This window comes from Promicromonospora sp. NFX87, assembly GCF_048564965.1.
GTDB lineage: Bacteria > Actinomycetota > Actinomycetes > Actinomycetales > Cellulomonadaceae > Promicromonospora.
This window is the reverse complement of sequence record NZ_CP183413.1, coordinates 6,140,270-6,195,229: the sequence shown is the minus strand read 5'-3', so window position 1 is coordinate 6,195,229 and position 54,960 is coordinate 6,140,270. Positions and strand designations below refer to the sequence as shown.

59 protein-coding genes and 1 riboswitch (2 of these 60 only partly in view) are annotated in these 54,960 nt (G+C 70.9%); of the genes, 34 read left to right on the top strand and 25 right to left on the bottom strand.

What is annotated here, in order from left to right; all coding sequences use genetic code 11:
- The 4 genes from gcvT to ACNYC2_RS27700 form a co-directional block, all read left to right on the top strand.
- Positions 1-625 carry the 3' portion of a glycine cleavage system aminomethyltransferase GcvT gene (gcvT, locus tag ACNYC2_RS27715; RefSeq protein WP_419704824.1) on the top strand. 545 nt of this gene lie to the left of the window's left edge, so the window shows 625 of its 1,170 coding nt (coding positions 546-1,170); the start codon falls outside the window, past its left edge; it ends in the stop codon at positions 623-625.
- A gap of 25 nt (positions 626-650) precedes the next feature.
- Positions 651-1,022, top strand: coding sequence for a glycine cleavage system protein GcvH (gene gcvH / locus ACNYC2_RS27710; RefSeq protein ID WP_357448238.1), 372 nt, complete (start codon positions 651-653; stop codon positions 1,020-1,022).
- A 203-nt stretch (positions 1,023-1,225) separates the two neighbouring features.
- Positions 1,226-1,450 (top strand): helix-turn-helix transcriptional regulator, encoded by a 225-nt coding sequence (locus ACNYC2_RS27705; protein ID WP_357448240.1) that lies wholly within the window; start codon positions 1,226-1,228, stop codon positions 1,448-1,450.
- An 84-nt stretch (positions 1,451-1,534) separates the two neighbouring features.
- Entirely contained in the window at positions 1,535-1,978 is a 444-nt protein-coding gene (locus ACNYC2_RS27700) for a (deoxy)nucleoside triphosphate pyrophosphohydrolase (protein ID WP_419704823.1), read from the top strand.
- On the opposite strand, the gene ACNYC2_RS27695 is transcribed toward ACNYC2_RS27700, so the two are convergent.
- Positions 1,961-2,782 (bottom strand): 2-phosphosulfolactate phosphatase, encoded by an 822-nt coding sequence (locus ACNYC2_RS27695; protein ID WP_419704822.1) that lies wholly within the window; start codon positions 2,780-2,782, stop codon positions 1,961-1,963. The genes ACNYC2_RS27700 and ACNYC2_RS27695 overlap by 18 nt on opposite strands.
- 509 nt (positions 2,783-3,291) lie before the next feature.
- Between ACNYC2_RS27695 and ACNYC2_RS27690 the strand changes: the two genes are divergently transcribed.
- The 8 genes from ACNYC2_RS27690 to ACNYC2_RS27655 all read left to right on the top strand — a co-directional run bounded on the left by ACNYC2_RS27690 (position 3,292) and on the right by ACNYC2_RS27655 (position 11,076).
- The gene (locus ACNYC2_RS27690) at positions 3,292-3,510 is read left to right on the top strand and encodes a hypothetical protein (protein WP_377141829.1); all 219 of its coding nucleotides are present in this window, start codon (positions 3,292-3,294) and stop codon (positions 3,508-3,510) included.
- 229 nt (positions 3,511-3,739) lie between these two features.
- On the top strand, positions 3,740-4,543 hold the full coding sequence (locus ACNYC2_RS27685) for a hypothetical protein (RefSeq protein WP_419704821.1): 804 nt from the start codon (positions 3,740-3,742) through the stop codon (positions 4,541-4,543).
- Positions 4,544-4,771: 228 nt separating this feature from the next.
- The gene (locus ACNYC2_RS27680; RefSeq protein WP_419704820.1) at positions 4,772-6,022 is read left to right on the top strand and encodes an extracellular solute-binding protein; all 1,251 of its coding nucleotides are present in this window, start codon (positions 4,772-4,774) and stop codon (positions 6,020-6,022) included.
- 74 nt (positions 6,023-6,096) lie between these two features.
- Positions 6,097-6,972, top strand: a complete 876-nt coding sequence (locus ACNYC2_RS27675) for a carbohydrate ABC transporter permease (RefSeq protein ID WP_419704819.1) — start codon at positions 6,097-6,099, stop codon at positions 6,970-6,972.
- Positions 6,972-7,895, top strand: a complete 924-nt coding sequence (locus tag ACNYC2_RS27670; protein ID WP_419704818.1) for a carbohydrate ABC transporter permease — start codon at positions 6,972-6,974, stop codon at positions 7,893-7,895. The genes ACNYC2_RS27675 and ACNYC2_RS27670 overlap by 1 nt, the downstream gene beginning before the upstream one ends.
- 217 nt (positions 7,896-8,112) lie before the next feature.
- Entirely contained in the window at positions 8,113-9,057 is a 945-nt protein-coding gene (locus ACNYC2_RS27665) for a methylenetetrahydrofolate reductase (RefSeq protein ID WP_419704817.1), read from the top strand.
- A 172-nt stretch (positions 9,058-9,229) separates the two neighbouring features.
- Complete coding sequence (locus ACNYC2_RS27660) at positions 9,230-9,676, top strand: Hsp20/alpha crystallin family protein (RefSeq protein ID WP_419704816.1); 447 nt, start codon at positions 9,230-9,232, stop codon at positions 9,674-9,676.
- Between the two features lie 185 nt (positions 9,677-9,861).
- A complete protein-coding gene (locus ACNYC2_RS27655) occupies positions 9,862-11,076 on the top strand; it encodes an N-acetylmuramoyl-L-alanine amidase (protein ID WP_419704815.1) in 1,215 nt (404 codons plus the stop codon).
- Positions 11,077-11,134: 58 nt separating this feature from the next.
- On the opposite strand, the gene ACNYC2_RS27650 is transcribed toward ACNYC2_RS27655, so the two are convergent.
- The 3 genes from ACNYC2_RS27650 to ACNYC2_RS27640 all read right to left on the bottom strand — a co-directional run bounded on the left by ACNYC2_RS27650 (position 11,135) and on the right by ACNYC2_RS27640 (position 14,928).
- The gene (locus ACNYC2_RS27650; protein ID WP_357448262.1) at positions 11,135-11,779 is read right to left on the bottom strand and encodes a lysophospholipid acyltransferase family protein; all 645 of its coding nucleotides are present in this window, start codon (positions 11,777-11,779) and stop codon (positions 11,135-11,137) included.
- 99 nt (positions 11,780-11,878) lie between these two features.
- The gene (locus tag ACNYC2_RS27645; protein ID WP_419704814.1) at positions 11,879-13,762 is read right to left on the bottom strand and encodes a glycoside hydrolase family 2 protein; all 1,884 of its coding nucleotides are present in this window, start codon (positions 13,760-13,762) and stop codon (positions 11,879-11,881) included.
- Positions 13,763-13,902: 140 nt separating this feature from the next.
- A complete protein-coding gene (locus ACNYC2_RS27640; RefSeq protein ID WP_419707916.1) occupies positions 13,903-14,928 on the bottom strand; it encodes a LacI family DNA-binding transcriptional regulator in 1,026 nt (341 codons plus the stop codon).
- Between the two features lie 187 nt (positions 14,929-15,115).
- Here ACNYC2_RS27640 and ACNYC2_RS27635 point away from each other — a divergent pair, with 187 nt between their 5' ends.
- Genes ACNYC2_RS27635 through ACNYC2_RS27620 form a run of 4 tightly spaced genes read left to right on the top strand, consistent with a single transcriptional unit; the run spans position 15,116 to position 19,463 of the window.
- Positions 15,116-16,474 carry an extracellular solute-binding protein gene (locus tag ACNYC2_RS27635; protein WP_419704813.1) on the top strand — a complete coding sequence of 453 codons (1,359 nt, stop codon included), beginning with the start codon at positions 15,116-15,118 and terminating at the stop codon, positions 16,472-16,474.
- 14 nt (positions 16,475-16,488) lie between these two features.
- Positions 16,489-17,457, top strand: a complete 969-nt coding sequence (locus ACNYC2_RS27630) for a carbohydrate ABC transporter permease (protein WP_419704812.1) — start codon at positions 16,489-16,491, stop codon at positions 17,455-17,457.
- Position 17,458: 1 nt separating this feature from the next.
- Complete coding sequence (locus tag ACNYC2_RS27625; protein ID WP_419704811.1) at positions 17,459-18,370, top strand: carbohydrate ABC transporter permease; 912 nt, start codon at positions 17,459-17,461, stop codon at positions 18,368-18,370.
- A 16-nt stretch (positions 18,371-18,386) separates the two neighbouring features.
- Positions 18,387-19,463, top strand: coding sequence for an App1 family protein (locus ACNYC2_RS27620; RefSeq protein ID WP_419704810.1), 1,077 nt, complete (start codon positions 18,387-18,389; stop codon positions 19,461-19,463).
- On the opposite strand, the gene ACNYC2_RS27615 is transcribed toward ACNYC2_RS27620, so the two are convergent.
- Entirely contained in the window at positions 19,453-20,733 is a 1,281-nt protein-coding gene (locus tag ACNYC2_RS27615) for an NYN domain-containing protein (RefSeq protein WP_419704809.1), read from the bottom strand. The genes ACNYC2_RS27620 and ACNYC2_RS27615 overlap by 11 nt on opposite strands.
- A 108-nt stretch (positions 20,734-20,841) precedes the next feature.
- Here ACNYC2_RS27615 and ACNYC2_RS27610 point away from each other — a divergent pair, with 108 nt between their 5' ends.
- Positions 20,842-21,459 carry a TetR family transcriptional regulator gene (locus ACNYC2_RS27610; protein WP_419704808.1) on the top strand — a complete coding sequence of 206 codons (618 nt, stop codon included), beginning with the start codon at positions 20,842-20,844 and terminating at the stop codon, positions 21,457-21,459.
- Between the two features lie 30 nt (positions 21,460-21,489).
- On the top strand, positions 21,490-22,362 hold the full coding sequence (locus ACNYC2_RS27605) for an LLM class F420-dependent oxidoreductase (RefSeq protein WP_419704807.1): 873 nt from the start codon (positions 21,490-21,492) through the stop codon (positions 22,360-22,362).
- 3 nt (positions 22,363-22,365) lie between these two features.
- Here ACNYC2_RS27605 and ACNYC2_RS27600 read toward each other — a convergent pair whose 3' ends face one another.
- Complete coding sequence (locus tag ACNYC2_RS27600; protein ID WP_419704806.1) at positions 22,366-22,989, bottom strand: DNA-3-methyladenine glycosylase I; 624 nt, start codon at positions 22,987-22,989, stop codon at positions 22,366-22,368.
- 135 nt (positions 22,990-23,124) lie between these two features.
- A complete protein-coding gene (locus tag ACNYC2_RS27595; RefSeq protein ID WP_419704805.1) occupies positions 23,125-24,009 on the bottom strand; it encodes a TetR/AcrR family transcriptional regulator in 885 nt (294 codons plus the stop codon).
- 130 nt (positions 24,010-24,139) lie between these two features.
- Here ACNYC2_RS27595 and ACNYC2_RS27590 point away from each other — a divergent pair, with 130 nt between their 5' ends.
- Genes ACNYC2_RS27590 through rlmC form a run of 6 tightly spaced genes read left to right on the top strand, consistent with a single transcriptional unit; the run spans position 24,140 to position 29,999 of the window.
- Complete coding sequence (locus ACNYC2_RS27590) at positions 24,140-25,108, top strand: ATP-binding cassette domain-containing protein (protein ID WP_419704804.1); 969 nt, start codon at positions 24,140-24,142, stop codon at positions 25,106-25,108.
- Positions 25,105-25,872, top strand: a complete 768-nt coding sequence (locus ACNYC2_RS27585; protein ID WP_419704803.1) for an ABC transporter permease — start codon at positions 25,105-25,107, stop codon at positions 25,870-25,872. Before ACNYC2_RS27590 ends, ACNYC2_RS27585 begins: the two co-directional genes overlap by 4 nt.
- Positions 25,873-25,925: 53 nt before the next feature.
- The gene (locus ACNYC2_RS27580; protein WP_419704802.1) at positions 25,926-26,645 is read left to right on the top strand and encodes a DUF2306 domain-containing protein; all 720 of its coding nucleotides are present in this window, start codon (positions 25,926-25,928) and stop codon (positions 26,643-26,645) included.
- A gap of 29 nt (positions 26,646-26,674) precedes the next feature.
- Complete coding sequence (locus tag ACNYC2_RS27575; RefSeq protein WP_419704801.1) at positions 26,675-27,295, top strand: DinB family protein; 621 nt, start codon at positions 26,675-26,677, stop codon at positions 27,293-27,295.
- A 33-nt stretch (positions 27,296-27,328) separates the two neighbouring features.
- Positions 27,329-28,696: a M15 family metallopeptidase gene (locus ACNYC2_RS27570; protein WP_419704800.1), complete on the top strand. Its 1,368-nt coding sequence runs from the start codon at positions 27,329-27,331 to the stop codon at positions 28,694-28,696.
- Between the two features lie 55 nt (positions 28,697-28,751).
- Positions 28,752-29,999 carry a 23S rRNA (uracil(747)-C(5))-methyltransferase RlmC gene (gene rlmC, locus ACNYC2_RS27565; RefSeq protein WP_419704799.1) on the top strand — a complete coding sequence of 416 codons (1,248 nt, stop codon included), beginning with the start codon at positions 28,752-28,754 and terminating at the stop codon, positions 29,997-29,999.
- Positions 30,000-30,016: 17 nt separating this feature from the next.
- On the opposite strand, the gene ACNYC2_RS27560 is transcribed toward rlmC, so the two are convergent.
- The 3 genes from ACNYC2_RS27560 to ACNYC2_RS27550 form a co-directional block, all read right to left on the bottom strand.
- The gene (locus ACNYC2_RS27560; RefSeq protein WP_419704798.1) at positions 30,017-31,402 is read right to left on the bottom strand and encodes a hypothetical protein; all 1,386 of its coding nucleotides are present in this window, start codon (positions 31,400-31,402) and stop codon (positions 30,017-30,019) included.
- Positions 31,403-31,601: 199 nt separating this feature from the next.
- Positions 31,602-33,065, bottom strand: coding sequence for a zf-HC2 domain-containing protein (locus ACNYC2_RS27555; protein WP_419704797.1), 1,464 nt, complete (start codon positions 33,063-33,065; stop codon positions 31,602-31,604).
- Positions 33,066-33,191: 126 nt separating this feature from the next.
- Positions 33,192-33,413 (bottom strand): hypothetical protein, encoded by a 222-nt coding sequence (locus tag ACNYC2_RS27550; RefSeq protein WP_116673088.1) that lies wholly within the window; start codon positions 33,411-33,413, stop codon positions 33,192-33,194.
- Between the two features lie 614 nt (positions 33,414-34,027).
- Here ACNYC2_RS27550 and ACNYC2_RS27545 point away from each other — a divergent pair.
- Positions 34,028-35,944 carry a class I tRNA ligase family protein gene (locus ACNYC2_RS27545; protein WP_419704796.1) on the top strand — a complete coding sequence of 639 codons (1,917 nt, stop codon included), beginning with the start codon at positions 34,028-34,030 and terminating at the stop codon, positions 35,942-35,944.
- On the opposite strand, the gene ACNYC2_RS27540 is transcribed toward ACNYC2_RS27545, so the two are convergent.
- A complete protein-coding gene (locus ACNYC2_RS27540) occupies positions 35,941-36,783 on the bottom strand; it encodes an ion transporter (protein ID WP_419704795.1) in 843 nt (280 codons plus the stop codon). The genes ACNYC2_RS27545 and ACNYC2_RS27540 overlap by 4 nt on opposite strands.
- A gap of 210 nt (positions 36,784-36,993) precedes the next feature.
- On the opposite strand from ACNYC2_RS27540, the gene ACNYC2_RS27535 reads away from it, so the two are divergent.
- Positions 36,994-37,260: a GlsB/YeaQ/YmgE family stress response membrane protein gene (locus ACNYC2_RS27535; protein ID WP_116673091.1), complete on the top strand. Its 267-nt coding sequence runs from the start codon at positions 36,994-36,996 to the stop codon at positions 37,258-37,260.
- 47 nt (positions 37,261-37,307) lie between these two features.
- Positions 37,308-38,189: a hypothetical protein gene (locus ACNYC2_RS27530; protein WP_419704794.1), complete on the top strand. Its 882-nt coding sequence runs from the start codon at positions 37,308-37,310 to the stop codon at positions 38,187-38,189.
- Between the two features lie 111 nt (positions 38,190-38,300).
- Here the strand turns inward: ACNYC2_RS27530 and ACNYC2_RS27525 are convergent, their stop codons facing one another.
- A complete protein-coding gene (locus tag ACNYC2_RS27525) occupies positions 38,301-39,035 on the bottom strand; it encodes a C40 family peptidase (RefSeq protein ID WP_419704793.1) in 735 nt (244 codons plus the stop codon).
- A gap of 2 nt (positions 39,036-39,037) precedes the next feature.
- Positions 39,038-39,235: riboswitch (cyclic di-AMP (ydaO/yuaA leader) on the bottom strand.
- A 300-nt stretch (positions 39,236-39,535) separates the two neighbouring features.
- On the opposite strand from ACNYC2_RS27525, the gene ACNYC2_RS27520 reads away from it, so the two are divergent.
- Together ACNYC2_RS27520 and ACNYC2_RS27515 are read left to right on the top strand one after the other, a co-directional pair.
- Complete coding sequence (locus ACNYC2_RS27520; RefSeq protein ID WP_419704792.1) at positions 39,536-40,294, top strand: hypothetical protein; 759 nt, start codon at positions 39,536-39,538, stop codon at positions 40,292-40,294.
- Positions 40,295-40,439: 145 nt separating this feature from the next.
- On the top strand, positions 40,440-41,501 hold the full coding sequence (locus tag ACNYC2_RS27515) for a S8 family serine peptidase (protein WP_419704791.1): 1,062 nt from the start codon (positions 40,440-40,442) through the stop codon (positions 41,499-41,501).
- An 88-nt stretch (positions 41,502-41,589) separates the two neighbouring features.
- Here the strand turns inward: ACNYC2_RS27515 and ACNYC2_RS27510 are convergent, their stop codons facing one another.
- The 4 genes from ACNYC2_RS27510 to ACNYC2_RS27495 form a co-directional block, all read right to left on the bottom strand.
- Positions 41,590-42,234 (bottom strand): C40 family peptidase, encoded by a 645-nt coding sequence (locus ACNYC2_RS27510; RefSeq protein ID WP_419704790.1) that lies wholly within the window; start codon positions 42,232-42,234, stop codon positions 41,590-41,592.
- Between the two features lie 345 nt (positions 42,235-42,579).
- The gene (locus ACNYC2_RS27505) at positions 42,580-43,026 is read right to left on the bottom strand and encodes an SRPBCC family protein (RefSeq protein ID WP_419704789.1); all 447 of its coding nucleotides are present in this window, start codon (positions 43,024-43,026) and stop codon (positions 42,580-42,582) included.
- 86 nt (positions 43,027-43,112) lie between these two features.
- Positions 43,113-44,246, bottom strand: coding sequence for a PASTA domain-containing protein (locus tag ACNYC2_RS27500; protein ID WP_419704788.1), 1,134 nt, complete (start codon positions 44,244-44,246; stop codon positions 43,113-43,115).
- Positions 44,243-44,866 carry a SigE family RNA polymerase sigma factor gene (locus ACNYC2_RS27495; protein WP_419704787.1) on the bottom strand — a complete coding sequence of 208 codons (624 nt, stop codon included), beginning with the start codon at positions 44,864-44,866 and terminating at the stop codon, positions 44,243-44,245. The genes ACNYC2_RS27500 and ACNYC2_RS27495 overlap by 4 nt, the downstream gene beginning before the upstream one ends.
- A gap of 80 nt (positions 44,867-44,946) precedes the next feature.
- Here ACNYC2_RS27495 and ACNYC2_RS27490 point away from each other — a divergent pair, with 80 nt between their 5' ends.
- Both ACNYC2_RS27490 and ACNYC2_RS27485 read left to right on the top strand, forming a co-directional pair.
- A complete protein-coding gene (locus ACNYC2_RS27490) occupies positions 44,947-46,056 on the top strand; it encodes a DNA glycosylase AlkZ-like family protein (protein WP_419704786.1) in 1,110 nt (369 codons plus the stop codon).
- Between the two features lie 79 nt (positions 46,057-46,135).
- Positions 46,136-46,654 (top strand): GNAT family N-acetyltransferase, encoded by a 519-nt coding sequence (locus ACNYC2_RS27485; protein WP_419704785.1) that lies wholly within the window; start codon positions 46,136-46,138, stop codon positions 46,652-46,654.
- A 50-nt stretch (positions 46,655-46,704) separates the two neighbouring features.
- Here ACNYC2_RS27485 and ACNYC2_RS27480 read toward each other — a convergent pair whose 3' ends face one another.
- Both ACNYC2_RS27480 and ACNYC2_RS27475 read right to left on the bottom strand, forming a co-directional pair.
- Entirely contained in the window at positions 46,705-47,442 is a 738-nt protein-coding gene (locus ACNYC2_RS27480; RefSeq protein ID WP_419704784.1) for a GH25 family lysozyme, read from the bottom strand.
- Complete coding sequence (locus tag ACNYC2_RS27475) at positions 47,439-47,957, bottom strand: DUF664 domain-containing protein (protein WP_419704783.1); 519 nt, start codon at positions 47,955-47,957, stop codon at positions 47,439-47,441. Before ACNYC2_RS27475 ends, ACNYC2_RS27480 begins: the two co-directional genes overlap by 4 nt.
- Before the next feature lie 80 nt (positions 47,958-48,037).
- Between ACNYC2_RS27475 and ACNYC2_RS27470 the strand changes: the two genes are divergently transcribed.
- Positions 48,038-48,295 carry a hypothetical protein gene (locus ACNYC2_RS27470; protein ID WP_377136583.1) on the top strand — a complete coding sequence of 86 codons (258 nt, stop codon included), beginning with the start codon at positions 48,038-48,040 and terminating at the stop codon, positions 48,293-48,295.
- Between the two features lie 93 nt (positions 48,296-48,388).
- On the opposite strand, the gene ACNYC2_RS27465 is transcribed toward ACNYC2_RS27470, so the two are convergent.
- The 5 genes from ACNYC2_RS27465 to ACNYC2_RS27445 all read right to left on the bottom strand — a co-directional run bounded on the left by ACNYC2_RS27465 (position 48,389) and on the right by ACNYC2_RS27445 (position 52,107).
- Entirely contained in the window at positions 48,389-48,892 is a 504-nt protein-coding gene (locus ACNYC2_RS27465) for an FBP domain-containing protein (protein ID WP_419704782.1), read from the bottom strand.
- 394 nt (positions 48,893-49,286) lie between these two features.
- Entirely contained in the window at positions 49,287-50,105 is an 819-nt protein-coding gene (locus tag ACNYC2_RS27460; protein WP_419704781.1) for a MerR family transcriptional regulator, read from the bottom strand.
- A gap of 40 nt (positions 50,106-50,145) precedes the next feature.
- Positions 50,146-50,667, bottom strand: coding sequence for a VOC family protein (locus ACNYC2_RS27455; RefSeq protein ID WP_419704780.1), 522 nt, complete (start codon positions 50,665-50,667; stop codon positions 50,146-50,148).
- A gap of 82 nt (positions 50,668-50,749) precedes the next feature.
- Positions 50,750-51,112: a DUF3817 domain-containing protein gene (locus ACNYC2_RS27450; protein ID WP_419704779.1), complete on the bottom strand. Its 363-nt coding sequence runs from the start codon at positions 51,110-51,112 to the stop codon at positions 50,750-50,752.
- Positions 51,113-51,186: 74 nt separating this feature from the next.
- The gene (locus tag ACNYC2_RS27445) at positions 51,187-52,107 is read right to left on the bottom strand and encodes a DMT family transporter (protein ID WP_419704778.1); all 921 of its coding nucleotides are present in this window, start codon (positions 52,105-52,107) and stop codon (positions 51,187-51,189) included.
- Between ACNYC2_RS27445 and ACNYC2_RS27440 the strand changes: the two genes are divergently transcribed.
- On the top strand, positions 52,106-53,515 hold the full coding sequence (locus ACNYC2_RS27440) for a PLP-dependent aminotransferase family protein (RefSeq protein ID WP_419704777.1): 1,410 nt from the start codon (positions 52,106-52,108) through the stop codon (positions 53,513-53,515). The genes ACNYC2_RS27445 and ACNYC2_RS27440 overlap by 2 nt on opposite strands.
- A gap of 5 nt (positions 53,516-53,520) precedes the next feature.
- On the opposite strand, the gene ACNYC2_RS27435 is transcribed toward ACNYC2_RS27440, so the two are convergent.
- Positions 53,521-53,853 carry a TfoX/Sxy family protein gene (locus ACNYC2_RS27435; protein ID WP_419704776.1) on the bottom strand — a complete coding sequence of 111 codons (333 nt, stop codon included), beginning with the start codon at positions 53,851-53,853 and terminating at the stop codon, positions 53,521-53,523.
- A 24-nt stretch (positions 53,854-53,877) separates the two neighbouring features.
- Entirely contained in the window at positions 53,878-54,354 is a 477-nt protein-coding gene (locus ACNYC2_RS27430) for a nitroreductase family deazaflavin-dependent oxidoreductase (protein ID WP_419704775.1), read from the bottom strand.
- 149 nt (positions 54,355-54,503) lie between these two features.
- Between ACNYC2_RS27430 and ACNYC2_RS27425 the strand changes: the two genes are divergently transcribed.
- Positions 54,504-54,960: the start of a glycoside hydrolase family 2 TIM barrel-domain containing protein gene (locus ACNYC2_RS27425; protein ID WP_419704774.1), read on the top strand. The gene runs 2,525 nt beyond the window's last position; only the first 457 of its 2,982 coding nucleotides appear in the window; it begins with the start codon at positions 54,504-54,506; its stop codon lies beyond the right edge, outside the window.

Below are 54,960 nucleotides of genomic sequence, written 5' to 3'. Positions count from 1 at the left end.
CGCCTGCATGCGGATGCGGTTCGAGGGCGTGCCCGTGCTCGTGGGCCGCACCGGGTACACGGGTGAGGACGGGTTCGAGATCTGGGTCCCGGCGGACCAGGCCGTCGCGCTCTGGCGCGCGCTGCTCGCGGCAGGCGAGCCGCTGGGCCTCGTCCCGGCGGGCCTGTCGGCGCGCGACTCGCTGCGTCTCGAGGCCGGCATGCCGCTCTACGGCCACGAGCTCGACACCACCACCACGCCCTTCGAGGCAGGGATGGGTCGCGTGGTGCGCCTCGACAAGGTGTCCGACGACGGCTCGCCGCTCCCCTTCGTTGGCCGCGACGCCCTGGCCGCGCGCAAGGAATCGGCGCCGGCCCGCGTGCTCGTCGGGCTGCGCGGTGAGGGCAAGCGCCCGGCACGCGCCGACTACGACGTCGTGCTGAGGGCCGAGGGCACCACGCCCGGAACGGTGGTCGGCAAGGTCACCTCCGGGGCGCCGTCACCCACGCTCGGCTACCCGGTCGCGATGGCGTACGTGACGCCGGAGGTCTCCGCGGAGGGCACGGAGCTCGCCGTCGACGTCCGCGGGCGGGCCGAACCGTTCGTGGTCGTGCCCATGCCGTTCTACCGTCGTCCTCAGAACTGAAACCCCCATCCCGCAAGGAGCTGTCATGGCCGACTTCCCCGAGAACCTGAAGTACACCACCGAGCACGAGTGGCTCGACGGTTCCACCCCCGCCGTCATCGGCGTGACCGACGTCGCGGCCGACGCGCTCGGTGACGTCGTCTACCTGGAGCTGCCCGAGGTGGGAGCCACCGTCGAGGCCGGCGCGGTGGTGGGCGAGATCGAGTCCACGAAGTCCGTGTCCGAGCTGTACTCGCCGGTCAGCGGAACCATCACCGAGGTCAACACCGAGGCCGTGGAGAACCCCGAGATCGTGAACAAGGACCCGTACGGCAAGGGCTGGCTCTTCAAGGTCGAGGTGACCGGAGCGGGCGAGCTGCTCACCGCCGCGGAGTACGCCGCGCACACCGGAAGCTGAGTTCCGCGGCCCGAGAGGCCGCCGTCGAACCGCCCCTCAGGTCACCCTTGTGTGCATCTGGGGGGCGGCTTGGGTATCGGAACGGTAACAGTCGAAAACTCGCGTCAGAACTGCGTCATGAACTCCATGCGGGGCACTTAACCCCATAGCAGCAACCGTAGGCCGGAACCCCAGAACCGGCCGCTGTGTGGAGGAAACCGATCATGAGCGTAATGACCCTTGACCACCGTGTGCCCAGCCTCACCCGTCGTGAGCGGGTAATCCTGGCGAACCTCACCGAGGACGCCACCCTCGAGCAGATCGCTCGACGCCTGTACGTCACCCGTAACACGGTGAAGACGCAGGTGCGTAGCGTCTACCGCAAGCTCGGCGTGTCCTCGCGTGCGGAGGCGATTGCCAAGGCGAACGAGTTCCAGCTCGCTGACTGACACACAGCACACCCGACGACGGCGCCACTCCCCAGAGGCGCCGTCGTCGTTCTTTGTCCGCCCCCGGGTGGGAGACTGCTCCGCATGCAGGAGCCCCTCATCAACGTTGTCGCCGCCGCGATCGTGGACGACCTGAACCGACCCACCCGGCTGCTCGCCGCCCGCCGCTCTGCTCCGGCGGCGCTCGCCGGCCGCTGGGAGTTCCCGGGCGGCAAGCTGGAGCCGGGCGAGGACCATCTCGCCGCGCTGCACCGTGAGCTCGACGAGGAGCTCGGCGTGACGGTGGCCGTCGGCGCCGAGCTTCCGGGGCCGGACGGCGGTGTGTGGCCGATCACCAGCAAGCACCGCATGCGGGTCTGGTTCGCGCAGCTGCAGGACGGCGCGCCCGAACCGCTCGAGGACCACGACGAGCTGCGCTGGCTGACGGCGGCCGAGCTGGACGACGTCCCGTGGCTGGACGGGGACGTCCAGATCGTCACGGCCCTGCACGAGCACCTCGGGCCGGACGGGTCAGTGCGCGCCGGCTGAGACGTTCCTGCGGTTACGAGCCGCCGCCACCCGGTGCCCGAGGGGTACGAACGCGCCGTCCATCAGCACCGGCACCACATCGGTGGCGTCGACCTCCGTGGCGATCGTGACGTCGTCGGCGAACCCGGAGTCGAGCAGCTCGCGACCGCTCGCGGTCCCGCCCACCGTGTCCATGGTGTCCTTGGTGCCCTTCCAGAGGGTGATGGTCGCCGCGGTCTCGGGCGAGATGCTGACCTTGGGCAGCATCGTCGTGAGCCGCGTCGCGACGGCGCCGACGGCCAGGTAGTCCTCGAGCGCGGGGCGCAGCGTGTCGTCGGGCCACCGTTCGCCCACGGGGACCAGCACGACGTCGTGCTTCTCCGACGCGTCGAGGTGCGCGGCCGCGAGGCCGGCCACCGCCTTCGCGTTGCGCAGGCTGCCGGCGACGATGAGGGCACCCCGGTTGGCGATGGTGTGGCAGATCTGCGCCGCGCTGGGCGAAGGGAGCACCAGGCGTTCGGCGTCGAGGTCCTGCAGCGACGCGGGGGAGATGCTGATGCCGTCCTCCCACCGCGGTCCGGCGAGGGCGGCGCGCATGGTGCGTGCGAGCCGGGCCGCGCCCGCGGGATCGTGGTACGGGAAGGGGTACACCCCGGCGCCCTGTTCGCAGGCGACGGTGACGGTGGTGGAGAAGGAGAGCACGTCCACGACGACCACGAGCGACGCGCGCGCGTCCGTGGCGGTGAGGGCGAGTGCACCAGAGATGCCCCAGTCCGTGCGCACACGGGCAGGACGCTGGTCGAAGGCGGGGGACGTGTTTGCCACGAACGCATCGTAGTGTCACCTGAACTCGCCCATGTTTCGCGCTGAGCGAACACCATTGCGATCCGGGCATTTTTCACACTCCGGCCGTCCGGTCAGCACCTCGCCGCGCAACTCTGCCGTTGGTCGCTCCCCCCGAGCCCTCCAGAAGCGCCGAGCATGCGACGAGTCCCTCCGCAGCGTTCCCGATGATGTTGCACGGAACCTTGACCAACGCACTGACCTGCGCAATCACGGCAGGCTTGGTGTCGCCTCCAGCAGCCGGCGCCGTTGCCGCGCCGTCGCCAGGACCTGAGGGCGTACCGCGCAGCGGTGCCGTGCTGACGGCTCCGGCGCCCTTCGTGAGCGGTCCGTCCTCCTCCAGGAAGCCCGTCGAGATCCCGGCAGATGTCACCCGTCCGGCTCTCGACGACACCGGCGACACGCGTCGTCGCGCGTCGCCACGAGCAGCGCATCACGCCCGGCCTGGCGCCGACCGTCGGCACGAGCCGACAGGGCGGTAGATTTGGCTCATGAGTGATTTCGAAGTGGCCCGTAGGCAGAAGCAGGAGCCCACGGCGACCCTGCTGGTACGCGCGATCCTGTGCTTCGCGCTCTTCCTCGGCGGGTTCGCGCTGATCGCCATCGGCGGGGCCGACCAGGGCGCGTCGGCGCCGTACCTGTTCGTCGCCGGCATCCTCGCCGTCGGGCTGTCGTTCGGCCTGCCGATGATCGGCGCCACCGAGCGGTAGCGCACGCCGCGAGCGACGGAACCGAAGAGCGCCTGCCCGTGGCCCGGGCAGGCGCTCTCGTGCGTCTGCGTGCCTCGCCGTCATCGTTTCGGTGCTGCCGCCCGTCCTCAGTGGTGAGCCCTGACGGCGAGCGACGTGCTCGCCGGGACAGGGCGCCATCGATCGGACAGGAACCGTGATGACGACTCCGCACAGCACGTCCCGTACTTCCATCCTTCGCCGGGGCCTGGTGGCCTTGGCTACCGCTGCCGGGCTGCTCGCCACCGGCCTCGTCGCCGCTCCGGCGGCGCAGGCGGCGCTCCCGCTCGTGGACGCCAGCGAGCGTGACGACACAGTGATCACGACCCGCATGGACGCGAACGGCCAGACGATCATGGCGACCAGCACCCGGATCGAGCCCGTGGAATTCAGGTACAGGCTCGACCTGCGCTGGACCGGTGGCCAGCTCCGTGCGTTCGACGGTGTGGTCACGCTCCAGGGCGTCGGCGAGACCCAGGTGCGCCGGTTCCCGGTCACCCTGGACGCCGACGGCGACGCGTCCGTGGAGGTCCCGCTCCCCGAGCGCATCAGGCCCGGGTTCCATCACGTGGGCATCGAGTACACGGCGGCGGTCAAGCGGCCCGACGGACGGCTGGTCCTGCACCACGTCGACGTCGACCAGGCCAAGAAGATCTCGCTCCGGCGTGACGTGCGCTTCCAGGGCGAGATCACGCATCCCACGGCGACCGACGGACGGCCGTCCCGGATCACTGCCCAGTTCACGTGGCTGCGCATCAGCAGCGACGGCGCCCCCTCGTGGAGTCCGGTGCGGAACACGACGGTGCGGCTCTACCACGACCCGGACGGCTCCCTCGAATGGGAGGAGAAGCCCGTGTTCGTGCGCACGCTCACCGTGGGCCCCGACGGCACCATCTCCACTGACGTGTCGGCCCGCGAGGGGGCGTGGGAGCTCCGGTACGCGGGGAGCGACCAGACCGTCAGGCGGTACGGCGCGATCGAGCAGGGCAGCAACGGCGGAGGGTGCGGCTGCTGACCGCACGAGGCCTCCGGCCGACTCCACCGTCGGGCCCCGGACGTGCCGAAAGAGGGTCGCAGCCATGTGCTGCGGCCCTCTTTTTGGCGTCTCCACTGGCCTCGCGGGCCGCCTCGGGACACGCTGTTACCCCTATGTCACAGGTTTGTTAGAACCCTTGACAGATTACGGGGCAAGTGAAAACGTGACCTGCACCACGAACGAGCAGGACAAGCCCAAGGAGTAGCAATGGCGCAGTACAGGAGGCTCGGCGGGATCCTCGTGATCACGCTCGCCACGACGACCGGCCTGACGGCCTGCGGGTTCGGCGGGTCCGGGTCGGACGACAGCGCGGACGGCGGTGCGACCACCCTCGACCTGCTGGTCCCCAGCTACTCCGACGCGTCCCAGGGCCTGTGGGAGGACGTGATCGCCGGGTTCGAGGAGACCAACCCGGACATCGACGTGAACCTGCAGGTCGAGTCGTGGGACAACCTCGAGTCCGTGATCGCCACCAAGATCCAGGGTGGCGAGGCGCCGGACATCTACAACGGCGGTCCCTTCGCCGGCTTCGCCGCGGACGAGCTGCTCTACCCGGTCGAGGACGTCACCTCTGACGAGACCTACGCCGACTTCCAGCCCACGTTCCTGGAGAACGCCGCGGTGGGCGACACCACGTACGGCCTGCCCTGGATCGCCTCGGCCCGTGCGCTGTTCGTCAACGACGCGCTCCTCGAGGAGGCGGGCGCCGAGGTCCCCGCCACGTGGGACGAGCTGCTCGACTCCGCCACGAAGGTCTCCGAGCTCGGCGGCGGCGTGGCCGGCTACGGCATGCCGCTCGGTTCCGAGGAGGCGCAGGCCGAGGCGGCCGTGTGGCTCTGGGGCGGCGGCGGCACCTTCGGTGACTCCGAGGCCATCACGATCGACACCCCGGAGAACGTGGCGGGCGCCGAGTTCATCAAGAAGATGATCGACGAGGGCGCCACCCAGGCCGACGCCGGTGCGACCGACCGCAGCCCGCTGTTCGACATCTTCGTCCAGGGCAAGATCGGCATGCAGATCGGTCTGCCGCCGAGCGTGGGCCAGATCGAGTCGGACAACCCGGACCTCGAGTACTCGATCCACCCCATCCCCACCGAGGACGGCAGCCCGTTCACGCTCGGTGTGGCCGACCACCTCATGGCGTTCCAGAACGACGGTGACAAGCAGGAGGCCATCACGGCCTTCTTCGACTACCTCTACACCGCCGACGTGTACGTCCCGTGGGTCCAGGGCGAGGGCTTCCTGCCCACCACCCTCTCGGGCTCCGAGCAGCTGGCCGACGACGAGGCGCTCGCCCCGTTCCTCGAGGTGCTGCCGGACGCGCAGTTCTACCCCAGCACCAACCCGGACTGGTCGGCGGCGGACTCCGCGTTCAAGGCCCTCTTCGGTCAGCTCGACAGCGACAAGTCCGCCGAGGACGTGCTCGCCGAGATCCAGGAACAGGTCGACGCCGGCTGACGCCTGGCGCTGACCGCTCCGAGCAAGCACGCGTCGACGACACTCGACGCTGAACGAAAGCACGAGGAACCCTGGTGAAGGACCTTTTGAAGGCCCTGCCATGGATCGGGCCCGCGGTCGCACTCATTGCGGCCGTGGTCCTGTTCCCGGTAGGCCTGATGTTCTGGAACTCGACCCGCGACATCAGTCAGAGCGGCGTGGACGACGGGGGCGTAGGCCTCGCGAACTTCGCGACGGTGGTCGGCTTCCAGTACTTCTGGCCGATCCTCGGGCGGACGGTGATCTGGGTGGTCGTCGTCGTGGGCCTCACCCTGCTCGGGTCGCTCGCCCTCGCGGCGCTGCTGAACAAGGCCTTCCCCGGGCGTCGCCTGGTGCGCATGGCCGTGATCGTGCCGTGGGCCGCCAGCGTGGTCATGACCACGCTGGTGGTGCACTACGGCCTGGAGCCGTACTTCGGCATCATCAACTCGTTCCTCGTGGACATCGGCCTGATCGACACCCCCGAGGGCTACGGCTGGACCCGGCACCCCGAGACCGCGTTCGCGTGGGCCATCGTGGTCGCCGTGTTCGTGTCGCTGCCGTTCACCACCTACACGATCCTGGCCGGCCTGCAGACGGTGCCCGGCGAGACCGTCGAGGCCGCGCGCCTCGACGGTGCCAGCGGCCTGCGGACCTACTTCAGCGTGGTGCTCCCGCAGCTGCGGGGTGCGGTGTCGGTGGCGGTGCTGATCAACATCATCAACGTGTTCAACTCGCTGCCGATCCTGCGCGTCATGACGGGGTCCATCCCCGGCTACGACGCCGACACCGTGATGACCATGATCTTCAAGTACATGCAGAACCAGCGGCAGATCGACCTGGCCAGCGCGCTGTCCGTCATCGCGTTCCTGGTCGTCATCGGGATCGTCGCCATCTACGTGCGGGTCGTCCGCCCCCTCGAGGAGGTCTGATGACCGTGACCACCGCCTCGGCGACCGCGCCGCGCAAGGCGACCCCGCCGCCGTCGGACAACCGGAAGCGCGTACGGAAGTACACAGCGGACCAGGTACCGATCGGGTCCCTGCTGCTGCGCATGTTCGCAGGCCTCGTGGTGCTGGTGGTGTTCATGCTGCCGTACCTGATCATGTTCTTCGGCTCGGTGAAGACCAAGGCCGAGATCAGGTCGGTCGATCCCACCTACTTCCCCACGGAGTGGCACTGGGAGAACTACGTCACGATGTGGGCGACGCCCGAGACGCCGCTGCTGCAGAACCTGATCTCCACCCTGGTGATCTCGCTGTGCGCGACGCTGCTCGTGCTCGCCGTGGCGCTGCCCGCCGCCTACTACACGGCGCGGTTCCGGTTCCCCGGCCGGCTCGTGTTCCTGTTCCTCGTGATCGTGACCCAGATGGTGCAGCCCGCTGTGCTGACGTCGGGCCTGTTCCGCCAGTTCATCGCCCTCGGGATCCTGGACACGTGGGCCGCGATGATCCTGGTCAACGCGGCGTTCAACCTGTCGTTCGCGGTCTGGATCATGCACAGCTTCTTCGCGAGCATCCCGAAGGAGGTCGACGAGGCCGCGCAGATCGACGGCGCCGGCACGTTCACCGTCCTGACGAAGATCAACCTGCCTCTGGTGTGGCCCGGGATCGTGACGGCCGTGGTGTTCACGTTCGTCGCGTCCTGGAACGAGTTCGCGGCGTCGCTCGTGCTGCTGTCGACGGCCGGCAACCAGCCGCTGTCCGTGGCGCTGACGAAGTTCGTGGGCCAGTACGAGACGTCGTGGCACTACGTGTTCGGGGTGTCCATCGTGGCGATCGTGCCCGTGGTCATCCTGTTCATGGCCATCGAGAAGCGGCTCGTGGGCGGCCTGGTGGCCGGCTCGGTGAAGTAGGCGAGCGTCTTCGGCGCCGCACGGTCGGTGAGCCAGGTCGTCTCGACCGTCGGACGAATTCTGTCCCAGTGGTGGACATTCGCTTAGCATGGTGGCGAACCCATCCAGAGCGGTCGAGAGTCCTGGCTCCCTGACACCGCAGCAACCTGCCGACTTCCTGCCTCGAGGCCGTGGCGTGAGGACGTAAGGTGCTCACGCCAGGTTCGATGGAGCAGCCATGGTCGCCGAGGTACACCCGCACCGCCCCACGGTGTCGTTCGAGCTCATGCCACCACGTCGGCCCGACGCCGCACCGAACTTCTGGGAGACGGCGCAGCGCCTCGTGGCGGCCCGCCCGGACTTCGTGTCCGTCACGTACGGCGCCGCGGGCGGCGACCGGGCGACGTCGCGCGAGGTGCTCGCCACGCTGCTCAGGGGCACGCCCGTGCTGCCGGTGGCCCACCTGACCTGCGTCGGCGCGTCCCGGGAGGACGTGTCCGAGGTGATCGACGAGTTCCTCGACGCCGGGGTGCGGTCGTTCCTCGCCCTGCGGGGGGACCCGCCGCGTGACGAGCCGGACTGGCGCCCCGCGGACGACGACGTGCGTTCCAGCATCGACCTGGTCCGGCTGCTGCGGCAGGTGGACGAACGTCGTTGTGCGGCGGACGCCAGCACCGCCCTGCGGTCCGCCGCCCGCCCGCTCACCATCGCCGTCGCGACGTTCCCGGACGGAAATCCCGGGGCCGGCACCACCCGCGAGCAGGAGGTGCGGCGGCTCCTGGAGAAGCAGGAGGCCGGCGCGAGCTTCGCGATCACCCAGTTCTTCTACCAGGTCGAGTCCTATACCGGGTTCGTCGAGTCGGCTCGCTCGGCGGGGGTGACCATCCCGATCCTCGCCGGGATCCTGCCCGCCACGGAGGCCCGTCGTCTGCGCCGCGTCGAGGAGCTCACGGGTGTGGCCGCGCCGGCCGGCCTCCTGCGGGAGCTGGACCGGCTCACGGGACCCGACGGCGCCGTCGACCCCGAGGCCCAGCACGAGCGCGGCCTCCAGTACTCCACGACGCTCGCGCGCGACGTGCTCGACGCCGGTGCCCCCGGCGTGCACGTCTACACGTTCAACAAGCACCGGCCGGCTCTGGACCTGCTCGAACGCGTGGGGCTGATCGGCCGCGCGGCGGCCTGACGGAGGCCGCTCCGGGCATGTTCGCCGGGAGCGATCGGGGGCGTTCCGGGGCTTGGCACTCTCAGAGTGAGAGTGCCAGAATTGACGTGTAGCCGGACGGCGGCCAGCCCCGTCGTCGATCGCTGCGGCCCTGGAGGGGCCAGGGCCGCACCGTTGTAGGAGGTGATGCGCGATGGCTACCTACTGGGACCCGTTCCAGGAGATGGACCGGTTGTTCAGCACGTTCGCCGGCAACGCGCGGCAGTCCGGTGGCATGCCGATGGACCTGTTCCGCACGGGTGACCACTACGTCCTGTCGATGGACCTGCCCGGCGTCGACCCCGGCACCATCGACGTGTCGGTGGAGGACCGGACGCTCACGATCCGCGCCGAGCGCACGCAGCGGTCCGACGGCGAAGCCCAGTGGCTGGTCCGCGAGCGGCCCGCGGGGACGTTCGCACGGCAGCTGACGGTGGGCCGCGGGCTCGCCCTCGACAGCATCTCGGCCTCGTACGCCGACGGCGTGCTGTCGCTGACGATCCCGGTCAGCGAGGACGCGAAGCCGCGCAAGGTCGAGGTGTCGCACACCGGCAGCGCGACGTCGATCGGCCAGGGCGCGTCGCAGACGATCGAGTCCTAAACCTCACCTGTCAGACGCCCAGGTCACTCCGGTGGCCTGGGCGTCTGACACGTCTGGGAGGCCGGGGACCGGGAGGCATCGCGTGCGGGGTATGGCCCTGATGTGATGTGTCGGGGGGATGTGCGGTGGCCGATACTACGGAGGAATTCGGCCCGTACCAGTGCGACCGACCCGTGGAGGCACCCGTGCACGAACACGTCCCCAGCTCCACCGACCACAGCCACGACAACCACGACAGCCGTGGCTCGCTCGACCGGCGCGATCTGCTGCGCGGCGCCGTCGTCCTCGGCATCGGTGCCGCGGGCGCGACCATGGCGGCACCCGCGAGTGCTGCTCCTGCTGGGGTCCCGGCGCCGCGGGCGTCCGACGCCTGGCAGTCCCTGGCGCCCGACCCGGAGGCGCCGGCCGACGCTCCCCGCGGGGCTCTAGCGGGCGTGGAGGTCGCCGCGCCGGTCATCGCGGGCTGTAGCACCTGGGGCGCGGCTGCCGCCCGGGGCACCATCGAGACGGTCTCGACCAACCCGAATAAGATCCTGATCCACCACACGGCATCGGCGAACGTCACCGACTACTCGCAGGCCGCCGGCTACCAGATCGCCCGCGACATCCAGCAGTGGCACTTCGACAACGGCTGGGTCGACACCGGCCAGCACCTCACGGTGAGCCGCGGCGGGTACGTGATGGAGGGCCGGCACGGTTCGCTCGCCCGGCTCCAGAGCGGCAGCGGAACGGTGGTGGGCGCGCACGCCCCCGGGCAGAACAGCCAGGCCATCGGCATCGAGAACCAGGGCACGTACACGAGCGCCACGCCGCCGGCGCAGCTGTGGAGCCGCCTGGTCGAGCTGTGCGCCTACATCTGCGACCAGTACGGGATCGCGCCGACGCAGATCTACGGGCACCGGGACTACACCGCGACGGCCTGCCCGGGCGACGTCCTGTACTCGATGCTGCCGCAGCTCCGGTCGGAGGTGGCGGCTGCCCTGGCGGGCTCCAGCTGGTCGGTCGTCGTCGACAACACGTCGGCGGGGTTCGCGGCGGGCGGGTCGTGGCTGACGTCGTCCTTCTCGGCCGAGCGCTACGGCGCGAGCTACCGCTACGCGACGCCTGCCGAGGTGAGCGACCTGGCGACGTTCTCGGCGACGATCCCGTCCGACGGTTCGTACCGTGTGGAGGCCTGGTTCCCGGGCATCGAGGGCTACAACACGTCCACGCCGTTCATCGTCTACACGGGGACCGGCTCGTCGACCGTCCGGGTGGACCAGTCCACGGGTGGCGGCGCCTGGCTCTCGCTCGGCACCTACGCGATGACAGCGGGCACCCGTCAGGTCGTGGCCGTCAGCCGCTGGACGCAGGGCACGGCGTACGTGGTCGCGGACGCCGTCCGCATCACGCGCCTCTGACCCGGTGTCAGACACACAGGTCGCCCGAGTGACCTGTGTGTCTGACAGGTCGGGCGGGTCAGTCGTCCGCGCGCTCCTGGCCGCTCATCGCCTGGATGGACTGCATGACCTGCTCCGTCAGCTCGCGGCGGGCCTGGGCGGGCTTGGTGCCCGCCGCGATCTGGCGGGACGGGTCGATCGGCACGCCGAAGTGCAGCTCCACCCGGGCGAACCGCGGCATCTTGCCGATGGGCTTCACCTTGTCCGTCCCGAGCAGGGCCACGGGCACGACGGGCGCCTTGCCGGTCAGGGCCAGCCAGGCGACGCCGGTGTGCCCCTTGTGCAGCTTGCCGTCGCGCGAGCGCGTGCCCTCGGGGTAGATGCCGAACGCACCTCCGCGCTGCAGCACGGCGAGCGCGTCCTCGAGGGAGCGCTGGCCGGCGCGCGGGTCGTCCCGCTGCACCGGGATGTCGCCCATCTTGGTGAAGAACCAGCGGGAGAAGCGCCCCTTGATCCCCTTGCCGGTCCAGTACTCGGCCTTGGCCAGGAACGCGACGTGGCGCGGCGCCATGATCGGGATGAGCAGCGAGTCGATGAACGACAGGTGGTTGCTCGCCAGGATCACGGCGCCGCGCTTCGGGATGTTCTGCAGGCCAGTGACGCGCGGGCGCAGAAGCACTAGCACGAGGAGCGAGAGGATGAGCTTGAGGAACCGGTACGTCACCGGCCTATTGTGCACCCCTCAAGCGAACCTGTGGACTGGGTGTTATGTGGTGAAAAAGACTAAAGAGACCCACAAGAACCCCGTCTCCCGCCCTCATCTCTAGCTGACTGTCACCTCCGCGTTCTCCGCCGCCTCCACGGCAGCGGTCCGTAGCTGGACCTCCCGCACACGGGCCACGTCGAGCTTTTCGCTGCGGTCGAACCGGTAGATCCCGTTCTCCTCCTGGAACACGTCGGTGAGCTGCGTGTAGCAGTAGGCGAACATGCGCGGGTCGCCGAGCAGCGCCTCCGTGAGCCCGCGGAACCGGGCGTGGAACTCCTCCTCGTCGGCCACGCGTTGGCCGTAGCCCCACGAGTCCGGAGAGTTGCCGGACGCCGTGGCGGCCACGTCCGGGTTCCACCAGATGCCGCCGTACTCGCTGACGAAGTACGGCTGCCCCCGGTACGGCACCGACATCTTGGTGCCGTCGTCACGCGTGTTCTCGTAGGGCTGCCCGTCGGCGAGCCCGCCCACGAGCTCCGTGAACTTCTCCGGCTCCTGCTCGTACAGGTGCGAGTCCCAGACATCGGTCTCGAGGACACGGTGCGAGTAGCCGCTGGCGTCCAGCACGGGCCGCGACGGGTCGGCCACCTTGGTGGCGAGCCACATCGCCCGGGTGACGTCGTCGAGCTGCGTCATGCGGTCGTGCAGGTCCTGGTGCGTCTCGTTGAGCGGGCACCAGCCGATGATCGACGGGTGGGAGTGGTCGCGCTGCAGCGCCTCCATCCACTCGGCGACGAACGACGTCGTCGGCCGCTGGCCGTCGGCGGGGGTGCCGTAGCCGCTGACGCCCCAGTCGCCGAACTCGCCCCACACGAGGTAGCCGAGCCGGTCGGCGTGGAACAGGTACCGCTCCTCGAAGACCTTCTGGTGCAGCCGCGCGCCGTTGAAGCCGGCCTCGAGGCCGAGCACGATGTCGCGCTCGAGCGCCGCGTCCGACGGCGCGGTCATGAGCGACTCGGGCCAGTAGCCCTGGTCGAGCACGAGCCGCTGGAACACCGCCTCGCCGTTGATCCGCACGGCCTGCCCGTCGATGGAGACGGAGCGCAGGCCGCCGTAGGAGCGCACGGAGTCGACGACGGCGCCGTCCGCGTCGCGCAGGTCGACGTCGATCCCGTACAGGTGCGGGTCGCCCGGCCCCCAGGTGCGCACGCGGTCCGCGGGGACGACGACGCGCAGCGCGGGCGCCAGGTCGAGGTCGGCGCGCGCGGTGGCGGTCGCGACCTCGCCGTCGGCGTCCGTCACGGTGACGGTGACGGTGTGGCCGCGGCGGTTCGCCGACAGCGGCACCACGACGTCGAACGCCGTGCTGGCCAGGTCGGGCGTGATGCGCGGCCGGCGCAGGTGCGCGGCTGGGACCGGCTCCAGCCACACCGTCTGCCAGATGCCCGTGGTGCGGGTGTAGTTGCACTCGAAGTTCGCGTAGCGGTTGCTCTGCTTGCCCCGGGCCTGCGGCCCGTGGCGCGTGTCGCGGGCCCGCACGACGACGGTGACCGTGTCCCCGGGGGCGGCGATCCCGTGGAGGTCGGCCGTGAACGGGGTGAACCCGCCGCGGTGCCGCACCACCTCGGTGCCCTCGACCCACACGGTGGTGTCGTGGTCGACGGCGCCGAAGTGCAGCAGCACGTGCGGGTCGTCGCCCACCGCTGCCCACTCCGCGGGCACGGTGACCTCGCGGCGGTACCAGACCGCCTCGAGGAAGTCGGTGTTCTCGATGCCGGAGAGCTGCGACTCGGGTGCGAACGGCACGACGATCTCGCCCTGGAGCGGGCGTTCGACGAGGCCGCGCTCCAGGCCGGAGTCGCCCGCGTCGACCTCGAACTGCCAGGTGCCGTTGAGGTTGAGCCAGCGGTCGCGGGCCATCTGCGGGCGGGGATACTCGGGGCGCGGTACGGCGGTGGCCGTCGGTTCGCCGGCGGGCGAGAAGCGGTCGAGGAAGGTCATCAGCTGCTCCGTTGCGTCTACGACAGGTGCGCGGTGATTCAACACCGCATCCGAGCGGAATGCAACGTTGTATCAGCCATGCGGCCCTCGCCGGACGCTCGCACGGCCCGGGCTCGGGCCGTGCGAGAGCCGCTGGGGGCTCAGCCGCGACTACTCTCCCGGACCAGCAGCCGGTGCGGCACCAGCGCGTCGACCGGCTCGACGGCGGCGTTCTCGAGCTGCGCGAGGATCCGGTCCACGGCGGTCTCGGCGATCGCGCGCAGGTCCGGTGCCACGGTCGTCAGCGACGGGTTCGAGTACCGGCCGTCCTCGGTGTTGTCCCAGCCCGTCACGGCGAGATCGTCAGGGACCCGCACCCCGTTACGCCGCAGCGCGTAGAGCGCGCCCAGGGCCAGCTCGTCGTTGGCGCACACCAGCCCGTCGATCTGGCCGATCCGGGGCAGCACCTGCTCGATGGTCTCAGCACCCGCCGGCCTCGAGAACTGAGGGCACTGGAGCACCCAGCGCTCGTCGACCTCGATGCCGGCGGTCGCGTGGGCGTCGAGGAAGCCCTGGACGCGCTGCGCGCCGGTGCGGCCGGCGCCGGGCGGCTCGGCGCCGAGGAACCCGAGCCTGCGCCGTCCCGAGTCCAGCAGGTGTGCGGTGACCTGGGCCGCGGCGTCCACGTTGTCGATGCTGACGTGGTCCGTCCGGCGTGCGCGGGCGGGGTCCGGGTCGGCTCGCTCACCCAGGAGCACGAGGGGTACGGAACCGCGCACCTCGTCGATCTCGGCGGGGGGCAGCTCCAGCGGCGAGAAGATGATGCCGTCGATCGCCTGGACGTCGAAGCCGCGTGCCACCTCGAGCTCGGTGTCGCGCGAGGACCTCGTCTCCTCGATGAGCACCCGGTACCCACGGGAGCTGCCGACCTCGATCACCTCGTGGGCGAGCACCGAGAAGTACGGCGCGTGCACCCACGGCACGGCGAGCGCGAGCGTGTTGGTGCGGCCCCGCCGCAGCTGGCGTCCGGCGAGGTTGGGCCGGTAGCCCAGCTCGGCGATCACGGCCTCCACCCGCGCCCGGGTCGCGTCACCGACGCGTCCCGTGTCGTTCACAACGTTGGAGACTGTTTTCCAGGAGACACCCGCAGCGGCTGCGACCTCCTTGATACCGACCCGGCGCCCCACTTGCTCCGACAACCCATCACTTCCTTCCACACCCGTTGCTCACCCGTGCCCCTTGACGGGACGCTCGGCCTAGTCCATCGTGATCCAACGTTGGATCGCAACGTTGCACCATTGGAGGTCGACGATGACCGTGCTACGAGGACGTGGCGCACCAGGGCAGGAAAGCGCCCCAGGGCGGGAAAACTCTGTGATCGCGTCAAGAACCCGCAGCCGTGCCGAGAGCTCCGGCGGCCTGAGCCGCCGTGACCTGCTCCGCGCGGCCCTGATCGGCGCCGGTGGAGTCGCGCTGGGCGGTGCGCTCGCGGGCTGCGCCGCACCAGGCGCCGTCGGCGCGGGCCGGACGCCGGTCATGATCTGGGACCTGTTCTCGGGTGGTGACGGCGCGCTCATGCAGGAGATGGTGGGCGCGGTCGCGTCGGCGAACCCGGACATCGCCGTCGAGTCGACGACGCTGGCCTGGGGGCCGCCGTACTACACCAAGCTGGCGATGGCGTCGTCCGGTGGGCGGCCGCCGGAGGCCGCCGTCATGCACATGTCCCGGCTGGCCGGGTACGCACCGGGCGGGCTCCTGGAGCCGTTCGACCTGGACGCGCTCGCCCAGCTCGGGGTGCGCGAGGAGCACTTCGCCCCCGCCGTCTGGCAGAAGGCCCAGTTCGACGGCCAGCTCTACGCGCTGCCGCTGGACACGCACCCGTACATCACGTTCCACAACCCGACGATCGTCAAGGACGCGGGCCTCGCGCGAGCGGACGGCAAGCTCGACCTGGACGCCGTCACCGGCGCGGACGCCTTCCTCGCGGCCGGCCGTGCGATGGCCGAGGTCACGGGCGAGACCGGCGTCGGCTGGGGCTACCAGCGTGACCCTGCCGGATGCTGGCGCATGTTCTGGGGCCTCTACTCGCAGAACGGCGGCGAGTACGAGCTCACGCCGGGCCGCCCCGCGTCGCTCGACGAGGAGGCCGCCGCGGAAGTCTTCGAGTTCCTGCAGGAGATGGTCGACGGCACGGTCGCCGCGAAGAACCAGGACGGCAACGCCGCGGCCGCCCGCTTCATGTCGCAGCGCACGGGCATGATGTTCGCCGGCGAGTGGGACCTGCCGATGTTCCGCGACGCGCTGCCCGACGTCGGAGCCACGCAGTTCCCGGCGATCTTCGACACACCGGCCAACTACGCCGACTCCCACGCGTTCGTGCTGCCCCGTCAGGGACAGCCCGACCCTGCCGGACGCGAGGCGACCTACCGCGTCCTCGCCGGCCTCCTCAAGGAGGGTCTGACCTGGGCCTCGGCGGGACACATCCCCGCCTACCAGCCCATCGTCGAGGAGCCCGCGTACCAGGAGCTCACACCGCAGCGCGACTACGCACCCGCCGCGGAGATCGCCGTCTTCGATCCCGACGCCTGGTTCACCGGCGGCGGCAGCGACTTCCAGAACCGCATGGCCGACGCGATGACGGACACCCTCGCGGGCAAGGCTCCCGGCCGCACGGCCGTGACCCGGATGCTGAGCGAGATGGACCGGTTCCTCGCCCTGCCCAACCCCGCCTGAACGAGAGGACGACGATGACTGTCTCGAATACCGGCGTCACCGCGCCCGCGGGGCCGGCCGTACCTGACCGAGCGACCCCGGCCGGACGCTCCGGCACGAGCGCCGGGGCACCCCGCAAGTCCATGCGCGAGCGGGACAGGTCCGGGTACCTGTTCGTCGCGCCGTTCGCCGTCGCCACCGGCCTCTTTCTCGTGGTGCCGACGCTCTACGGCCTGTGGATGAGCTTCACGAACCAGAGCCTCACCGGGGCCGGCAGCGAGTTCATCGGCTTCGCCAACTATCTGGAGGCGTTCAGCGACCCCCAGGTCTGGCAGACGCTGTGGCACACCGTGTGGTTCACGATCCTCAGCACCGTGCCCCTGGTGCTCGTGGCCCTCGTCATGGCGCTGCTCGTGCACACCGGCCTGCCCGGCCAGTGGGTGTGGCGCATGTCGTTCTTCGCGCCGTACCTGCTGACCAGCGCCGTGGTCTGGCACCTGAGCAACTGGATGTTCCAGCCCGACATCGGCCTGCTCGACACCTGGATCACCGGCCTGGGCCTGGGCCCCGTCGGCTGGCTCACCGACGAGAACGTCGCGATGTTCTCCATCGCCGGGGTCACCGTGTGGTGGACCGTCGGCTTCAACTTCCTGCTCTACCTGGCAGCGCTGCAGGGCATCCCGGCCCAGCAGTACGAGGCCGCGACCATCGACGGCGCAGGCGGCTGGCGGCGGCTCTTCTCCATCACGCTGCCCCAGCTCCGCACGATCACGGGCGTCATCGTCGTGCTGCAGCTCCTCGCCTCGCTCAAGGTGTTCGACCAGATCTACATGCTCACCGCGGGCGGGCCCAACGGCAGCACGCGGCCGATCCTGGAGTACATCTACGACACCGGCTTCACCAACTACCGGCTCGGCTACGCCTCCGCGATCTCCTACGTGTTCTTCGCCCTGATCCTTGTATTCACGCTGGTGCGGCTGCTGCCGGCCCGGAAGGAGGCCTGAGATGGCCGTCGCCGACATCACCGCCGTCCGCCGGACGAAGGCACTGCAGGAGCGGGCCGAGAACCAGGCGCTCACCAGGCTGACCATCGGCCCGTCGCCCTGGGCTCGCGCCGGGGCGCTCGCAGCGCTCGTCGTGCTCGCCGGGGCCTGGCTCGTGCCCATCGTCTGGGGCGCGGTCACCAGCTTCAAGCACGAGGCCGAGGCAGCGCTCCCCGCGTCGCTGCTGCCCACCATGGGCTGGACGTTCGACGCCTACCAGAAGGTGCTCGGCAACAGCGACCTGCTGCTGTGGATGTGGAACAGCCTGGTGGTCGCCGTTCTGGTCACGGCGCTGACCGTGCTCATCTCCGCGATGGCGGCCTTCGCGTTCTCGCAGACCCTCTTCAAGGGCCGGGCGCTCATGCAGTGGCTCACCCTCGCGGCGATCATGATGCCCGGCCAGATCCTCATCGTGCCGCTGTTCCGGGAGATGCAGGTCCTGGGGCTCGTGGACACGGTCGCCGGCATCGTGCTCCCGCAGGTGGTCGCCCCCGTGATGGTGTTCATCCTCAAGCGGTTCTTCGACGCGATCCCGCAGGAGCTGCTCGACGCCGCCCGGATCGACGGCGCTGGGTCGTGGCGGCTGTTCTGGACCATCGTGCTGCCGCTCTCGCGGTCGATCCTCGTGGCGGTGGCGATCTTCGTGTTCATCGGGGCGTGGAACAACTTCCTGTGGCCGTTCATCATCACCACCGACCCGCAGTTCATGACCCTGCCCGTGGGCCTGTCCACGGTGAAGGACGCGTACGGCGTGCAGTACGCGCAGAACATGGCCTCCGCGATGATCGCGGCGTTGCCGCTGCTCATCGTGTTCATGCTCTTCCAGCGCCGCATCGTGCAGGGTGTCGCGACCACGGGCATGGGTGGGCAGTAACAGGGGACAATCGGGTGTGGCCACTCCGACCCCGCACCCCTCACAGCGCCCGCACCTCGCCGCGGTGGTGGAGGACCACTTCTACGCCGCGGCGGGGTGGGTGCTTCGTCGCGCCGGCTGGCACCCCCGCCTCGAGACCTACAGCGGCTACGGCACACCGGACCAGGTACGGGTGCTCGCGCGCGTGCTGCTCTCCCGGCCGCGTCCTGCCGCCCCGGACCTCGAGGCGCTCCGCGCCGGGCGACGCGGGTTCCGCCACTTCCTCACGGTGCCGGTGCCGCACTGCCGCGTGCGGCTCCAGGTCGGTGACCACATCTCCGTCGTGACGAGCGACCGCGCGGGCTACATCGACGTCGAGCTGCCCACCGACGCCCCGCTGTCGGCCGGGTGGCACTCCGCGATCCTGACGGTGCTCGACGAGGCCGACCCGTGGGAGGCCGAGGCGTTGATCCGGGTGCTCGACGAACGGACCCAGTTCGGCGTCATCAGCGACATGGACGACACGACGATGGTGACCGCGGTGCCGCGGCCGCTGCTCGCGGCGTGGAACACGTTCGTGCGGCACTCCAGCGGACGGCGAGCCGTACCCGGCATGCCCGAGCTGTACCGGACCCTGCAGCAGGCGCACCCGGACGCCGGCTTCTTCTACCTGTCGACCGGCGCGTGGAACACCGCGAACACGCTGCGTGCCTTCCTCTCGCGGCACTCCTACCCGCGCGGGCCACTGCTCCTGACCGACTGGGGGCCGACCCTCACCGGATGGTTCCGCAGCGGACCGGCCCACAAGGAGGCGAGCCTCGAGCACCTGATGTCGTGGTTCCCGCACGTGCGGTGGCTGCTCATCGGCGACGACGGTCAGCACGACCCGCAGATCTACGCGAAGGCCGTGGACCGCCGTCCCGACCAGGTGCTCGCAGTCGCGATCCGGCAGCTCACGGGCGGACAGCACGTCCTCGCCGGGAGCATCCCGGACGGCGGCGCCGCGGCGGCCGACCTCGACGCGCGCCCGGTGCCGACCGTCCACGGGCGGGACGGCGGCGAGCTGACCCGTCAGCTCGCCGCGATCCCTGGGGTGCTCCGGCTCAGGCGGTGACGAGGTAGTCGTCCGCTTCGTCGTCCCAGGCCAGGGACACGGCGCCCGCGGCTTCCGCCGCCTTCGCGAACTGCAGGAACCCGCGGAAACCGAGTGCCTTCTCCGAGAAGTCGGGGCGCTTCTTGCGCACGGCGTTCTTCAGTCCGGACAGCGCGGCCGAGCCGCTCGACTCCCGAACCACGTCACGCAGCAGCACGAAGGCCGCGTCGGTGTCGCCCTGCTCGGGCAGCGAGACCTCGGGGTCGCCCGTCGACGGGCCCGCCGCGAGCTCGACGAACCCGCGGTCGGCGAGGAACCGCAGGAACTCGCCGAAGGTGCGGAACCCGTAGTCGGACTCGCTGAATGTCGGGTCCTTGCGCAGCAGCGTGCGCTTCAGTGCGGACGCCGTCACGGCGCCGCTCGTCGAGGACTGCAGGTCGGCGAGGGTCTGCGCCACACGCACCTCCATGGGCGCGTCGCTCGAGGCCGGGACCTCCTCCTCGTGCTCGCTCACGTCGATCTCCGCCTCGGCCTCGGGCGCGACCTCGACGGGTGCGGGCGCAGGATCGGCCTTCTTGCGGCGACGGGTGGCGGGCTTCGCCTCGGGCTCGGCGACGACGTCGGGTGCGGAGACGTCGGGTGCGGAAGCCTCGGCGACCGCCTCGGCAACGGCTTCGGCGGCCTTGGCGCGGCGCGAGGTCGTGGGGGCCTTCTGGGCGGTCGCGGTGGCAGCGGCTGCGCGGTCCGGCGCGGCCGGCCGGCGCGAGCGGGAGCCGCGCTTCGGCGCCGGGGCACCCTGGTCCTCGTCGGGCACCTCGACGCCCTCGAGGCGGTCGTAGAAGAGGAACTCGTCGCAGGCGGCGGGCAGCAGCCGCGACGTCGACTTCTCGACGCCGACGCCGATGACGCGCTTGTTCAGCTCACGCAGCTTGTGGACGAGCGGCGAGAAGTCGCTGTCACCCGTGCACATCACGAAGGTCGAGATGTAGTCGCGCTCGAAGGCCATCTCGATGGCGTCGACGACCATCTTGATGTCGGCCGCGTTCTTGCGGGAGGCGCCCATCCGCTGCGTCATCTCGATCAGCTCGACCTGGTGCCGGGTCAGCATGCGGCGGTCCTCGTCGAAGTAGGACCAGTCCGCGTAGGCCCGGCGCGCGACGACGCGGCCGCGCACGGCGAGGGCGTCGGCGATCGGGCCGAAGTCGAACTGCATCCCGCCCAGGTGCTCCCTGGCGCCCAGCGCCAGGTTCTCGTAGTCGATGAAGACTGCAAGGCGTTCTTCGAGATCCATGCTCGCCACTCTAGGGGGTTTCCAGGTCACCGAGCGAAAGGGTGAAATATGCCGTGTCGAGCGGCGCTGTCCCGGCCCTGGAGCCGCTTGTTCCTTACTATCGACCACATGGCCGAGGTAACCGCCGACTTCGAGGATCCGATCTCCAGCCGGAGTCGCATCATCGCCGCTGCGGTGCGCCTCACCTGTGCCGACGGCTGGTCGAAGGTGACGATGGGCCGTCTCGCGGGCGAGGCGGGCGTGAGCAGGCAGACCGTGTACAACGCGGTCGGCAGTCGCGAGAACCTGGCCGAGGCGATGGTGCTCACGGAGTCGGCGAAGTTCGTCTTCACGATCGTCGAGGGCTTCGAGAACCACCCGGACGACCTGCTGTCAGCGATCCACGCGGCCGTGGAGAACACGCTGGTGCTGGCCGAGGGGAACGCGTTGCTGCGCGCGGTGGTCTCGGCGACGCACGGCGCGGACACCGAGCTGCTGCCGTTGCTCACCACCCACTCGGAGCCGTTGCTCGGCACGCTGATGGTCGTGGTGCAGGACCGGGTCGACCGGTACGAGATCGACCTGGAGCCGGAGCAGATCACGGCGATCATCGACATGGTGGTGCGGTCCGCGCTGAGCCACGTCATGCAGCCGACGGCGACACCGCGCAAGACCGCCGACTCGATCACGTGGTTCGTCGCCCGGATCCTCGGGCGTGCCGGAGAGCTCACCGGCTCCCGCGCTTGACGTCGCGCGTCGGCGGAGGAGGATCGAGGCATGCGAATCGGCACCCACTTCATGCGTTTCGACTCGATGGAGCCTGCCCGGATGCGTACCGAGCTGGCGGACGCCGCCCGGTACGCGGACGACGGTGGCGTCACGTGGGTCTCCGTGATGGACCACTACTTCCAGATGGAGCACCAGGGTTTTCCGGCGTCGGACCCGATGCTGGAGGCGTACACGACACTCGGCTATCTCGCGGGGGTCACCGAGAAGGTGCAGCTCGGCGCACTGGTGACCGGCGTGACGTACCGCTACCCCGGCCTGCTGGCCAAGATCGTCGCGTCGCTCGACGTGGTCTCGGGCGGCCGCGCCACGTTCGGCATCGGCGCTGCCTGGTACGACAAGGAGCACGCGGCCCTCGGGGTCCCGTTCCCGCCGCTCAAGGACCGCTTCGAGATGCTCGAGGAGACGGTCCGGATCGCGCGCCAGATGTACGACCCGGACAACGACGGCCCGTTCGAGGGCAAGCACTACCAGCTCGCCGAGACGCTGTGCTCGCCGGCGCCGCTGTCGGGTCCGGAGATCATGATCGGCGGTTCCGGGGAGAAGCGGACGCTCCGGCTCGTCGCGCAGTACGCGGACGCGTGCAACCTGTTCGCCGAGACGCCCGAGCGGCTCCGCCACCTGCTGGACGTGCTGCACCGGCATTGCGACGACGTCGGCCGCGACCCTGCCGACATCCGCGTCACGATGCTGCACCGCGGTGCACCGATCGGTCCGGGTGACACCGCGGCGTTCGTCGAGGAGATGCGTGGCTTCGCCCAGCACGGGGTGGACACCGTGATCCTGCGGCCGCCGGCCACGTCCCTCGCCGAGTGGGTCCGCGACGCCGTGCTGCCGGTGGTGGAGCCGTGCGCCGAGCTGTGACGCTCAGGTAGCAGTACTCTGCTCGGTCGCGCCGGCCCGACCGAGCACCACCGGACAGGTGGCGAGGTGGTCGTCCACCAGGCCGCAGGCCTGCATCGCCGCGTAGGCGGTGGTGGGGCCGATGAACCGGAAGCCCTCCTTCTTCATCGCCTTGCTCATGGCCTTCGACCCGGGGGTCCACGCCGGGAGGTCCGCGAAGGTCGCCGCCCGCGGGCGGTCGACCGGTTCGGGGGCGAAGGACCAGAACAGCTCGTCGAGCGTGCGGCCGGAGTCGTGCAGCGCGACGACGGCCCGGGCGTTCTCGATGGTGGCCTCGATCTTCATGCGGTTACGGATGATGCGGGCGTCGGCGAGCAGCCGCTCGACGTCGTCCGAGCCGAACGCCGCCACCCGCTCCGGGTCGAAGCCCTCGAAGAGCTCCCGGAACGCCGGCCGCTTGCGCAGCACGGTGATCCAGGAGAGTCCCGACTGGAAGCCCTCCAGGGCGATGCGCTCGAGCAGGGCCGACTCGCCGTGCACGGGCACGCCCCACTCCTCGTCGTGGTAGGCCTCGTAGAGCGCGATGCCGTCGCCGAAGCACCGCAGGGCCGCGCTCGGTGCCGGTGCCGTCGTCGTGCCGTCTGTCATGGGATCATTTGTCACGGCACCACTCTGACGTACGCCACCGACGCTCTCCACACTCTGGCTGCCCGCCTGTGGACAACGTCCGAAAATCGCTGCCTGTGGTCACGCCAGAACCGTTGCGGTGACGGGCGAAGGGGCTCAGGACCCGTCGTCGGGCAGAGCGCCGCAACGCCGTAGGAACGCCTCGATACCGTCGAGCACCACAGCGATGCCGAAGGCGATGTCGTCCTCGGAGTGCGCGGTCATGGAGTTCTCCGGCCAGGTCGCGAACGACTCGAAGAGGTTCGGGTACACCGTGGGGTCGGCGTACGTGGAGAGCACGGTCTCGAAGTCGGCGTACGGGTTGGCCGCGTCGATCGCCGCGGGATCCAGCTCGGACTCGGGGGTCCCGTGGGGCAGCCCGGACTCCCGGACCACCTGCTGGACCGCCGCGCGCCGGGACTCGATATGAACGCGGGACTCGCCGAGGACGTGCTGCGCGAGCAGCCCGATGACCGCCAGCTTCGCGTCGGCCGGAAGCCCGACCGGGCGCAGGACCCCGAAGGCCTGGTCGATCCAGCGCACCCGGTTCGGCCCCGGCGGTGCGGCGGACAGCGGCAGCTCGAGCATCCACGGGCGGGCGATGCCCAGCTCGATCTGGGCACGCGTCCAGCGCTCGAGCCCCGCGCGCCAGCCGATGCCGGCGGGGATGTCGGGCAGCTCGGCGGCCACGGCGTCGGACATCAGGACCAGCAGCTCCTCCTTGCCGGAGACGTGCCGGTACAGGGCCATGGGCGTATAGCCGACGGCGTCCGCGATCCGGGCCATCGAGACGGCGGCCAGGCCTTCCGCATCGGCAAGGTCCAGCGCGGCCTGCACGATCTGCGCGGCGGACAGCGCGGGCCTGGGACCGCGCCGGCGGGGTGCCGCGGCGCCCCACAGCCGCTGCACGACAGCGGGCAGCTCGTGCGTCGCGCCTGTGCCGCCCGGCTGTCCGGGCGGTGCCGGCTGCTCGGCGGGTTCGGGCGTGGTGTCGGTGCTCATCGGATCCCATCCTGCCCTGATCAGCCGCACGAGCCGGTCCGAAACTCTCTTGACCACATACTGTTTACGCCCCACACTAAAACGCGTAGACCATACACAGTAACTGGCTGCCGCCAGGGGGAGAGAGAAGATGACAGCGATCGTGACGGCCGAAGGCCTGCACAAGTCCTTCGCCAGACGGGGCTCGTCGAGTCCGCCCGTGCTGGACGGGCTCGACCTGGAGCTCGAGGAGGGGCAGGTGCTCGCGCTGCTCGGCCCCAACGGTGCCGGCAAGACCACCACGGTCCGCATCCTGGCGACGCTGCTGCGACCCGATGCGGGCCGCGCGACGGTCGCCGGGTTCGACGTCGTCCGGGACGCGCGCCGGGTCCGCGAGGTCATCAGCCTCACGGGACAGCAGGTGGCCGTCGACGACAAGCAGTCGGGCGCCGAGAACCTCACGATGATGGGGCGCCTCGCGCATCTTCCGCGCCGGGTCGTACGGGACCGTGTGGCGGAGCTGCTCACGGCGTTCGACCTGTCGGACGCGGCGCACCGGCAGGTCGGCACCTGGTCCGGCGGCATGCGTCGTCGGCTCGACCTGGCGGCGGGTCTGCTGACCCGGCCCCGTGTCATGTTCCTCGACGAACCCACCACGGGCCTCGACCCGAGGTCACGACAGGCGCTGTGGGACGTCGTCCGCGACGTGGTCGACGAGGGCACCAGCGTGTTCCTCACCACCCAGTACCTGGAGGAGGCGGACCGGCTCGCGCAGCGGGTGGCGCTCGTCGACGGCGGCCGGATCGTCGCCGACGGCACTCCCGCCCAGCTCAAGGCCCAGGTCGGCGAGGCGGGCGTCGAGCTGACGTTCGCCACCCTGTCCGACGTCGGCCGGGTGGCCCCCGCGCTCGGGCTCGGGACCGTCGACGGCATGCGGGTACGCGTGCCCACCGACGGATCGGTCGGGCACGTGCGGACCGTGCTCGCCGCCGTCGAGGCCACGGGAGTGGCACCGGAGCACTGGGAGGTGCGGGTGCCCAGCCTCGACGACGTCTTCCTCACCCTGACCGGGCACGTCGGCAAGGAGAGCTCGGCACGAGCGGCGGGGGTGGCGGCATGACGCACCTGGTGAGCGACGTCTCCACCATGGCGACGCGCAGCCTGCGCCTCGTCTCGCGGGACGTGGACGCCATGATCACGGCGGTCGTGCTGCCCGTGATCATCCTGCTGATGTTCGTGCTCGTCTTCGGCGGCGCCGTCGACATCGGCACCGACTACATCAACTACGTGACGCCGGGCGTGATCCTGCTGGCGGCCGGGTTCGGCGCGGCGAACACCGCGCTGGCCGTGGAGAGCGACATGTCGAGCGGCATGGTGGACCGGCTCAGGTCGATGCCCATGACCGCCTGGACGGTGCTGTCGGGTCACGTGGTCGCGAGCCTCGTGAAGAACCTGGTCACCACAGCCATCGTGTTCGGGGTGTCGATGGCGCTGGGCTTCCGCCCCGAGGCCTCCGTCCTGGAATGGCTCGCCGCGGTGGGCATGATCCTGCTCTTCGTCGGCTGGATCACCTGGCTCGCCGCCCTCGTGGGCGTGCTCGTCCGGTCGCCCGACGCCGCCGGCGGCTTCTCGTTCTTCGTGATGTTCCTGCCCTACGTGTCGAGCGCCTTCGTTCCGGTCGACACGCTGCCGTCCTGGCTGCGCGGCTTCGCGGAGCACCAGCCGGTGACGCCGGTGATCGAGACGGTGCGCAACCTGCTCTCGGGCGACGTCGCGGCGACCGCGGACCCGACGGGCGTGGCGGTGCTCGCCGTCGCCTGGTGCCTGGGGCTCGGCCTGCTCTTCGCGGTCGCCGCCGGCCTGGCGTTCCGTGCCCGGCGCTGACGCGGCGCACGACCGACCTTCAGATCTTCCGACCTGACGAAAGCAGGTAAGACATGGCAACCGACACGACCACCGCACCGGCCCCGGCCCGCTCACCCCGGAAGGTCCGCTGGTGGCGCCGCCCCTGGATCGCGCCGCTGGCGATCATCACGGCGATCTTCCTCGCGACGGCCCTGCCGCGCTACGTGGGCCTGGACCCGACACAGTCCCTTGTCCCGACGGATCGAGGCCCAGCGTTCTACCCGGCGCTCGTGACCCACATCTTCACGGGATCGATCATGCTGAGCGCCGGGGTGCTGCAGCTCTGGCCGTGGCTGCGCGCGCACCACCCGCAGGTGCACCGCTGGAGCGGCCGGGTCTACGTCGCCTCCGCGATCCCGACCGCCGTCGCGGCACTCGTCGTCGCACAGTTCCCGAGCGCCGGCGTGGCGCAGCAGGTGGCGAACACGTTGATGGGCACCCTGCTCCTGACGTTCACCCTGCTCGGTTACCGCGCGGTACGACAGCGGCGCTTCGCCGATCACAGGGAGTGGATGGTCCGGAGCACGGCGCTGGCCTTCTCGATCGTGACCAACAGGTTCTGGTCCACCTTTCTCATCGCCGTCTACGTCCCGGGTGCGCTGACCGACCCGAACATCGGGTTCGGCTCGCCCGAGATCGAGGGAGCCGCGATCGCGTCGGCCTGGATATCGTTCATCGCGAACCTCCTGTTCGCCGAGTGGTGGCTGCACCGGAAGCCGAAGAAGCGCGCCCGGGCGCAAATGGTTGGGTGAGTGTCAGTGCCTGAGGACACACTGTCCCCATGGCGCAGACGACTGACAGTGTGACCGGCTCGGGTGAGCTCGAGCAGAAGCAGGTCCTGAAGAAGTACCTGCAGGAAACCCGCGAGGCCCTCCTGTGGAAGCTGGAGGGCCTCACGGAGAAGCAGGCGCGCTGGCCCCTGGTGCCCTCGGGGAACAACTTGCTGGGCCTCGTGAAGCACTGCGCCAACATCGAGATCGGCTACTTCGGGCCGACCTTCGGCAAGGAGTGGCCCACCCCGGAGGAGGTCGTCTCCGAGCAGAGGTGGGAGGAGGACCCGCAGGCCGACTGGTACGCGACCGCCGACGAGTCCGTCACGTCCGTCACCGACCTCTACCGCCGGGCCTGGGCGTTCGCCGACGAGACCATCGACACGCTCCCGCTGGACGCCCCGGGACGGGTGCCGTGGTGGACGAACAGCGAGGTCACGCTGTTCCGCATCATCATCCACGTGAGCGACGAGATCGCCCGGCACGCCGGCCACGCCGACATCCTGCGCGAGCTGACCGACAGGTCCGTCGGCCTCTACGCCGACAACACCAACATCCCGGACTGGGAGAAGAGCGATGTCGAGCTGTACGTCGAGAAGCTCAAGAACCTCGCGGAGCGCGCGGGGAATTAGCGTCCGCGCCGCAGATTCGCCAAACTTCGGGCCATGCCCCTCAACGCGGAGCCGCCCGCACCTGCCGGACCGCCACACGACCCCACCACCGTCGCGTCGGACCCGCCTCAGGGCACGACAGCCGAGGTACCGGACCAGGCGCAGCACCAACGCACGACGCCCGGCACGGGCCGGGGCCCGGCGGACGGCGGGTCGATGCGGCCACTGGTGGTCTTCCTGATCGCGGCGGCGGTCGCACTGGTGGGCAGCATCGTGTTCGCGTTCGTCCACGTCGGCAACGAGCGCGAGCAGGCGCAGCTGGCCGACGCGCGCGCCGACGTCGTCCAGGCGGTCGACGAAGGGCGCACGGCCCAGGAGGGCCTGGCCCAGCAGATCGCGACGGCCGAAAAGGTCCTCAAGGCCTCCGACGGCAAGGTGGTCGACGCCGCCGTCCGCGACGACCTCGTGGGCCACATCGCGGCAGCCAAGGAGCTCGGCGCGATGCGGCCGCCGGCCGTACCCGAGCCCGGCACCGCGGCTCTCGACACGACCGAGGACGTCGACGCGCTGGAGGCCGAGGCGACCGAGTGGGCGATCACCATGCGCACCACGGCGACCACCCTTGTCGCGGCCACCGAGGACGTGCAGGCGTCGAACCGGCAGTGGCAGCAGGACCGCAAGGACGCGCAGGCGAAGGCCACCGCGGCGGCGGAGCGCGAGAAGAAGGCCGCCGCTCAGCTCAAGACGGCGAAGACCACGCTCACCTCGGTCACCGCGCAGCTCAAGATCTCGGTGCGCGACTCCGAGTACACCCTGACCTGGTCCGCCGAGGCGGGCGCACCCGCCGACGTCCGCAAGGCCCTCATGACCCATCGCGCCGAGGGCAAGGCGGCGCTCGCGGCCGGGGCGAAGCCGAACAACCTGCGCTCCGTGCGGGCGCTGGGCGAGCGGCGCGAGGCGGCGCGAGTCGCGATCGAGGCGGCGGCGTGGGACGTGCGCGCGACGGTCGCCGACGGCTCCAACGGCCGGCTCGAGGTGGACGAGCTGTGCAAGGTCGGGATCGGGCCCGAGGGGCAGGACCAGTACCTGCGCTGCGACGCGGCCGAGGCCTGGAAGACGCTCGGCGCTCGGTTCAAGGCGGAGTTCGGCAAGCCGCTGCGCGTGGAGTACGGCTACCGGCCCTACGACTGGCAGCTCCAGGCGCTCGACGAGTTCGGCAGCGGGCAGGTCGCCGCGCCGGGAACCTCGAACCACGGCTTGGCGCTGGCGGTGGACGTGCCGGTGGACGACGGCTTCCGCTTCGGCCGGCCCGAGTACGCGTGGCTCGCCGCCAACGGGCCCGAGGTCGGCTGGCACCATCCGGAGTGGGCACGCGCGGGCGGTGGCCGTGAGGAGCCGTGGCACTTCGAGTACGCGGGCTGACGGCGGTGCGTCGGCACTGATCAGGGCGTTTGCGTAGGGGTTGGATAATGGAGGTGTGCAGTGCCCCCACTACGACGCCGGCCGCTGCCACTCCTGCACCCTCCTGGAGATCGACTACCCCACCCAGGTGCTCGACAAGGAGCGGCACGTCGCCGCGCTCCTCGCCCCCGTCCTGGACAGGTCCGTGGACACATCGGCAGACATGTCGACGGACTCGTCGATGGTTTTGTCCACAGACTTGTCCACAGGCCCGGAACTGACCTGGCTGCCCCCGGTCAGCAGCGCGGAGTCGGCCTTCCGTAACAAGGCCAAGATGGTGGTGAGCGGCACCGTGGCGGAGCCCGTCCTGGGCATCCTCGACCGAGCCGGCCACGGCGTCGACCTCACGGACTGCGGGCTCTACCCGGACGACCTGCAAGCCTCCTTCGCTCCGCTCGCGGCCTTCGTCACGCGCGCGAACCTGGAGCCGTACCAGGTGTCGGGCTTCGGCAAGCGCGCCCAGCAGCGGGGCGAGCTCAAGTACCTGCTGGTGACCCTGTCGCCCGACGGCGAGCTCATGGTCCGGTTCGTGCTGCGCTCCCAGGAGGCGATCGCGCGGATCCGCAAGCACCTCCCCTCGCTGCAGGCGGAGCTCCCGGCACTGGCCGTGGCCTCGGCGAACATCCAGCCGGCGCACGCCGCGGTGCTGGAGGGCGACCTCGAGATCCCGCTCACCGAGCGCACCACGCTCCCGATGCGCATCGACGACATCACGCTCGATCTGCGTCCGCAGAGCTTCTTCCAGACCAACACCGCGGTCGCGACCGAGCTCTACCGGCAGGCCAGTGCCTGGGTGGACGAGGTCGGTCCGGGCAGCCTCTGGGACCTGTACTGCGGTGTGGGCGGCTTCGCGCTGCACTGCGCCGCGCCTGGCCGCGCCGTCACGGGTATCGAGATCAGCGCGGAGGCGGTGGCCGCGGCGTCGGGCACCGTGGAGAAGCTGCGCGACGGCGCAGGGGCGGCGCGCTTCCGTGACGTCACGTTCGCCGCGGGGGACGCGACGGCGTTCGCGATCGGTCCGGATGCCCCCGAGCTGCCCGAGATGGTGATCGTCAACCCGCCGCGGCGCGGTATCGGCGCGGACCTGGCGCAGTGGCTGGAGACCTCGGGGATCGAGCACGTCCTGTACTCGAGCTGCAACGCGACGACGCTCGCCAAGGACCTCGCCGCGATGCCGTCGCTCCGGCCGGCGCGGGCACGTCTGCTCGACATGTTCCCGCAGACCTCGCACTACGAGGTGATGGTCCTCCTGGAACGGGCCTGATCGGTCGTCCCCCCTGCTCAGCCGGCCGAGGTGTCGTTCTTCTTGGCCTGGCCCGGTGGGACCTTGTCCTCCTTGGCTTGGCCCGGTGGGACCTCGTCCTTCTTGGCCTGGCCGGGCGGAGTCTCGTCCTTCTTCGCCTGCCCTGGCGGGACCTCGTCCTTCTTGGCCTGGCCCGGCGGGATCCCGCCCTTCTTCGCGAGCCCGGGTGGAGTCTTGTCGTTCCCGGTCCCGCTCGATGGGGTGGAGGTATCCGGCGTGCTCGGGCTGCCCGAGCTGTCGGGGTCGTCGGCCTGTCCGGGCGGAACGTCGTCCTGCTTCACGAGGCCCGGCGGTAGCTCGGACTTCTCCGTGAGGCCCGGGGGCAGGCCGCTGCCCTCCGCCAGGTCCGGCATGGCCGAACTGGTCGGCTCGGGAAGGTTCGCCGGGTCCGCCGCCCGGGAGGTCGGCGTCGCGCCCCGGACCGCTGCTCTCGCACCGTCCTCGGTCGAGACGGAGACGGTCCCGGTCTCGAGGAAAGCAGGCGAGCCTCCGAAGCCGCCGGTCACCCCCGTCGTGACGGCAGTGGTGAGGAAGAGTCCGCTGGCCACGGTCGCCGTCAGGCTCACCGGATCGGTCAGCGCGCTGCGGACGGTCAGGACCACACGGGTGCCCAGGGTGGCGAGCCCGCCGCCCAGCCCGGCACCGGTCACTCCCGCAGCCACCGCCGTGCCCGTCTCCGTCGCGGCCGCTGCGCCGAGCAGGAGAACGGGTGCGGCGGCGCGCAGCATCCAGTACGACTCCCGGACGTCGACGAAGGCTCTCGTACAGCCCGAGCACTGGACCATGTGGTCCTCGACCTTCTGCCGGCGGCCCGGCAGGAGGCGGTTGCGCACGAAGTCGTGCATCGAGGCCCTGGTGGACTCGCACTCGGCGTTGTCCGCCGTGCCGGTGTGCGTCTCGGCGAAGCTGCTCGCGAGCCGGTTCTCGGCACGACGGAGGCGGCGCTTGGCGGCATAGGGCAGCACGCCTATCTCGTCGGCTATCGCGGCGACCGGACGGGACGCCACGTGGTGGTCCCACAGGAGCTGCTGATCCCCGGCGGGCAGCCGCTCCATCGCCGTGGTCAGTACCTCGAAGTCCAGGGCGCGGCGGACCGGCGCGCTGAGGGCTTCCGCCCGCGAGGTCTGCTCGTCCGACGACGGGTCCTCGTGCGCCATCTCCTGCGCCGCGTCCACCGCCGCGGCGCTCCAGAAGGCGACGGGGTCGGAGATGCCGCCCTGTCTCATGAGCTCCACGCACAGCAGCTCGAGCCCGCGGCTCGCCGCCAGCTCCGGGTCGATGCCGGGTACACGTCGCGAGACCGTGAAGACGACAGCGCGACGGTGCGCTGCCCACTGGCTGAGGTCCGCGCTGGTGACCGTCACGCCGACTCCCTCCCGCACACGACAGCGCGCCGCGTGCCATCACGTTCCACGAAACCTCGGTCGTGCATGCTCGCAAAGAACGCGCGCGCATGGAAGGTGCGGACGGCGTCGGCCGTCGATCTTGGGCTGTCGCCCAGCAATGCTGTGCGTTCGCACAGCGCTGAGGCGATGCGGGCCAGGTGTGAGGCCCGCATCGTCATCAGTTCCCTGCTGCTGACTGAGCGTCGTCGACGGCCTGGCCGGCGTTTCCGGCGAGCGTGCCGAAGAACAGCGCCCAGATCTCGTCCAGCGTGGTCGTGGCGAGGTCGATGCCGGGCAGGTCGGAGAGACCCAGGCTGAGCAGCAGGGCGTCCAGTGCCGCGCCGGGGCCGGGGGTCTCCGGGTCCGGGGGGTCCGGCGGCTCGGGCGGGTCCGGCGGATCTGTGGGCTCGGGCGGGTTCGGCGGTTCGGTGGGTTCCGGCTCCGGCTCGGGCTGGGTCGGAGGCTTCACCGGGTCGGGCCGGTCCGCGCCGCCGCCCGGAGCCGGTTCGGCTGCCGGCGGGTTGTCGTCCGCGGGCTCAGGGTCGGCAACCTGCTGCTCGGGTGCCGGCGCCGGGGCGGCGTCTTCCTTGGGTGTCGTGGCCGGGCGCGGCTGAGGGTCGGCGGGCGGGATCGACGGCGGCCGCTCCTCCGTGGTTTCCTCAGGAGAGCTCGGCGCGCTGGCACCACCGCCACCGCCTGCACCACCACCGCCCGCACCGCCGCCAGCTCCGCCGCCACCTGCTCCGGCGGCATCCTCGATCGCCTGGATCGGCGGCTTGTCGGCCTGGCTCGCGATCATCGCCGCGGCGCCTCCGCCGATCGCCAGCGCGGCCAGGACGCCGGCGGCGACGGCGGTCTCCTTCTTGCCGAACGAGCGCGGGCGGGCGCCACCGGCACCGGCAGCGCCTGCCCCGGCGCCGACGACCGCGCCGCCGACCCAGCCGCCTGCGATGAGGTGCTGTCCGAGGTCACGGAGCATCCAGGACACCTCGCGGACGTCGACGAACGCCCGGGTGCACTCGGCGCACCCGTCCATGTGGACCTCCAGCCGCCGCTGGCGGCGCGGCAGGAGGCGTCCCTTGAGGTAGTCGTGCATGGCGGCGCGGGTGGTGCGGCACTCGGGTTCGTTGACGCCCTGGGCGTGGGCTGCGGCGAAGGCGCCGGCGAGGCGTTCCTCGGCGCGGCGCAGCCGCATCGTGACCGCGTGGGGCCGTACGCCGAGGTTGGTCGCGATGTCGGCGACGGCTCGGTCGTGGACGTGGCGTTCTAGCAGGATCTGTCGGTCGTCGTCGGCGAGGTCGGACAGTGCGGTGCGCAGCATGGAGACGTCGGCGTGGCGTTCGGCGTCGAGCTCTGCTCCGGCGACGGGCGGCGTCAGGCCGTCGAGGGTGTCGTCCTCGACGGGGTGGGCGCGACCGGCCTCACGGGTCATGGAGATCGCTTCGTTGACCGCCGCTCGTCGCCAGTACGGTGCGGGGTCGTCGATCGTGCCGCCGGTGGACACGATCCGGACCATCTTCTCCAGGGCCCGGCTGGCGGCTTCCTCGGCGTCGATCCCGGGCACGCGTGCGGCGACCGAGCGTACGACGTTGGGGCGATGCACCACCCAGTCGTCAATCCGCAGGTCACCAGTCGTGGTCACGCGGTCTTGCCCCCCTCTGCGCATACTGTCCGGATTTGTTGCGCTGGCCAATGATCGCACCACAACTCTGTTTCCGCGCAAGTGTTCGGGCTCTTCGGCTGCAGGCTCTGCCGTGTTCATCCGTGCTCACCTCCGGTTGGTCGCGAACGTGGTCGATACGACGTCGAGGCCCTGCGGCCCCGACGTCGCGTGGATGACCGCCAGAGCGACCTCGCAGGTCGCGGCGATCAGGTCGCTCGCCCCCCACGCGTCCGCGAGACGGTAGAGGTTGACGGCATCGCCCTCCGCGTACGCGCGCAGGTATTGGGCGCCCAGACGAACAAGTTCGGGGTGCTCGGTGTGTTCCATGCAGCCCAGACGCTCGAGATGCGGGGATGTCACAGCACTTCCGGGATTTTTCTTCGATTTCTCCCGAGACATCCGATTCGGCCCTGTCTGGGGCCGAATCGGACGCGCGAAACGGCGGTTCTGCGGGCAACCCGCGCACTACGCATCGCCGTCCGGCAGTGCTTGTGATCCAGACCACATGCGATCGCGTCCAGAAGTGCTGTGACTTCGGGGGCGTGTACGCGTCCTAGCTGTGACGCGGACGAAGTTCGGACCTCGCTGGGGGCGGGCCGAGCTACGGCGCGTCGGACGGGAGCCATGGTTCGGGGTGCGTGCGCCCCGCGCACCCCGAACCATGTGCTCTCGTCCAACGGCGCGAGCGCCGGCTCGGACCTCGCTGGCGGCGGACCGAACCGGCGCTCGCGCCTCTGCGTGACCAGGGGCGGCGTCCTGCCCTAAGTTCCTTTACCCGGCTCGACGGGTGCACGTATCGTTGCCGCATGCGCACCGCACGCTCGCTGCTTACCTAGCCGCACCGGACCAGCCCTCGATCGGGCACACCCGGTGCGGCCGCCCCTCCTCGCGAGGGGCTTTTTCGTGCCCGGACCCGATCGACGCACCGGAGAGCGACAGCGATGACCGCGACATACCCCACCCCCCGACCGGCCGACGAGGGCTCGGCGCAGGACCGCCTGTACGAGGCGTCCGACGACGGCGCCCGCCCTCGCCGGTACCTGCTGACGATGTTCCCGTACCCCTCGGGCGACCTGCACATGGGCCACGCCGAGGTGTTCGCGATCACCGACGTCGTGGCGCGGTACTGGCGGGCCAAGGGCTTCGACGTGCTCAACCCCGTCGGCTGGGACTCGTTCGGCCTGCCCGCCGAGAACGCGGCGATCCGCCGTGGCGAGCATCCGGCCGCGTACACGGAGGCGAACATCGCCACCCAGGCGGCATCGATCCGGCGCTACGGCGTCTCGTTCGACTGGTCGCGGCGCCTGCACACGCACGAGCCTGAGTACTACCGCTGGACCCAGTGGCTGTTCGCCCGGCTGCACGAGCGGGGTCTGGCCTACCGGGCGGCGGCGGAGGTGAACTGGTGCCCGAAGGACCGCACGGTGCTGGCCAACGAGCAGGTGGTCGACGGCACATGCGAGCGTTGCGGCACCGTCGTCGTCGCCCGCACGCTGACGCAGTGGTTCTTCCGGATCACGGCGTACGCGGACCGCCTGCTGGACGACATGGAGCTGCTGGAGCCGGGCTGGCCGCCGCACGTGCTGACCATGCAGCGCAACTGGATCGGCAGGCAGGACGGCCCGGACGGCACGACCTACCGCCTGCACGACTGGCTGGTGTCCCGGCAGCGCTACTGGGGCGCGCCCATCCCCGTGGTGCACTGCCCGGAGTGCGGTGAGGTGGTCGTGCCGGACGACCAGCTGCCGGTCGAGCTGCCCCACCTGGAGGGCGACGAGCTGGTCCCGGGCGACGTCTCGCCCCTGGCGGGAGCGCGCGACTGGGTACGGACGACGTGCCCGAGGTGCGGCGGCCCGGCCGAACGGGACACCGACACGATGGACACGTTCGTGGACTCGTCCTGGTACTTCCTGCGTTACCTGTCGCCCGGGTACGACGGCGGCCCGTTCCGCCCGGAGGACGCCGCGCGCTGGATGCCCGCCGCGCTGTACGTGGGCGGGGTGGAGCACGCGACGATGCACCTGCTGTACGCGCGGTTCGTCACCAAGGTGCTGTACGACATGGGTCTGGTGCCCTCGCCCGAGCCGTACGCGCGCCTGCTGAACCAGGGCCAGGTGGTCAACCACGGCAAGGCGATGAGCAAGTCGCTGGGCAACGGCGTGGACCTGGCGGCGGAGCTGGACCGGCACGGGGTGGACGCCGTCCGGCTGGCGATGCTGTTCTCGGGCCCGCCGGAGGACGACGTCGACTGGGCGGACGTCTCGCCGGAGGCGATGCGGAAGTTCCTGGCCCGGGTGCTGCGCCTGGACGATCGCCGGTCGAGCTCGTCGAGACCTGGGCCTCGACAGGCTCGACCAGCGGACGGCGGCGCCCTGCGCCGAGCGGTGCATCGCACCGTGCACGACGTCGACGGGCTGGTCGAGGCGGGGCGGTTCAACGTGGCGATCGCCCGGCTGATGGAGCTGGTGGGCGAGGTGCGGCGGGCGGCGTCGGACGGCGGGGCGGGTGGGCACCCGGAGACCTACCGCGAGGCGGTCGAGGCGGTGGCCGTGCTGCTGAACCTGTTCGCCCCGCACACCGCCCAGGAGCTGTGGGAACGGCTGGGGCGCACGACGCCGGTCGCGGCGCAGCCGTGGCCGGCGGTGGATCCGGCTCTGCTGGTGACGACAGAGGTGGAGGCGGTGGTCCAGGTGGACGGCAAGGTGCGCGACCGGCTGACGGTGCCCGCCGACGTCGCGGCGGCGGACCTGGAGCGGGCCGCCCTGGACCGGCCGGCCGTCGCCCGGGCAGTGGGCGACCGGGCGGTGCGGCGCGTGGTGGTGCGGCCGCCCCGCCTGGTCAACGTGGTGCTGGCCTAGGCGGTGCCGCCCTCGTCGAGCTTCGCGCGCAGGGAGCGGAGCTCGGCGAGGATCTCGCGGTTTTGCGCGGCCAGGTTGTCGAGGCGCTCGTCCTTCTGCTCGTCGTCCCTGCGTTCCTCTTCGGAGATCTCCTCCATGCCGTTGACGATGACTGCGATGAACAGGTTCAGCACCGCGAAGCTCACGACCAGGATGTAGAGCACGAAGAAGATCCACGCCCAAGGATGTGCCACCATCACTGCGCGGGCGATGTCAGGCCAGGCCTCGCCCGTCATCGCCTGGAACAGCGTGAACAGGGACGTCCAGAGGCTCCCGAAGTACTCCGGTGTGGCCTGGCCGAATAGGCCGGTCGCGATGACCGCCGACACGTACATGACCAGGACCAGCAGTGCGCCCACAGCGCCCATCCCCGGCACGGCCCGTAGCAGGCCGTCGACGACACGGCGCAGCGACGGCACTACCGTGATCACGCGGAGCACGCGGAGCACGCGCAGAGCACGCAGTGCGGACAGTGACGCGCCGTCCGGGACCATCGCGATGCCGACCACGACGAGGTCGAAAAGGTTCCACGGGTCCCGGAAGAACTGGCGGCCATGGGCGACGATCCGCAGGAGCAGCTCGAGCACGAAAAAGCCCAGCATGACGTAGTCGATGACGGTCAGGACATCGAGGGCTGCACCCGTCACCATGGTCTCTGCGCCCAGGATCAGGGCGTTCGCCAGGATCACCACGAGGACGAGGTTGACGAACCACCTCTGGTCGAGGAACGCACGGAGCCGCCCCCGCCAGGTGCGCGGTTCGATCCGTGGCTCGGCCGGTGTGCCGATCGCCTGGTTCATGCGGTCTCCCTTGCTGTCACGTGCCCGGAGTCCTTGCTCCGGTCCTGCCTCAGGCCCTTGCCCGGCCGAACTGTAGCGCGGGCGTCCGCCCAGGTTTTGCTGCGTGCAATGTCCCGATTTGGGACTGATTCGGCGGGTCCGGTGGCAAGTCGGCCCGAACAGTGCTGAGGTAGTCGCAAGCAAGCCACACCACTCTGGAGGAAACACATCATGGGTTTCTTTGCGTTTCTCATCCTTGGGCTGATCGCCGGCGTGATCGCCCGTATCGTCATCCCGGGCAAGCAGCCGGGTGGCTTCTGGCTCACGCTGCTCCTCGGTGTGCTCGGCGCCATGCTCGGCGGCTGGCTCGGCGGGCTCATCTTCAACGTCAGCCTGGACGAGTTCTGGTCGTGGGAGAGCTGGCTCTTCTCGGTGATCGGCGCGATCATCGTGATCCTGATCGTCCAGGCGATCTTCGGCCGCCGCAAGACCGCCTGATCGCAGCACACCGCGGCCGCGCCGCCATCCTCGTCCTTCTGACGTCGGTGGTCGGCGCGGCCGCGGTCGCGTGTACGGGCGGCGGCGCGCCGCCGTCCGCGAAGGGCCCGGTGCCCGACGACGTCGCCTCCCACCTCAGCGTCGAGGTGGCGCAGGGCCGTGAGCAGTACGCCAAACGGGAGATCCGGCTCGAGGTCACCAACGACTCCGGCGAGACGTTGACGCTCCTCTCCGGGGCCCTGCGGACCGAGCAGTTCGGGCCGTCACACCTCACCAAGGAGGGGCGCACCCTCGTGCTGCGGCCGGGCGCCACGCGCGCCGTCTTCGTGGGGCTGGGCCAGGCGAGGTGCGCGGACCTGGCGGTGGTTGAGGAGGCCGCTGCGCCGTCCGCCACGATCACGCTCGCCCTCGGCGAGGGCGACGACCTGGGCCCGGCGACCGACGTCGCCGTCGACGAGGTGGACGATCCCGTCGGGCACCTCGCCCGGAACCACGCGGTGGACTGCTCGGCAGCGGCGGTAGCGGCCGGAGCCGACCTCACCGTCGACGCCGACGTCCCCGTCGAGACCCGCGACGGTGAGCTGACCGCTCTGGTCACCCTGCGGATCGAGCGGGTCGACGGCGGCCCGGAGGTCACGCTCGACCGGATCGCCGGGACGACCCTGATGACGAATGCGGACCCAGGCGGCGACGCTTCGGGCTGGGTCGGCCCGGACCTGGCGGGACAGGGGGCCGGCGAGGTGGTCCTGGCCGTGGTGCCCGCCCGCTGCGACGTCCATGCGGTGGCCGAGGACAAGCGGGGCACGTTCCTGCCGGTCTCCGCGCGCGTCGGCGGCGTCCGGCAGGAGCCGGTCTACGTGCCGATGCCCGACACCGCGCGCTCCGACTTCTACGCCTTCGTCGCGGACTACTGCGACTGGCCGGAGTGAACGGTCCGGACACGCGAGAGGCGCCGCCTCCGGCGTCGGGCGGAAACCCGGCGCGGAGGCGACGCCTCGCGATGTACTGCGGTACCGCGGCCTCGGCTCAGGCTCTCCGGCTCAGACGACGCGGATGAACGTCGGGCTGTTCTGCCACATCTCGGTGTAGCGCACCGGCATGCCGGCGGCCCAGGCCTCGATGATCATGCCGTCGCCCGCGTACAGGGCCACGTGGCCCGGCGTCCAGACGATGTCGCCGGGCTCCGGGTAGGTGACCTGGTAGCCGGAGCTCAGCATCGCGCCGGACGAGTGCGGCAGGTTCACGCCGAGCTGCGCGTACACGTACTGGATGAGGCCGGAGCAGTCCATGCCCTCGGCCGGCGAGTTACCGCCCAGCACGTACGTGATGCCGAGGTAGTTGAAAGCGACGTTGATGGCCTGCTCGCCGACCGGGACCGGGTCCGGCGCGTCGACCGAGACCACGGCGGGGCCGTCGCCCTTCTTGCCGTCGGCGCCCGAGGAGGTGCCCAGGGCTTCCATCTCGATCGGCATCTTCGCGTCGGACGGGACCGTGACGGTGGGGGCCGCGGCGACTGCCTGCTTGGCCACCGCGGTGAGGGAGTGCAGGTCGACCGTGTTCAGCTTGGCGGACTTCACGTCGGTCTTCAGATCCATGGCGGGGGCCGCGTGGGCCGTCGTCGCGATGGTCGAGATCAGGACGCCACCGGCTGCTGCGGCGATGGCTCCTCGGCGGGCTACGGTGCCTGCGTTCTCTGTGGCGGTACGAGCAAGGATGCTCAGCGGTGTCATGGCCGGGCGGCTGTCACGATGCCGTCCGCGAAGGGAGTTCGTCACCTAAATGTCTCCTGTACCGCCTGCGAGGTCAGCTGTCGGGTTCGGGTAGGAGTACACACCCGGCCGCACGGCTACTGGGGGGTTCCGTCCGGCTTCACCCCGAGGGCGACGATGGTGCTGTCGCCCGGGAAGGTGGGTCCCCCGCTCCTGTCTCGAACGTCTGGTCATGAACCGGTGACAGGATTCGGCGTCCGGTTCACGGCCCCACCGATGTGGTGGGGCAGAAGTCAACGTACACACCTTCCCCAGAAAAGTCACGATCGGGTTACGCATTCCGGTCTCACCCGCCGAAGGCACAGATTTGCGCCGTTCCGGTCTTCATAGGCTATGACCGACATCACATACATCGGCTACCGTTCGGCGGCATGGGTGAAAGCGCATATCGCGTCTCCGCCTGGTGGGTGCTTCCCATCAGTGCCGTCGTCTGGTGGGTGTGCGGGTTTCTGCCCTGGCTCCTGCAGGCGTTGTACGAGGTCATAGGCCTTACTGAGGCTTCGACAGTGCGCTCAACCGCATTCCTGCCGCTCCCGTTCACCGCCGACGACGCAGTGGTCGGCCTGGTCGTCATGGCGCTGATCGGCGGTCTTCTCGGCGGCCTCACGGCGGGCATCCCGGCTTCGGCAAGGGCGGGTGCCGCTGCCGCGACGACGGGCACCCTGCTCGCCATGTCCGCGGCGGGCGGTGCCTCGTGCCTGCTCGCGATCCGCGGCAGTGCTCCCGGAGACGCCGCGCCGCTCGGGATGCTCGTCGTCACCGTCGCTGCCGGGGTCGTAGGGCTGGCGGCCGGCCTCCTGGTGGCCCTGGGCCCGGCCGTCCTGCGCGGGCCTGCCCTGGCCCTGCCCGTCGTGCTCCTGGACGGCTGGCTGTGGGGTCTGGTGCCGGGCAACCTGGTGTCCCCCACCGGAACGTGGTGGATCTTCGCGGTGGCGCTCGGCGTGGCGTTCGGCCTCGCGGTGGACAGCCGGCCGCTCGAGCTGCTCGGCTGGCTGCCGACCGCGGGCATCGTGTGGGTGCTGCAGGCCGCCGGGCCGGCCCTCCTGGCCGTGCAGGAGAACATCTGGCCGGGCTCCGCGCTCACGGAGAACCCGCTGTCCGCGGCGGCGATCGTGGCGCACGAGCTAGCCTCGGCGGCCATGGTGCCCGACGCGCACCAGCTCGGCGCCTGGGTGGTCGCCCTGCTGCTCGGTGCGGCGATCGCGGCGCTCCGGCTCTCCCGGGAGGCTGTGGACGAGGACGAGCTGTCCGAGGCCTGGGCCTGAGGCGGCAGCCCGCGACCCTGCTGATTGCGGGCGTGTAAATTTTCACCCGCTGTGCCTTGCTCGCCCTGTTCGGCGCGTGTCCGGTCCCCATAGGTTTGTCCGAGTTCGGGGGTATCCGGCCCACGAGCAGACACAGGGGGCACACATGAACAGGAAGTCACTCGTCGGCGCCGCCACCTCCGCGGCCCTCGCCGTGGCGGTGCTCGTCGCCGTGGCACCCGGTGCACAGGCCGCTACCAACGACCCCCTCCGGGACAAGCAGTGGGGCCTGGACCAGATCAACGCCGAGGCCGCCTGGTCGGCCGGCACGGGTGAGGGTGCGGTGGTGGCCGTCGTCGACACGGGCGTCGACTTCGACCAGCCGGACCTCGTCGGCCAGCTCCTGCCCGGTGCCACCTTCTCCGGCTGCGCGGACGTCCGTCCGTGCGGCGACGGGGACTTCAGGGGCCCCGACGGTCAGAACGACGGGGACGAGCACGGCACGCACGTGGCAGGCATCGTCGCCGCCGCGGCGGACAACGGCATAGGCGTCGCGGGTGTCGCCCCCGGCGCCAAGGTGCTCCCGGTCAAGGTCCTCGAGGCCGGCTCGGGCTCCTCGCAGGACATCGCGGACGGGATCCGGTGGGCCGCCGACAACGGCGCCGACGTCATCAACCTCTCCCTGGGCTCGGCCCCGGGCGGGCAGCTGCTGACGATCATCGGTCTCGACACCCTGATGCGCGACGCCATCGCGTACGCCCGTGAGCGGGGGGTGCTCACGGTCGCGGCGGCAGGCAACTCGTCGACGCCGCTGTGCACCGACCCGGCCTTCAACAGCTCCGCGATCTGCGTCGGGGCCACGGACTCGGCCCGCCTCCACGCCTACTACTCGGAGCTCCCGATCAAGCTCGACCTGAAGAGCGTCTCGGCGCCCGGCGGGGCGGGCGGCCTGAACGGGTGCGACGGCGACGTCTGGTCCACGGTGCCCGTGGGCACGGGCTCGGACACGTGCGCAGGCGGCAGCTACGACGCCTACGCGGGCACGTCGATGGCGACGCCGCACGTGGCCGGGGTCGCGGCGCTGCTCTACGGCCAGGGCCGGACGATGGCAGAGGTCGAGAGCGCGATCCTCGGCACCGCGCGCGACCCGCTCCTGGGCCTCGTCGGCGTGTGGACGCCGCTGTACGGGTACGGCATCGTCGACGCGGCCGCGGCGGTCGCGTACTGACCCGATCCGCGAAGTAGAGCGCCTGTCCGGCCTCCGCACGGTCTACCCCGCGCGGAAGCCGGACAGGCGCTCTACTTCGCGGATCGGGTCAGTAGGGGCGGATGTAGACCGCGTAGTCCTGCCACTGGGCCGTGTGGCGCACCGGGGTGCCGTAGTTGGCCGCCTCGACGACCATGCCGTCGCCCGCGTAGAGGGAGACGTGGCCCTGGGTCCACACGATGTCACCGGGGATGGGCGACGTGACCTGGTAGCCCGCTGCCACCATGGACGACGACGAGTGCGGCAGGTCGACGCCGAGCTGGGCGTACACGTACTTGATCAGCCCGGAGCAGTCGAAGCCCGACCCCGGCGACTCGCCGCCGTACGTGTAGGCGATGCCGATGTACTGCATGGCGATCGCGACGGCCTGTGCGCCGATGGAGCCGTCGGACGCGTAGTCCGGGGTGGCCGGCTCGACCTTCTCGGCCGCGGCCTCCGTCACCGTCTCGGTGGGGGCCTCCACGGCGGGTTCCGGCTCGGGAGCGGGGGTGACCTTGACGGCCTTGCTCTCGATCTTGAGCTTGGCGTCGGTCGCGACCTGCACGGCCGGCGCCGCCGCCAGCTCTTTGCTTGCCAGGCGGTTCGAACCGTCTCCCATGACGGCGTGTGCGCTGGGTGCGAACGCCGTCGCGAGAAGTCCGGACGATGCCGCGATCAGCGCACCCGAGCGGGCGGCACTACGGGTCACGGTCATCAGGGGAGTGCTAGGAGCGTGAACGGCGCGGTGTCGACCGCGTCGGACGGTGGTACTCACCGAAGTTCTCCAAGTCGCCGGTTTCGCGGGCCCGTACCGATCTGGGGAATGGGGCTCACGATTGTGCCTCCGGTGGCACAACGGATCTGACGCTACATACGGGTCATCACTCTGTCTCGATCAGATAACACATGTCGTGAAGTACCAAAGCGTCCGAAAAGCAGGTAACTTTTCGACAGCCGTCTTTTCCCAGCGTAAGGGCCATTCTTTTGACCGATATGGCCTTGAGGCGGCATGGAAAATCCGTGAGAGAAACAATGCGACACGCCGATCTGCGGTGGCGGGTCAGCCCTTTTCCAGGGCGCGACGCTCCGCCTCGGCCTTCAGGTCGGCCAGCTCGGCGTCCACGAGCTCCCGTGCACGCGAGCCGAGGGCGAGGTTGGTCAGCCCGGCAAGCATCCCGCTCTGCGCGACCGCCAGCGTGAGCTCGCACGCGACGTCGGACACCGGCGCGATCCGGTGTGCCACCCCCGACCGCACACCCGGGGTGCTGCTCGACCAGGAGAACCCGCTGGGCTCGGTGAGGCTGTCCACCTCCCAGACCGCGGGCGGGAGGCCGGGCTGCGTCAGCTCGACCCGGGAGCCGACGGCGATGGTCGTCTCGGCGCCAAGGATCGTCACGCTGGTCATGGAGCCGGTCCAGGTGGGCATGCGCTCGACGTCGGACAGCACCTGCCAGACGACGTCGGCGGGTGCCTCCACCCGGGTGCTGGTTCGGTAGGCGTGGGCCACGGGCCCCAGGCTACGCGGGGCTCGAGAGCATCCGGCGTGGCCTGGGGCCCGTGGCGCGCTGCCAGGTCAGGGGCTGGCGAGCAGGGTCAGGAACCCGTGGAGAGCGGGAGCGTCACCGGTGCTCCCCAGCTGACCAGAGCGCCGGCCTCCGGGTCGGACGAGATGATCGTCCCCTCCGGCACGGTGTCCGACTCGGTGTCCTCGAACGTGCAGGCGAGGTGCTTCGCCAGGCATGCGACCTCGGCGTCCTCGCGGGTCATCCCGGTGAAGTCCGGGATCTCGATGGCGCTGTCGGCGACCTCCTCGGGAAGGGGCACGAACTCCATCCGGAGGAACGTCCTGAGGGAATGCATCTTGCCGATCGACTCCTCCGACTCGAGCGGGAGGTTCCGCCCTTCGTCGTAGATCACCGTGGTGGTCCGGTCCCACAGCTCGAACGTCGCGGCGGTGCCCGTGCGGCCCTCCGAGTCCTCGACATTCTGCTCCACGTCGACGGCGGACAGGCTCGTGAGCAGCTCCCACGCCGCGGCGCGCACCTCGGGCGGGGCCGGCGCCTCGGTGATCAGCCTGGCCGTGCTGTTGAGCGCCGCATCCTCGGCCATGCCCCTGGGCTCGAACTTGTTGAGCAACGCGTCGTGCAGAGCCGCCGGCTCGGTGGGCAGCGCTGCGATCTCCGCCCAGGTGAAGCTGATGGGTTCCGCGCCTTCCATGCCGAGGTAGCTGCTCGCGTCACGCAGCGCCGGGCCGTAGCTGTGGAGCGAGAAGCCCACACCGTCGCCGTACCAGCGCTCGACGCCCATCGGCGTGTCATCGTCGGCCTCCTCGCCCTGCTTTGCCGATTCATTGCGGGTCACCACATGGAAGTACGTCGCGTCCCGCCAGCCGTCCGGCGGCACTATCGGGTACTCGACGGGTTCTCCCTCGTCGGTCAGCCGGTCACCCTCGCTCGACGTGATGGGTGGCCCGCTCGGCTCCGGCGACGGCTCCACCTCCATCGTCGTCGAACTGCCGGGCAGGGCGGTTCCCGGGGGCTCCATCGTGGTGGCTGCCCAGGCTCCGCCGCCCAGCGCCAGCCCAAGGGCCAGGGTGGCGCCGCCCACCCGCGCGGCCCGACGCCGTCGGGCCGCCGGGACGACTCGGGTGACATCGACGTCGATCCTCGGCGCGACCTGGGTCGCCTGAGTGCGCAGGCTCGCTGCGAACTGCTCGTCGTCGTTCATGACGCACTCCTCTCGTCCGTGGTGCTCGTGGTGGTTGCGGCGGTGCGTGCGACGTCTGCCAGGTTCTCCGCCTGGAGGAGCTCCCGGAGGCGCGCGAGGCCGCGTGACGCGGTGGACTTCACGGTGCCGACGGAGACGCCCGTCGCGTCGGCGACCTCACGCTCCGTCAGGCCGTCGAGGTGCCGGAGCACCACGATCCGGCGCTGCTTGGTCGGGAGCGTCAGCAGGGCACGGCTGAGGCGGTCCCGTTCGGCGTGCCGGTCGGCCGGGCCGGGGCCGCCGCCCGACCGGTCAGGCAGCGTGTCGGAGGCCATGAGGACCTCCCGCCGGTGCCTGCGCCACGTGTCTATCCGCGCGTTGGCCAGGATCCGGCGTGCGTACGCGAGGGGCTCGCCCCGCCGTGCCTTCGGCCAGGCCAGATACGTCTTCATGAGGGCCTGCTGCACCAGCTCCTCGGCGACGTGCGTGTCACCGCACAGCAGCCAGGCGGTGCGTGCGAGGGCCGGGGCGGACCGCGCCATGAAGTCCGCGAACTCGGCCTCCTTGTCCCCCACCACGACCACGTCGATCGCCTGAATCTTGTCGGGGCTCGAACGCCCCGCGACCATTGGCATGCTCATGCCTCCTTCACGGTCCAGCACCACGAAAGGTTGAGTCGGCCGCTCGGGAGATTGTCGGTGTCGTTCCGTATCCTCGCGGCATGGCCACACATCGGCTCACCGCGCAGCAGGGACGGCGCATCGCGTTGCGCGCTCAGCTGCTCGACGCCCGCCGGCCGGTCGACCTCGTGCACCTGGTGGAGGATCTGACGTTCCTCTCGGTGGACCCGACGTCGGCGGTGGCGCCCGCGGTGGACCTCGTCGCCTGGTCGCGGCTCGGCAACGAGTACTGGCAGGGCGCGGTCGACGACGCGATCTCCGACCGCATGCTGTTCCAGCTGCGTGGCACGGTGCGGTCGATGGTCGACCTGCCCCTGTACCTGGAGCAGATGGCCCGCTGGCCCCAGAACGAGACCATGCGGCAGTGGCTCGCCGACAACGCCGAGTTCGAGCGTGAGGTGCTGGCACTGGTGGAGGCGGACGGGCCGGTGCTCGCCAAGGACGTGCCGGACACCGCCCGCGTGCCGTACACGTGGGGCGCCGAGGGCTGGAGCAGCCGCCGCAGCGTGGCCGAGATGCTCGAGGCGCTGAACATGCAGGGCAAACTCGCGATGGTGGGGCGCCAGGGCAGGCAACGCCTGTGGGACCTGGCGGAGCGGGTTTATCCACAGGTCGACGCGGTGCCGTTGGAGGAGGCGGTCCAGGAGCGGGTGGCGCGACGCCTGGCGGCCGAGGGTATCTCCCGCAAGCGGGTGCAGGGCCGTTCGGGCGACGGCGGCTGGTGGGTGGACATGCCCGGCGAGGTGGTCGAGATCGAGGGGGTCGACGGCGAGTGGCGCGCCGATCCCGAGCTGCTCGAGCGGGCGGACGACGAGTTCGAGCCCCGGACCGCTCTGCTGTCCCCGTTCGACGCCATGGCCGCCGACCGGCCCCGGCTCCTCGACCTCTTCGGCTACGAGTACGCGCTCGAGATGTACAAGCCGAAGGGCAAACGCCGCTGGGGCTACTTCGCGCTGCCGATCCTGCACGGGGAACGGTTCGTGGGAAAGCTCGACGCGAAGGCCGATCGCAAGGCCGGCGTGCTGAACGTGTTCGCGGTGCACGAGGACCTGCCGTTCGACGGGGCCACGATGGACGCCGTGCATGCCGAGGTGGAGCTGCTCGCCTCGTGGCTGGGGCTGGGCCTGGTCGACTACGCCAGGGAGCCATAGGCGCCCTCCTGACCCGGAGTCAGGTGGTTGAAAGTTTCACCAATCCCATCAAGTCCGAAATGCGACTATCATCCGCGAGGTGACGTCGCAGATGATGGTCGACCTGGTTCCCGTGGACGAGGAAGTGCTCGAAGGCCTCCTGGCGCTGGCCGTTGCCGAGGCCCTACCCGGTGAGGTCATGCCGCCCGCCTCGGGCGAGTCGGCCACCGAACCCCGTATGACCTGGACCGACCTGCGCAAGGGCGCGTTCAGGGAGTACCACCGCCGGTGCCGCGTGAACCCGCACTCTCCGGTTCCCGAGGTGACCTGGGCGGTCAAGGCCAGAGGCAGGATCGTGGGGGCTGCGCGCCTGGCCCTGGTCGACGGCGACCCGGCCGCACGGGAGGTCGGCCTCTGGCTCGGTCAGTCGTACCGCGGTCAGGGCATCTCCGGCGAGGTGGCCTACTGGGCGTTCGCCGCGGCCCAGACCATGGACGCGAAGCGCCTGGTGGCGCGGACGACCGCGCGGTCGGCGATCGTGCGGAAGTCCCTGGAGCGCATCGGTTTCAAGGTGGTGGACAGCGGGGGTGTCCTGGTCGGCACCATCTCGCTGCCCTGACACGATCCTGCCCAGATGCGACCCTGCCCTGACGCGACGGAGCCGGCGGCTCAGTCCAGGGTGAGGGCCTCGAGCTCCGCGCGCGTGCCCGCGAACACGTTCATGTCGATGTACGGCTCGACGCCGTCGTAGCCGGGTAGCCGGTCGCGGTTCGAGTACTGCCAGACCGTCCACTCGCGACCGTCGGACAGCCCGGGTGCCCACGCGACCGACCGGATCCAGACGGGTAGGTCCGGGTAGCGGCCCGCCAGGTAGAGGTCGTAGGCCTCCTCCGTCGCGTACACGATCGGGTCGGCGCCGTAGTGCTCCCTGATCCCGGCGACCAGCGGGTCCAGGATCGCGTGCACCTCGTCGGGCGTCGGGTGGTCCTGGAAGTACGAGCCGTAGAACTCGAGGTCGATCACCGGCGGGAGGGTGCCCGGGGTCGCCGGGACCTCGGCGGCGAGCTGTGCGGCCTGGTCGGCCCCCGAGCTCTCGAAGCTCATGAAGTGGTACGCCCCGACGAGCAGGTCGGTCCGTGTCGCGGCCGCCCAGTTCTCGGCGAACCGCGGGTCGGTGTGCGAGGCGCCCTCGGTGGCCTTGATCCACGCGAAGTCGAGGTCCTGTGCGGCCAGCACGTCCCAGTCGATCTCCCCCTGGTAGTGCGCGACGTCCACCCCTCGCACGTCGTACCGGGCGGCGAGGATCCGGTTGGGCCAGACGACGCCGTTCGCCACGAGCACGCCAAGTATGGCGAGGACGGTGACGACCGCCGCCGCCGTCGTCCACAGAGCTGTGCGCTTGCTCATTCGCCGGTCGCACCGCCCGCCAGCTCGGCAGAGACGTCCAGGTGGCCAGCGTGGCGGGCGTACTCCTGCAGTACGTGAAAGCAGATCCAGGCGAGCGTCGGCGGGTCCTCGGTGAACCGGCCCCCGACCGCACCTCGCTCGTCCAGGGAGTGCGTCGCGAGCACATCGGTCGTCACCGCGCCGCCCGCGTGCAGCGCCTTCAGCAGCTCCTCCAGGCCGACGCCGTCGGGCACCGCCCACGGCCCGTCCGGGTCCTCGGCCGCGTGGTCACCCCACGGGTGGTCCACCGGCTCCGCCAGGAAGCCCCACCGGAACCAGCGCCGCTCCATGTGGACCAGGTGGATCAGCAGCTCGACCGGCGACCAGCCGGAGGGGAGCCGGGAGGCGCGCAGGTCGGCGTCGGACAGGCTGCGCAGCTTGCGGTCCACGGCGTGCCGGTAGTAGTCCAGGTAGGCGGTGAACAGGGCGGCCGGGTCGGCGGTGTCGAGGCGTGGCTCGCGGTCGGAGAGGGGCACGGGGCGAGGCTACTTCGAGGCACTGACAACCTGGTCGCGGAAGTGCTGTGACATCCGTGCCCCTGGTGCGTCTGTAGTGCATGAAGCAGACCAGGAGCAGGACCTACGGCCTCGCCTCGAACCCCTCGGAGTGGGCGGCGCACCGCCGCGCCGTCGTCTTCTCCGTGCGCCGGATGTACCCGGGCGTCGACGCGGAGCGGGCGGCGACCGAGGGCCTGGGCGAGCTGTGCCGCCAGATAGTGGTGCACGGGGCCGTCGACCGGCCGGCCGTCGTGTGGTGCGAGGCCGCGGTCGCGGCCGCCGCGCGCCTGCGGACCGGGGCCGGTTCGGCCGCATGAACCGGCGGTGGTGCGCCCCGGCGCCGTCCGAACGTCCGCATCCGCGCATGTCGGACGCACAGGCCTACGGGACCTGTGCGCCCGACGTCATCGTCAGCGCGTGCTGCCGACCTCTGCGACGAACCGTGCGGCCCGCTCGCGCAGACCCAGGATGCGCCGGTCGGTGATCAGCTCACGCATGGCCGGGTCGTTGCCCGCCTCGGTGAACGTCGGCATGCGCCGCACGTTGCGCGAGCAGCCGAACTCGGTGCAGATCAGCGTGCCTATCGTGTTCCCGTTGCGCCCCGAGGCGCCGCCCCTGCGGGCGACGTACAGGGAGACGTCGTCGGTGACGACGACGTCCTCGCACCAGGCGCACACGCCCTTGGTGCGCTTGCTCGACTTGGCCTCGGCAGAGCGCAGCAGCACGCCGGTCGGCGTGCCGTCGAGCTCGAGCACCACGTAGGCGGACAGCGGCGCCTTGCGGTCGTGCCACCCGAGGTAGTCGAGGCGCTCCCAGTCGAGCGTGTCGAGGTCGGGGAGGGTGGCCTGGGCGGCCTCCCGCTTGCTCGCGTTCAGGAAGGACGCGCGGATCTGCTTCTCGGTCAGGGGATTCATGGGGTATCGGCTTCCGGTCGTTCGGAGGCCACCGGCCGGTATCGGCCACGCGAGGAGCGCGGCAGTGCCTCGGTCACCGATTCGTTCGGTCACCGGGCCGGCAGGCGGCAGGGCAGGGGACGACGCCGCGCCCGCCCTCCGACGTCCGCCATGGCGTGCGACCGCCGAAGCGGTGTGCAGCCGTGGGTGTTCAGAGAGTCGTGACGCGGATCCGGGAACTGCCCGAGCAGGCCGCGACGGCCGCCCCGCATCCCGCGGTGAATACCCGCATCTCTCGCTCCTCGTGTGATCCCTGAGACCGGCCGGGCAAGATCGCCGCACAGCCGACCCGTCGATGCTACGACACGGACCCTGCGCGGTACACGTGCTTTTAGCCACAGGCTGACGGCCCGGCTCACGTCCAGGTGGCGGTCTCCGGGTCGACGCCGTGGGCCAGGGCGTTGGCGTTCACGACGTCGCGGAGCCATTCGGCGAGGCCCTGCTCGATGTCGTCGTAGAAGGAGCGGAAGCCTGGGTCCTCGGCGTAGGAGCGGGCGAGGCAGACCTGCATCGAGTGGGTGCAGTCGAAGTGGGCGCCCATCGACGCCCGATGCTGCTCGGCCAGGGCGTTCGCCCGGGCGCTTCCCGGCAGCACGCCGTCGCGGAGAGCCTTGGCCAGGTCGGTGTGCAGCACCTCGAGGTCCGCCATGATGCGACGCCAGTCCTCGGGGCTCCGGTCCGCCGCTCGTTCCGCGTACTGCGCCCACTGCTCGCTGTCGCCCCAGCGTTCCCTGGCCTCGAGCTGCCGGGACGGCTGCCAGGTCGTGCCGAAGATGGCCACCTGTTCGTCGTGCGGGAGCAGGATGCCGGAGCGGCGGGCCTCGATCAGCCGGTCCAGGGCGTCCGCCGACCGTTCCAGGCGCGCGATGTGCTCCCGCACCTGGTTCCGCTGCCTCGTCAGCGACTCCTCCGCGTCCTCGGTCGGCGCGTCGAGCAGCTCCGCGATGTCGGCGAGGGGGACACCGAGCTCGCGGTAGAGGCGGACCCGGTGGAGTCGGGCGACGTCGGCGGCGTCGTAGAGCCGGTGCCCACCGGACGTGCGCTGGGACGGGCCGGCCAGTCCGACCTCGTCCCAGTGGTGCAGCGTCCGGACGGTGACACCCACGACGGACGCGGCACCGCCGACCGTCAGCCCGTCCGGCGGCACCGCGTCAGCCCTGCTCCGGTGTGTCATCACGGTAAGTCTCGCAGCCGTCGTGGTCACCGGGACGGCCTCACGCCGAGGGGCCCTCGATGCCCAGCTCGTCGCGCAGGCTCCGGGCCTCTGCGCTGGCCGGGTCGTAGGGCCGGGCGGCGGTCATGATCACCCGCACGTTCTCCGGCGTGACCACTTCCAGGTCGATCGTGTTCCACGGCGTCTGACGCGGACCGCTGGTGCTCCCGGGCACCAGCTCCTCGCAGGCCGCCGCGATCTGGTCCACCTGGCTCAGCACGCACGAGAAGGTCACCGTCATCGCCGGAGGGCCGGCCAGGACACCCGCCGGGTCCTCCGTCGGGACGAGCAGCACGTCCTGGAACGCCCACCGACGCAGATGGGTGACCCGGCCCGGAGCCGCGAAGAACTCGAAGAAGCCGAGGCCGCGCGTCCAGAGCTCGACGGAAGCGGCCATGTCCAGGGTGGGCACGTTCACGAACATCGGCATGCCGTAGATGCCCCGGAACAGCTCGGCGGGCTCGGCGTCCAGCGCGGGAAGGGGCACGGGGCCCATGTCGAAAGCAGGATAGGTATCGGTCATGACGCCAGCGTCGCCCCTCACGTGGCGTGAGGTTCAAGCCCGTACGGAATCTCGGGTGAACCGCGTACCGGCGCGACCGGGACTACGGGGTGGGCTGCAGCTCGGCCGACGCCGGTGCCGCCGCCTCGCGGTCGGCCGGGTCGGCGAGGTAGCCGGTCCGCTTGAGCCACCACTCGGCGAGCAGGGTGGTCAGCGGCGGGACGGACGCGGCGAGGGCCACCAGCGTGCGGAACCAGCCCCAGCGCAGCTTGACCGCCATGAACAGCGTGACCCCGACGAACAGCACGAACGCGCCGCCATGGAGGCGGCCGAACAGCCACACCCCTGCCTCGGTGGTCTCCGTGACGTACTTGAGGAACATGCCGACCAGGAGCCCGGCCCAGGTGAACGCCTCGATCCAGGCGACGATGGCGAACAGGCGGCCGAGACGGGACATCGCGGGCATGCGGAACCTTCCGGGGTCGAGGCGGTGAGTCCCCCCAGTCTGCCCGACGGCGGACGCTGCCCCGTGCCGCCCGGCTACCGCAGCCGGGACCGGACGGCCGTGCCCGCGCACGCGATGACCGCCGCTCCGCCGAGCACGGTCGCCCAGGTCAGCTGCTCGTGCAGGAGCAGCGCGGCCCAGCAGATGCTGAGCACCGGCTGGACCAGCTGGACCTGGCTGACCTGCGCCATCGGGCCGATCGCGAGGCCCCGGTACCAGGCGACGAAGCCGAGGAACATGCTCACCACCCCGAGGTAGCCGAACAGTGCCCAGTCGAGCGGGGTTCCCGCCGGTGGGTCCTGCACCACCGAGACACCGGTGAGCAACGCCATCGGGACGGCGGCCAGCACGAGCGCCCACGAGATGGTCTGCCAGGCGCCGAGCTCGCGGGCGAGCAGCCCGCCCTCCGCGTAGCCGAAACCGCACGCGACGACCGCCCCGATCAGCAGCAGGTCCGCGCGGTGCAGCCCGCCGAGCCCGCCGCCCTGCACGGCGGCGAAACCGACCGCCGCTGTCGCGCCCAGCGTCGCCGTCACCCAGAACGACGCCCGTGGACGCTCGCGCACACGCAGCACCACCAGCACCGCGGTCACAGCCGGCAGCACCGCGATGACGACGACGCTGTGGCTCGCCGACGCCGTCGCGAGCGCGAACGAGGTGAGCACCGGGAAGCCGAACACGACGCCGCCCGCGACGATCGCGAGCCGCGCCCACTGCCCGCCCCTGGGTAGGCGCTGCCTGGTGACGCCCAGGGCGACTGCTGCGAGCGCCGCAGCGACGACGGCCCGGCCGCAGGACACGAACAGCGGTGACATGCCTCCGCCGCTGACCACCATGCGGGTGAAGGGGACGGTGAGCGAGAAGGCCGCGACCCCGAGGAGACCCCACCAGAGACCGGCTCGAACCGGGGGTAGCAGCAGTGTTGTTTGGAGAGTAGCGCTACTGTTGGCTGTCATGTATGACGATAGCAGTGCTCGTATTGTCGCCGGCCTGCACGAGTGGATCGCCCGTGCCGCCCCGGGCGCGCAGCTGCCGTCCAGCCGGGCACTCGTGACGCAGTACGGGGCGAGCCCCGTCACGGTGCAGAAGGCGCTGCGCACCCTTGCTTCGCAGGGTGTGGTGGAGACGCGGCCGGGCGTCGGTACGTTCGTCCGGGCGGTGCGCGTGCCGCGCCCCCACGACTACGGCTGGCAGACGGCGGCCCTCGGCCCGCGCACCAGACGCGTTCAGCAGCTCTCCCGGGCCCTGCACACCGCCCCGAACGACGTGGTAGCACTGCACTCCGGCTACCCGGACCGCGAGCTGCTGCCCGAGCGTCTCGTGCGGTCCGCGTTCACCAGGGCCGCCCGCAGCGACGCCGCCGTCACCAGCTCACCCGCCGCGGGGTTGCCCGAGCTGCAGGCGTGGTTCGCCGCCGAGCTGGGCGCTGCGGCACCCGCCGGGATCGCTCCGCCGACGCCCAGCGACGTCGTCGTCTTCCCCGGGAGCCAGTCCAGCCTCAGCACGGTGTTCCGCGCGCTCGCAGGCGCCGGCCGGCCGCTCCTCGTCGAGTCGCCGACCTACTGGGGTGCGATCCTCGCCGCCGAGCAGGTCGGCGTGCAGCTCGTCCCGGTGCCCAGCGGCCCGCACGGCCCGGACCCCGACGAGCTCGCACGCGCCTTCCACCGGACCGGGGCGCGCGCCTTCTACGCACAGCCGAGCTACGCCAACCCGACCGGCGCTCGCTGGTCGCCCGGCCTGTCCGACGAGGTGCTGCGCCTGGCCCGCGAGCACGGAGCCTTCGTGATCGAGGACGACTGGGCGCACGACTTCGGGATGACCCACGACGTGGTCCCCCTTGCCGCCCGTGACGACGGCGGGCACGTGGTCTACCTGCGCTCGCTGGCGAAGAGCGTGTCGCCGGCGGTGCGCGTCGCAGGGCTGGTCGCACGCGGTCCGGCCCGGGAACGCATCCTCGCGGACGCGCAGGCCGAGGCCATGTACGTGAGCGGCATGCTGCAGGCAGTAGCCCTGGACGTCGTGACCCAGCCCGCCTGGCGCACCCACCTGCGCGGCCTGCGCCAGCAGCTCACGGCCCGGCGGGACCTGTTGCTCGGTGCGCTCCGCGAGCACGTACCGGCCGCCCGGGTCGAGGCGGTGCCGCAGGGTGGCCTGAACCTGTGGGTGCGGCTCCCGGACACCACCGACGTCCCGCGCCTGGTCCGGGACTGCGAGACGGCCGGGGTGATAGTGGCCGCGGGCGACGAGTGGTTCCCCGCCGAACCGATTGGTGCCTACTTTCGACTCAACTATTCCGGGCCGAATCCCGGGGCCTTCCCGGAGGGCGCACGCGTCATCGGGGAGATGCTGGAGCGCCAGGGCTGAGCGCTCTACTTCGGCGGCAGCGAACCGGCGTGGTCCACGCCGCGTCGTACCCACGCGGCCAGCTCTTCCTCGGTTCCGAGACCGTCGGGCCCGATCGCCAGCCAGCCTGCCATGACGCGCGCGCCCATCACGGCGCGCGTTGCGGCGGTGGTCCGCTCCAGCTCCTCGGCGGCGTCGGGCCCGACGCGGACCAGGATCCCTTCGGAACCGCGCACGGCCACGGCGAGGTTGCCGTTCACCAGGAACGAGAGCCCGCCGAACATGCGCCGCTCGGTGACCTCGGGCACGCCGTCCAGCACGGTCCGGATCTCGTCCGCGAGTGCGAGGTCGTAGGCCATGGATCCGAGGTTATGTCCGCGGCGTCATTCCCGGGCGGTGCGCTCCTCGCGCGTCGCAGACTGGGCCGCCTCCAGCCGGAACAGCCGCACCACCCGCCCGGAGTCCCGTTCGTACCCGCGGTAGCCGGGCCACTGCCGCTCGATCTGCGCCCAGACGGCGTCCCGCTCGTCGTCCCCGATGAGGGTCGCGCGGACCGGGATCCGCCGTCCGGCCACGCTGATGCTCGCCTTCGGGTGCGCTTGCAGGTTGTACGTCCACGCGGGGTGCCGCCCCTGCGCGAACGCCGACCCGGCGACGATCGCCCGCCCGGGGCCGTCGGGCGTGTACATGAGGTAGGTGTCGCGCGGCTCTCCCGACCGCGCGCCCGTCGTGTGCAGCACGAGCGACGGCACCAGCAGGGCGCTGACCTGCAGCCGCCCCCGGGAGAGCCAGGCGAGCGCCCGTTCGGCAGGCGGCAGCAGGACGGGGCCGACGGCGCGGAACGCCCGCGTGCGCGTCAAGGGAGCGACCGCCGATCGGACAGCGTGCAGAAGACTGGCCATCTGTCCATCATCTGGCTCCGGGCACCCGTTGGCACGGTTTCGCGAGGTACCGTCTCGACCGGCGCTTTTGCTTGCCCGCTTCCCCACCCTCTCCGCCTGGAGGAGTCATGACCACCACCCACGAGTCCGTCGCTACGCCGGACGGTGTCGTCGCCCCACGATTCCGCCCGCCGGCCGGCGCCTCCAGCTCAGCGACGCTGTCGCTCGACGGGGAGTGGCGGTTCCGTCTGTTCCCGCATCCCGAGACGGGGGTGGACCGCGCCGAGCGTGGTGACGACTGGGACCGGCTGGCGGTGCCCGGGCACTGGCAGCTCGCCGAGGCTCCGCACGCGTGGCCCTACGGCGTGCCCGAGTACAACAACGTGCTCTACCCGTTCCCTGTCGACCCGCCGCACGTGCCCGACGACAACCCGACCGGCGAGTACCGCACCACGTTCCGGCTGCCCGCCGACTGGCCGGAGGACGGCCGGACCCTCCTGCGCTTCGAGGGCGTGGACTCCTGGTTCCAGGTGGCGCTCGACGGCGAGCTGCTGGCCACGTCGCACGGCTCCCGCCTGCCCACCG

Coding starts and splice junctions, on each gene's coding strand:
- ACNYC2_RS27470 (WP_377136583.1), top strand. CDS start 48,038: ATGAAGCAGACCAGGAGCAGGACCTACGGCCTCGCCTCGAACCCCTCG.
- ACNYC2_RS27665 (WP_419704817.1), top strand. CDS start 8,113: ATGGTCGCCGAGGTACACCCGCACCGCCCCACGGTGTCGTTCGAGCTC.
- ACNYC2_RS27670 (WP_419704818.1), top strand. CDS start 6,972: ATGACCGTGACCACCGCCTCGGCGACCGCGCCGCGCAAGGCGACCCCG.
- ACNYC2_RS27570 (WP_419704800.1), top strand. CDS start 27,329: ATGCCCCTCAACGCGGAGCCGCCCGCACCTGCCGGACCGCCACACGAC.
- ACNYC2_RS27550 (WP_116673088.1), bottom strand. CDS start 33,413: ATGGAACACACCGAGCACCCCGAACTTGTTCGTCTGGGCGCCCAATAC.
- ACNYC2_RS27680 (WP_419704820.1), top strand. CDS start 4,772: ATGGCGCAGTACAGGAGGCTCGGCGGGATCCTCGTGATCACGCTCGCC.
- ACNYC2_RS27460 (WP_419704781.1), bottom strand. CDS start 50,105: ATGACACACCGGAGCAGGGCTGACGCGGTGCCGCCGGACGGGCTGACG.
- ACNYC2_RS27580 (WP_419704802.1), top strand. CDS start 25,926: ATGGCAACCGACACGACCACCGCACCGGCCCCGGCCCGCTCACCCCGG.
- ACNYC2_RS27465 (WP_419704782.1), bottom strand. CDS start 48,892: ATGAATCCCCTGACCGAGAAGCAGATCCGCGCGTCCTTCCTGAACGCG.
- ACNYC2_RS27435 (WP_419704776.1), bottom strand. CDS start 53,853: ATGGCCTACGACCTCGCACTCGCGGACGAGATCCGGACCGTGCTGGAC.
- ACNYC2_RS27590 (WP_419704804.1), top strand. CDS start 24,140: ATGACAGCGATCGTGACGGCCGAAGGCCTGCACAAGTCCTTCGCCAGA.
- ACNYC2_RS27600 (WP_419704806.1), bottom strand. CDS start 22,989: ATGACAGACGGCACGACGACGGCACCGGCACCGAGCGCGGCCCTGCGG.
- ACNYC2_RS27645 (WP_419704814.1), bottom strand. CDS start 13,762: ATGACCTTCCTCGACCGCTTCTCGCCCGCCGGCGAACCGACGGCCACC.
- ACNYC2_RS27625 (WP_419704811.1), top strand. CDS start 17,459: ATGGCCGTCGCCGACATCACCGCCGTCCGCCGGACGAAGGCACTGCAG.
- ACNYC2_RS27500 (WP_419704788.1), bottom strand. CDS start 44,246: ATGAACGACGACGAGCAGTTCGCAGCGAGCCTGCGCACTCAGGCGACC.
- ACNYC2_RS27660 (WP_419704816.1), top strand. CDS start 9,230: ATGGCTACCTACTGGGACCCGTTCCAGGAGATGGACCGGTTGTTCAGC.
- ACNYC2_RS27445 (WP_419704778.1), bottom strand. CDS start 52,107: ATGACAGCCAACAGTAGCGCTACTCTCCAAACAACACTGCTGCTACCC.
- ACNYC2_RS27630 (WP_419704812.1), top strand. CDS start 16,489: ATGACTGTCTCGAATACCGGCGTCACCGCGCCCGCGGGGCCGGCCGTA.
- ACNYC2_RS27515 (WP_419704791.1), top strand. CDS start 40,440: ATGAACAGGAAGTCACTCGTCGGCGCCGCCACCTCCGCGGCCCTCGCC.
- ACNYC2_RS27535 (WP_116673091.1), top strand. CDS start 36,994: ATGGGTTTCTTTGCGTTTCTCATCCTTGGGCTGATCGCCGGCGTGATC.
- ACNYC2_RS27700 (WP_419704823.1), top strand. CDS start 1,535: ATGCAGGAGCCCCTCATCAACGTTGTCGCCGCCGCGATCGTGGACGAC.
- ACNYC2_RS27585 (WP_419704803.1), top strand. CDS start 25,105: ATGACGCACCTGGTGAGCGACGTCTCCACCATGGCGACGCGCAGCCTG.
- ACNYC2_RS27495 (WP_419704787.1), bottom strand. CDS start 44,866: ATGAGCATGCCAATGGTCGCGGGGCGTTCGAGCCCCGACAAGATTCAG.
- ACNYC2_RS27610 (WP_419704808.1), top strand. CDS start 20,842: ATGGCCGAGGTAACCGCCGACTTCGAGGATCCGATCTCCAGCCGGAGT.
- ACNYC2_RS27540 (WP_419704795.1), bottom strand. CDS start 36,783: ATGAACCAGGCGATCGGCACACCGGCCGAGCCACGGATCGAACCGCGC.
- ACNYC2_RS27480 (WP_419704784.1), bottom strand. CDS start 47,442: ATGAGCAAGCGCACAGCTCTGTGGACGACGGCGGCGGCGGTCGTCACC.
- ACNYC2_RS27450 (WP_419704779.1), bottom strand. CDS start 51,112: ATGCCCGCGATGTCCCGTCTCGGCCGCCTGTTCGCCATCGTCGCCTGG.
- ACNYC2_RS27510 (WP_419704790.1), bottom strand. CDS start 42,234: ATGACCGTGACCCGTAGTGCCGCCCGCTCGGGTGCGCTGATCGCGGCA.
- gcvH (WP_357448238.1), top strand. CDS start 651: ATGGCCGACTTCCCCGAGAACCTGAAGTACACCACCGAGCACGAGTGG.
- ACNYC2_RS27490 (WP_419704786.1), top strand. CDS start 44,947: ATGGCCACACATCGGCTCACCGCGCAGCAGGGACGGCGCATCGCGTTG.
- ACNYC2_RS27595 (WP_419704805.1), bottom strand. CDS start 24,009: ATGAGCACCGACACCACGCCCGAACCCGCCGAGCAGCCGGCACCGCCC.
- ACNYC2_RS27545 (WP_419704796.1), top strand. CDS start 34,028: ATGACCGCGACATACCCCACCCCCCGACCGGCCGACGAGGGCTCGGCG.
- ACNYC2_RS27690 (WP_377141829.1), top strand. CDS start 3,292: ATGAGTGATTTCGAAGTGGCCCGTAGGCAGAAGCAGGAGCCCACGGCG.
- ACNYC2_RS27705 (WP_357448240.1), top strand. CDS start 1,226: ATGAGCGTAATGACCCTTGACCACCGTGTGCCCAGCCTCACCCGTCGT.
- ACNYC2_RS27605 (WP_419704807.1), top strand. CDS start 21,490: ATGCGAATCGGCACCCACTTCATGCGTTTCGACTCGATGGAGCCTGCC.
- ACNYC2_RS27440 (WP_419704777.1), top strand. CDS start 52,106: ATGTATGACGATAGCAGTGCTCGTATTGTCGCCGGCCTGCACGAGTGG.
- ACNYC2_RS27615 (WP_419704809.1), bottom strand. CDS start 20,733: ATGGATCTCGAAGAACGCCTTGCAGTCTTCATCGACTACGAGAACCTG.
- ACNYC2_RS27575 (WP_419704801.1), top strand. CDS start 26,675: ATGGCGCAGACGACTGACAGTGTGACCGGCTCGGGTGAGCTCGAGCAG.
- ACNYC2_RS27455 (WP_419704780.1), bottom strand. CDS start 50,667: ATGACCGATACCTATCCTGCTTTCGACATGGGCCCCGTGCCCCTTCCC.